Below are 57671 nucleotides of genomic sequence, written 5' to 3'. Positions count from 1 at the left end.
TGCTGCAAAAAAGGAAAACCGTAATCCAAAATCTAAAAGTAATTTATCATTAACTTTATACACGTCTGAAATAAATACGCCACCCTCTACTCCTTGTTCCTTAGAAAGATTTACAGGTGTTATTTGGTTATTTTGGCCTTGTGGTTCAATCCTCCCTGGAAATATTCCGTAGAGTTTTCCAGACAAACCATAAGAAATAGCATGAGCTTTATTTAAGGCATAATCTAATTTTAATTTTAATGCAGTCTCATCTATTTGAAAACTTTGTACAAAGTCATCATTGATGGTATTCTCATAATCAATATTGAACTTATACTGACTATTACTTAAAATCAGGGTGGCATCATTTTTATCATTAAATTGATGTTGCCATTTTAATGAAACTAATCTATTGCTATATCCAAATAATGAATCTGAAGTAATACTAAAATTATCTTTGCTATAATAACCCAGTGCTTGTACTTCATTTTTATCATTTATTTTATGATTGTATTTTACAACGAAATCATAAAATGAGGCCTGGCTATTTTCTAAATCCGCCTCATTAAGTGCATTTAACACCCAATCAGAATAGGTGCCTCTGGCACCTATTAACAGACCAGATTTTTCTTTTATTATTGGTGTTTCGACAACAACATTTGCAGTGACAGGACCAACTGAAATATCGGCCCCAAATTTATTTTTATCAGCATCTTTTGTCTCAATATCAAAAACAGAAGATATACGTCCTCCAAATTCAGCAGGGATGTTTCCCTTATAAATATTTACGTTGCTGACTACCAAAGGATTTAATGCCTGAAAAATACCAAAGAAGTGTGATGGGTTATAAATAACTCCGTCTTCTAATAGTATCAAATTCTGATCGGTTTTACCACCTCTCACATTGAAACCCGTAGCACCTTCACCAGCCGTGGTAATACCTGGTTGTAATGTAGCTACCTTAAGTACGTCGCGTTCTCCTAAAACTAGAGGAATATTTTTCGAATCTTCAGTACTTATTTGGGTCCTTCCTACATTAGTGTCTTCAACATTTTTAACTCCTTGAGATTGTAAAACAACCTCGCTCAATGCTTCAAATTGACTTCTTAAATTAAGATTAAATGTACCATCTTCATAAATAATAATACGTGTTTGTCTTTTCTCGGTGCCAAGTCCACTTGTTTCTAAAAGATTAACACCAGCAGGTAAATAAATCTCATACGAACCATTAGATGCTGTGACCGTTCCTAAATTTTTAGATTTTACTACTAAAGCCAAATTAGAAATAGGTTTACCTGTATCTACATCTGTAATCACTCCAGACAATTTGTAACGGCTTTTAGTAAATCCTTTGCGCTCTTTGCCTATTCTTACCGTTTTAGTTTTCTGAACTGATTGTTCATTCCTATTTATAAAAATTGGCGCAGTTTCGGCAACTGTGTCCTGAACTACTTTACTATCGGAAATTGTTTGGTCTGCACCAAAATAATTTCCTGGTAGCTCATCATAAATAATACTGTTTTGAGTTAGAATAATCTGATTACTCGGTAAAATATAATAGTTGAGCAATGTATTATTAAAGAGGTCTATTAAAATTTCATCTATAGGCTGATTGCTATATGATTTTGTAATATTGATTTCATTCAACCAAGTTTCTGAAAAGAAGAATTTATATTTTGAAGCAGATTCAATCTCATTTAATACAACTTTTAAAGGAAGATTATTAAAATCAAAAGAGAACTTTTCAGTTTTATCTTGAGATATAGCCATTGAAGAGATTAGCACTATAAATGAAAATAAAATTAGTTTCAACCTCATGATTTAGTATTCACTGATTTTTTATTCTTGGCAATTGCTGTAAAAACTTTTATTAAATACTCCTCATAACTACTCTTATTGATAGCCTCATCATCTAAAAGAATCGAATTTATTATCTCCTTATAACTCGAAAACTGTTTTGATAATTTTTTAGGGTTCTTAATGGGCACATAAGTTTCATCGACTTTAACATAATATTGATTATCATCTGTAAACTCCTGGTACTGAATTTTTTCGTTTGTTCTATTTCTAATACGCTTTTGATATTTTTTTAGAACCTGTAACTCATTTATATTTATCAAACGTTCAAAAAAGCCTGCTATAGATTTACCTTTCTCAATCTCAATATTTAAATTCACAAAATGATGATCCAAAAGACTAAATTCAACAATACGTTTCTTATCAATTAAAACAGTAGGATCGTTCGGTGCAAAAGAATGTTTTAAAATTAATTGATCTTCATAAATATTATACTTCAATAAAATCTTATCAAAAGGCTTATTATCATATATAACTTTTCCTACGCTAAAATTAAAATCCTTAAAAAACTTATGTCTGTCATTAATCATTTTGTGTTTCTCAACATATACAAAACCATTAAATAAACCAGAGTTTTGCTGACCAATAATTGAGTCACTCCAATTATAAATTGGCATATCCATAGAATTTTTTTGAGCTAAACTGACTTCATTTAGCATACAAAAACAAAAAGTGATTAATAAAATATGATACGTCTTGATAGTCTTTTAGAGAATAAAATGATTGATAAAGTTAAAGATAGTAAAAAAAGCAATTATGTCTAACAGAACAGTTTGTATGCAATATTTCTCTGCTCATTATAATCTCAAATTTTTATCCTATTTTTGATTCAGCAATGAAAAAAGAAAATGGCTAACCATACAATAGATCCAAACAACTGGATAAAACAATATTCTGATTATCTCTTTAACTACACTATAACACGTGTTAGTGACAGAGAAACCGCTCAAGATTTAGTGTCCGAAACTTTTTTAGCTGGTTTAAAGTCGATGGCGAACTTTAAAGGTGAAGCTAGCGAACGTACATGGCTCATATCAATTCTGAAACGAAAAATTATAGATCACTATCGTAAAATTAATTCTAAAAAAGGGAAAGCTGAAGTTAGAATGAGTTACAACAGTGATGCAGAATCTGAAGGAGATTGGTTAGAAGAACGTGTTGCAGATCCTTTTGATAAAACAGCAGAAGATACATTAGAGAATTCTGAATTAGGTGATGCCATACACGACTGTCTTGGAAAATTACCTCAAAAGCAGGCTAATGTTTTTAAAATGAAAACAATATTAGGTTACGATACAGAAACAATTTGTAATGATTTAGATATTACAGCGTCTAACCTTTGGGTAATTATCCATAGAGCGCGAACAGCCTTAGCGGATTGTATGCAAAAAAATTGGTTTTAAATTATATTATGAGTAACATAAAATTAAGTTGTCAAGAAGCGAATCACGTTTGTGACAAGACACAATATAAAGAAGCAAGCTTTTGGGAAAAAGTAAAGCTCAACTTACATTTATTATATTGTAATGCTTGCAGAAAATACACAGCTCGCAATACAAAGTTAACGAAGCTTATAAGGTCTGAAAAAATTGAAGCATTAGATAATTCTGCTAAAGAAAAATTACAATCCGCTTTTGAGAAAGAGCTAGCGAAACATCAATAAAATTAATAACCAAATTAAAGGCAGACCTTCCACCCAAAAAGCACTATAATATTTAGATTGATTTTTGTTTGAAAAAACAACAAACAAAAGTGTTATTGACATTATTAGTAATGTTGAGACAATAGTGTCACTACTTAACTCATCTTTAAAATATTCTAAAAAGAAGAATACCATAAGCAACAGAACTCCAATAAGTTTAGTCTTTTTTATACCTATTTTTTGAGGAATTGTAGCCAACTTTAAACTATCATAGTTTAAATCTCGTATCTCAAAAGGTAACATTAAAACTATAATGAAGATAAAACGCTGAACACTTACAATTATAACATCAGCATTTAAAATAAGCTCATTATCTACTATTGGCAAAAAGACTGTAGTAAAACTCCAAACAACGGCGATGACATAAATTTTCAGTCCGCTTATTTGCCTTAAATTTTTTTGGTTATCTCTAAAATAATGCATCGGTAATAGCGGAATAGCATATAAAAATGTGATAACACCAAAAATGGATAAATAAAAGAGCGATCTCAACTCTAACCTCAACGCATAATAACACATAGCAATGAACGCTATAAATGAAAATACCTGAATCGCTTTTAACCAAAACGCTAAACTCCTATGATGAAATTTAGCTACACCAAAGTATTTGACAAAATTATAACCAGTGATTGTTGCAAAAAATACAAAATAGAGTACATTCTTATCATAGTCAAGATCAAACTGAAGTAGTGTTACCCATGTTAATGCAAATACGGCAAATGCAACATGAATACTGCTATCTAGATAAAAATTAACTATACGTTTTAACACCTCCATAATACAAAAATAGGTAATGTGTTAATAAACCAGTCTTTCGGTTAAAAACTTTAGTTTTCATTAACTAAATAAAAAGGGTAAATCCGTATTTTTGCATATCAAAAAAAAATAGCGTTTTAAAGAATGGATACAACCTCTTTTGCACTTAGACATATTGGCCCAAATTCAGGTGAACAAAAAGCCATGTTAAACACCATTGGTGTTACAAGTATTGAACAATTAGTTTCTGAAACAATACCTGCAGGTATACGTCTAAAATCTGATTTAGACCTTGATGAAGCAATGAGCGAACAAGAATACTTAAGTCATATTTATAAATTATCACAACTTAACAAAGTTTATAAATCTTATATAGGTTTAGGTTACAATCCTTCTAACTTACCCGCTGTAATACAACGTAATATTTTAGAAAATCCAGGCTGGTATACAGCTTACACGCCTTATCAAGCTGAGATTGCCCAAGGGCGTTTAGAAGCACTTTTAAATTTTCAGACCATGGTCATTGACCTTTCAGGAATGGAAATTGCCAATGCATCGCTTTTAGATGAAAGTACTGCCGCAGCTGAGGCCATGAGTTTACTATTTGCTGTGAGAGATCGCAGTCAAAAGAAAGCAGGTATAAATAAGTTTTTTGTTTCTGATTTAGTATTACCACAGACAATTTCATTACTAGAAACAAGGGCTACGCCAATCGGTATTGAACTTGTTATTGGTAATGAAGCAGAATTTAACTTAAGTGAAGATTTCTTTGGAGCTTTATTACAATATCCAGGTAAAAATGGTCAAATTACCGATATTAAATCTTTTATAGCCAAGGCAAACGCCGCAAATATAAAAGTTGCAGTCGCAGCAGATATTTTAAGTTTAATCAAACTAGAAGCTCCAGGTAAATTTGGTGCTGATGTTGTTGTTGGTACAACTCAACGATTTGGTATTCCGATGGGCTATGGTGGACCACATGCAGCATATTTTGCAACTAAAGAAGCTTATAAAAGAGATATTCCTGGTCGTATTATAGGAGTTACAAAAGATTCTAATGGAAACAGAGCTCTACGAATGGCTTTGCAAACCAGAGAACAGCACATAAAACGAGATAGAGCAACATCTAACATATGTACAGCCCAAGTATTATTAGCCGTAATGGCAGGTATGTATGCAGTTTATCATGGACCACAAGGTTTAAAGTTTATTGCAGATAAAGTTAAGAACTCTACATCTACCCTTTCAAAAGCATTAGAAAAATTAGGCTTAGAACAAGCAAATTCTCATTATTTTGACACAATTCAAATCAAGGCAGACCCTGTTAAAGTAAAATATGAGGCTGAAAAGAAAGAAGTTAACTTTTACTATCCAGACAACAATACAGTTACTATTGCAATTAACGAAACAACAACTATTTCAGACCTAAATGAAATTGTTTCAATTTTTGAAACCGTAACAGGAAATAAAACAGATAAGATAACTTCAATTTCTGAGTCAGATACAATTCCTAAGGAATTGCAACGTAAATCTCAATTTTTGACTTTTGAGGTTTTTAACGCTTACCATTCTGAGACTGAATTAATGCGTTATATAAAACGATTAGAACGCAAAGATTTAGCACTAAATCATTCTATGATTTCTTTAGGCTCTTGCACAATGAAATTAAATGCAGCATCAGAAATGCTACCATTAAGTTGGAGCAATTGGGGTAATATGCATCCATTTGCTCCATCAGATCAAGCAGCTGGTTATAAATTAATGCTAAATTCTTTAGAGAACCAACTTACAGAAATCACTGGTTTTGCAGCAACATCTCTGCAACCAAACTCTGGTGCACAAGGAGAGTTTGCAGGTTTAATGGTCATACGAGCATATCACGAGTCTCGTGGTGATCATCATAGAAAAATATGCTTAATCCCTTCTTCAGCGCACGGAACAAATCCTGCAAGTGCTGTTATGGCAGGTATGAAAGTTGTTGTAACAAAAGCATCTGAAGATGGAAATATCGATGTCGATGATTTAAGAGAAAAAGCAGAATTACATAAAGACAATCTATCGGCTTTAATGGTTACATATCCATCAACACATGGTGTTTACGAATCTGCCATTAAAGAAATTACTCAAATTATACATGATAATGGTGGTCAAGTTTATATGGATGGTGCTAATATGAATGCCCAAGTTGGTTTAACCAATCCAGGTAATATAGGCGCAGATGTTTGTCACCTCAACTTACATAAGACCTTCGCTATACCTCATGGAGGTGGTGGCCCAGGTGTAGGACCGATTTGTGTTGCAGAACAATTGGTTCCTTTTTTACCAGGTAATCCAATAATAAAAACTGGTGGACACCAAGCCATTTCGGCAATTTCAGCTGCACCTTTTGGCTCATCCTTAGCTTGTATAATTTCTTATGGCTATATAAAAATGTTAGGTGCAAAAGGACTTAAAAAAGCGACTGAAGTAGCAATATTAAATGCCAACTATATCAAAGAACGATTAGAAGGTTTTTATCCTACACTATATACAGGAGAAAATGGACGTGCTGCTCACGAAATGATAATAGACTGTCGAGATTTTAAAGCCAATGGCATAGAAGTTACCGATATTGCAAAACGTCTTATGGATTATGGTTTCCATGCACCAACAGTATCTTTTCCAGTTGCAGGAACCATGATGATTGAGCCAACAGAAAGTGAAAGTAAAACTGAAATGGATCGTTTTTGTGATGCTATGATCTCTATTAGAAAAGAAGTTGATGAAACTTCCAAAGATGATGAGAATAATGTTTTAAAAAATGCTCCACATACATTAGCTATGTTAACTTCTGACGAATGGTTATTACCTTATTCTAGACAAGCTGCTGCTTTTCCTTTAGAGTATGTGATGGACAATAAATTTTGGCCAACAGTTAGACGTGTAGATGATGCTTACGGTGACAGAAATTTAATCTGTAGTTGTGCTCCAATTGAGGAATATATGGACGCTTAATAAGGCTTAACGATAATTTAAAAAAGTACTCGAAACGAGTACTTTTTTTATATTTTCTATACAAAACATAGTGATTCTTGCGAATTCACTAAAAATGAAAGCTTCAAAAAATAAAATCAATAAAAACTCTTTATTATTCAGTAGTTTCGCAATACTGATTTAGCGAAAAAATAACTATGGGAATTAGAATTACAGGGACAGGAAGTTATATACCAAGTATTATCGAAAAAAATGAAGATTTTTATAATCACGAATTTTTGAATGCTGATGGTTCCACTATTAATAGTTCTAACGAAGTTATAGTAGAAAAGTTTGAAGCTATCACTGGTATACAAGAACGACGCTATCTTAAGGACAATTTACTAAATTCTGACTTGGCGTTTTTTGCTTCTAAAAAAGCAATTGCCGACGCAAATATTGATAAAGAAACTATTGATTATATCATAGTAGCTCATAATTATGGTGATGTTAAACACAATAACGAGCAAAGCGATACCGTACCAAGCATAGCATCTCGAGTTAAACATCTGCTGAAGATTGAAAACCCGAAGTGTGTTGGGTATGATTTGCTTTTTGGCTGTCCTGGTTGGATAGAAGGTGTTATACAAGCCAAGGCATTTATAGCATCTGGTATTGCCAAAAGATGTCTAGTTATCGGCACAGAAACCTTATCGCGTGTTATTGATAAGCACGATAGAGATTCTATGATATATAGTGATGGTGCTGGCGCTGTTATTGTTGAAGAAACAAATGACGATAGTGGCATTATTGCTCATGAGACAGCAACATATGCTTTAGATGAAGCTCACTTTATTTTCTTTGGTGAAACTAACCATCCTGAGGTTACTGATAAACGTAGATATATTAAGATGTTTGGTCGTAAGATCTATGAATTCGCAATTACTAATGTGCCAAAAGCGCTCAAATCTTGTTTAGATAAAAGTGGTATTTCTATTAAAGATGTCAAAAAAATACTGATTCATCAGGCTAATGAAAAAATGGATGAAGCAATTGTTAAGCGTTTTTATAAATTACACGATATGCAAATGCCAGAAGGCATCATGCCAATGACCATAACTACATTAGGAAATTCTAGTGTGGCTACAGTACCAACTTTGTATGACATGATTCTAAAAGGAGAATTAGACACGCAAGAAATTAATAAAGGTGATATTATTATTTTTGCAAGTGTTGGTGCAGGTATGAATATAAATGCCATTGTTTATAAACATTAATTAGTAAAGTTTTTATCTAAATTTAAACTTCACAATCGTCGAAAGGCGAAAGAGATTATGTACGAAAAAACATTTCCAAATAAACGATTTAAGCACACCTTAGAGTTTTTAAAAAAGCATATTTCTAAATCTGAAACGATTCTCGATTTAGGTGTACAAAATCCTTTTTCTGAAATTATGAATGCTGAGGGCTTTACGGTTAACAATACCACTGGAGAAGATTTAGATGAAGATAGATCTGCTATAGAAAACTCTAAATCTGATGTAATCACAGCATTCGAAATATTTGAACATTTATTATCTCCATATGAAGTTTTAAAGTCTATAAAAGCTAAGAAATTGGTGATTAGTATTCCTATGCGTCTATGGTTTGCTTCTGCGTATAGAAGCAAAACTGATAAGTGGGACAGACATTACCATGAGTTTGAGGATTGGCAACTTGATTGGCTATTAGAAAAAACCGGATGGGTAATTAAGGACCGTAACAAGTGGACAAACCCTGTTAAAAAATTTGGCATAAGACCTATTTTAAGAAGATTTACAAATAGATACTATATTGTTTATGCTGAAAGAGTTTAACTTTGTATAAATTCATTCAAACTTTGAACTTTTACATTATCATTCCTGCGCACAACGAAGCAAACTTTATAGGTAGAACTTTAGAGTCGTTAGTAAATCAAACAAATTTGCCTAAAAAAGTTATTGTCGTTAATGATAATTCTACTGATAACACAAAATCAATAGTTGAGAAATATATTAAAAATTATCCATGGATTTCATTAATAAACACTACATCGTCTAATAAACATTTGCCAGGCTCAAAAATAATAAATGCTTTTAATAAAGGTCTAAACACACTAGATGAAAACTATGATGTTATTTGTAAATTTGACGCAGACCTCATCTTTCCTTCCAACTATATAGAAAAAATTTCTAATCATTTTGAGACGAATACAAAATTAGGAATGGCATCAGGCTTTTGTTATATAGAAAAAGATGAAAAATGGATATTAGAAAACCTAACAAACAAGGACCATATTAGAGGAGCACTAAAAGCTTATAGAAAAGAATGTTTTAAGCAAATAGGAAAATTAAAAGCATCTATGGGTTGGGATACTGTCGATGAGTTATTAGCAAAATTTCACGGTTGGGAAATTCTAACTGACGAAACGCTTCATGTAAAACACCTTAAACCAACGGGAGAATCTTATAATAAAGCCTCTAAACATTTACAGGGAGAAGCAATGTATAAAATGCGCTATGGCTTTTGGATTACTTTAATATCTGCATTAAAGTTGGCCTATAAGAAAGGAAGCTTTAGATTGTTTAGAAATTATATGTCTGGCTATTTTAAGGCCAAATCTAACGCTTCGGAATTTTTAGTTTCAGAACTAGAAGGGAAATTCATCAGAGATTTACGTTGGAAAGGAGTCTTTAAAAAGTTTTTTTAACTACTTTTTCTTATTCCAAATCTTTCAACAAGTCCTCCGCTTGTTTATAATTATATAACTTATCACTAATTATTCTATTTAAAATCGCTTTAGACTCAACCAATTTATCTTGCTTTAGATACAATAAGGCTTTATACCAATACCCCTTAGGAGCATCTAATAAATTACTATTTATTAATGAATTAAAAGTTTCTTCAGACTCATTGTACAGAGCTAATTCCATTTCAGTAATACCTTTATAAATTGCTAAGTTACCTTCATCATCCGTTTGTGCTTGAACAGATTTAAAGACTGCAAGAGCCTCATTATATAATTTATTCTCAAATAAATTTTGAGCTTTCACTAATTTATCTGATTTATCACTTCTAGAAACAAATGAGGGCAAATCATTTAATTCTATGTACTCTTCATAAAGATTACCACTAGAGTTTGAAAAGAATTGTAAGCCCAAAAAGACAACTATAGAAGCTGCAGCGAGGTAATAAAATAGTTTTCTAGTAGGTTTAGACGATGACGAATTAAATTCAGAATTGGTTTGAGCTAGCGTTTTTTTTAAATTTTGTAAATCTTTATCTTTTAAAAGCTCGATATAATTATCAACATCAGTAGTATTATGCTCAATAAAACTCCAACTATTCTCATTTAATGTATGAAAGAGTTGTTCCTCTAACCTAAATTTTTCATTAAATTCATTATCAGCTTTTAGGCGTCCTAAAAATGATTTTTCATCACTTTTAGATAGTTGTCCTTTTAAATAGTTATCTATTAAAATGTCGTCCTCCATTACAATGTTGTCAGGTTTTTAAATCGCTTATCTTTTTTAACATACGCTTTTAGGCTGTTTTTACATTTAAAAACGCGCTGCCTGACCACAGTCTCTGATTTATAATTAAATTTATCCATTATATCTGCATAAGATAATTTTGCAAAATATAATTTTAAAATTTGTTTACAATTCTCGGAAATTAACTCTAAACTTTCTGTGAATAATTCCCACCGTTTTTGTTCTAAAACTGCCAACGCAATATCTTGGTTGTCATCCTTTAGTTCAAAAACCTCATTATTTGTTACCCTATATTTCGATTTATTTAATTCTCTTCGCCATAAATTTTTACAAACTGTAAATAAATAAGCTTCAAAGCTGTTTTTAATAACAAACTTTTCATTCTTATACCTAACGGCCATTTGCAACAAGGCTTTTTGAAAAACGTCTTCAGCATCTTCTTGTTGCCCACTATTTTTCATAACAAAAGACTTTGCCTTGAAAAAATTATTTTGATAGATCACCTTAATAATTCTTTCGTCATTATTCACCAAGGCATCTAAATAAAAGGAATTATCAGTCAATCGCTTATTTTTTATGAATAACAAAAATAAACTTTTATATTTATTGGGTAACAAAATTAAATTTTTTGAACATAAAGCTAAAACAACATATATTATGAAAACAAAACATCTAAAAATTTTAAGCTTTTTAGCAATAATATTTGCTTTTAGCTGCTCTACTGATCAACTTCAGGAAGACATACTACAAGAAACCGAAGTTGTCGATAAAAATGTAGAAACTGGAGAATTATCAAAAGGCGATAATGAACCAAATAGTGCGACTTCGAACCAGGCAAAATCATCAAACGGATTGCCCACTTCTACTATGAACTCGACTACTCCGTTGCCAGGAGGCGGTAATGCGACATACAATTTATATTTAAACATGGATCTTATTGAAAACGATTACAATAGTGACCCTAATAATCCAAGTTATACTGGACCATTTAACGTACACTATTATAATCTAATGTCTAATCATTTTAGTATTTATCATGTGATTCAAAGCACTAATGATAATTGCGGAAATGTAGAACGTTGGATTGTAGATTTAGTAGAATTTAATCAATATTTGGTTTCTATTGGATTACCAGAAGTAGATCCAGATGATAATGATTGGTATGATTGGCTTAATGATGGAAATTCTAATGGAGGCGATACTACTAACGACACAACACACAATGTTAATGGAACCGCGCAGAGAAAGAAAGGTATTCCGCCACCTCCACCACCGCCAAACACACCTAGTTGGTTAATTAACTACAGTTATTGTTTTACAATGTAAAACATAACTTAAAATTCTCAAAAGGATAGCCTTAATAGGCTATCCTTTTTTATATTTATAATATGAAAGATCTTTTTATTAGATTACTATTTGCATTGTTTGTTTTATGTTGTTTAAATTGCTTTTCGCAAAACACATCACCAGAGTTCAATCAAATTAGCAAGGATTCTGTGCTAACTGCTAATGAAAAAGATATTGAATTTCAAAAATTACTTAAAAAGCATAAACGTGAGAATCAATTAGATTTCTTAATAGAAGACTCTTTTGAGATTACTCGATGGCAATGGCAACAAGGTTGGGATTGGGCAAATAAAGCAATAGAACTGTGCAAAAAGAATTTAGCACTTATGGATTCTATAAACTATGATAATAAGAGTCTTTTTAAACGGAATATATACGGTTTAGGTTATTATCAGTTTTCAAACAATAATTTAAATGATGCCTTAGCAACATTCAAAAAATTATTGACATATAAAAAACAAGATTTATATGTATTAAGAGGTGCATATGATATTGCTGAAATATATTTTATTACAGATCAATATCATTTATCAAAAGACTACTACATGCTAAGTCAGACAATAGCAGAAGACCAAGATGATTATGATTACATAATAAAAAGTGCGCTTGGTATAGCTCAAGCATGTAAATTAATTAATTCCCCTAAAAGCCTTCGAGAAGGTGTAAATACACTTATCAAAGTCATCACTAAAGCCGATTCTATTAAGTCAAATATAACTATTGATAATCGCTATTTTCATTCCCTGTATAATCAGTTAGGTAATTTGTATATAGACCGTTTAGATTATGATTTTAAAAATGGAAAACAAAATCTAGAAAAAGCATTAAAGATTGCCTTAGAGTTGAAAGATTCTGAGCTATTGAATAGGACTTATAATGATTTGGGTGTATTATATCGTAAAGAAGAAAAAATGGAAGCTCAATTCTATTTTGAAAAAGCCTTAGCCTATGTTTCAAATCCATTTGTAGAATCTCAAGTACATAGAAATTTAAGTAAACACCATATACATTTTGGTAATTATACTAAATCGTTTTTTCACATTCAAAAATCAATATCTTTATTAGTGAATTTAGATACTACTGATGTAAAAAACCTACCTTCAAAATTAGACCTAAGTAATTCTGATACAAAATTTCAATTAATATCAGCTCTTGTAGATAAAGCTAATATTTGGATAAAACTAATTGAAGAAAACCCAAATAAAGAAGAATATCAAATTAATGTTTTTAACACCTTAGAGCTGGCAGATTTTTTAGCTGATGAAACTCGTATAGAAAACACAGATAAAAGATCAAAGTTGTTCTGGCGAAAAACGGCCTCTGGCATCTATCTAAAAGCAACTGAAGTTTGCTATCTTTTAAATGATGCGGAAAAAGCCTTCTACTTTATAGAAAAGAATAAAGCATTACTCCTTCTCGAAGACGTAACATTAAAAATTACCAAAAATAATTCCAATATTCCAAAGACTATACTTGAACGTGAACAAGAATTAAAAAATAACATTAATGATCTAGAAAAACGCTCTATTGATACTAGTGCAAATACTACTCAAAGTCAACTTCTTCTAGCAAAAGACGATTATAAATTATATATAAATTCGTTAGATGCAGATTACAAGTTTTATTTTAAAACACTTCAACCTGCTGAGGTTATAAATTTTGATACATTTAAAAACGAATTCTTAAAAGACAACAATGCCTACATAGAATACATAATACATCAAGATAAAGATGAAGAAGGGTATGGCCTTATTATTACATCCTCCAATACCACTCTTTTTGAAATAAAAGACACTGAAGAACTTAAAAACTTAGTAATCGAATATCGTAATCTTATTGACTCACCCTTTAATGACAAGGCGTCTATAGAGCATTTTAAAGGGGTTTCTTACAAAATATATAAATCACTATTTCCAGATCAAATTGAACCTTTATTAAAAGATAAGATATTAACAATAGTGCCAGATTATTATTTACAAAATATCCCATTTGAGTCACTTACTACTTCAAATAAAAATTTAAATTACCTAATCTATAGCAATCAAATAAACTATTCGTATTCATTATCATTTTTAAGTGAAAACAAAAAGGTAATAAGAAAGAACACTAATAACATAATAGCTTTTGCACCTATTAAGTTTCCTTCTAAACTAACATCATTGCCACATACAAAAGATGAATTAGAATTTATTAATAGTAATTTTAAAGCTAAGACTCTTTTAAATGAGTATGCTACTGAAGATATTTTTTTTAAAGAAAGTAATAATCATAAGATTATACATATTGCTTCTCATGCGAATGCAAATGATAGTATAAGTCCTTGGATTTCATTTTATGATAAAAAAGTAAATTTAGAGGATATTTATAGTTTAAAAAACTCAGCTGAGTTAGTTGTTTTAAGTGCTTGTAACACGTCTCTTGGAGAACTACATCATGGTGAAGGTGTAATGAGTTTATCAAGAAGCTTTTTTAACTCTGGTTCTCATAGTGTTATGCCTACACTCTGGGAAGTAAATGACAAAGCTACTTTAGACATCGTAAAATCATTCTATACAAACCTAAAGCAAGGTCAGAACAAATCATTGGCACTACATAACGCTAAATTAAGTTATATAGAAGCAAATTCATTAAGTCAATCCTCTCCATACTACTGGGCGTCATTTGTATTAATTGGTGATACAAGGGCACTAAAGCTAGAAAGTAATTTCTCGATATATTATTATTATTTTATTTTTGGTTTTATAGTTTTAGTAGTAGTTATTTTATTCCTTCGAAGAAAAAAATAAAATATTTAGGGTAACAAATACCAATGGAGTTGAACAGAAGAGAAATAAAAACCCTCTTTACTGTGAAAGACGCACTTAGTTACCAAGTACAACAATTACTAAAGTACAATAGCATAAACGTTGATTCTAATGAGTTAACTTTTCAGATTAAAAGCCATCCAACCTATCCAAGTTTACATTCAATTACAGGAGTACTAGACCATTTCAATATTGAGAATTTGGCATTAGATGTTCCGATAACTTTAGATACATTAAAACAACTCCCAGATACATTTTTAGCTCAGGTCAATATTGATTCACAAAAGCAATTTGTTATAGTTAAAAAAGAAAGAAATCAGTATAAATTAATCTTTGACCCAAATGATAAAAAGACAGTTTCAATATCTACTTTTTTAGATTCATTTACTGGCATTATTTTAGCAGTCGATAAGGATGAGTCGCAACTCGAAAACAATATAAATGTCAAAACTTCTTATTTATCAAAAGGACTAAAATTTGCTTCAGCTGTATTATTAGTCTCAACACTTATAAGTCTTAGTTTAGATATAGAAACCTATGGTTTTCTAATTTTATCTGCGTTAGGAGTCTACGTTGCCGCTACAATTTTGAAACAAGAACAAGGAGAATCTACTTTATTAGGTAATGCATTCTGTTCTCATCCAACAGAAAAAAAGAATTGTAACGCCGTCTTAACATCCAAAGGAGCAACATTATATGGTAATATAAAACTTAGTGACTGTAGTTTAATCTATTTTATTGGTATTGCTTTAACAACGCTCATTTTCGCAACAGCCAATAGTTCAATTTTTATACCTAAACTGATTAGCCTAATTGCGTTACCTATAACATTATATTCTATTTACTACCAGTCTGTCGTTATAAAGAAATGGTGCTTTCTATGTTTATGCATTGTAGGCATTATGTGGATGCAAGCTGGATTGTCTATAGCTTATTTTTCACCGAACTATACAATAACATCAATCTTTATTACTGCACTTACGTTTACTAGCGTAAGTGCTTTTTGGTTAATAGCGTCGAAATACTACAAAGATAATAAAGGACTTCAGGAGATTAAGCTTAAACATTTTAAATTCAAAAGAAATTTCGAGCTTTTTAGCGACCAATTAAATAAGTCTAAAATCATTAAAACAGAAATTGATGATGTGCAAGAAATTATTTTTGGTAATACAAATAGCAATTTTCATATTGTTTTAATTTCAAACCCAATGTGTGGTCACTGTAAAGCAGCACATGGTTTAGCTTATCAAATTTTAAAACAATATGCTAACGATATCAAATTAACCATTCGATTTAGTATTAGTCCAAAAGATGAAGAAGACTCCGCTTTTAAAATAACGACAAAACTGCTTGAGCTTCATAATAATGAAGGCCAGGATAAATGCTTGGAAGCTATGAATGAGATTTATACCAATTACACCCCTGAAAATTGGTTAAAAAAGTGGAGCCCTTGCTCTAATCCAAAAGCTTACATACCCGCTCTAAAAGCCACCTCTAATTGGTGTGCCGAAAACGCCATAAACTTTACTCCAGAAATCCTTATTAACGGTCAGTCCTACCCAAAAACCTATGACCGAAGTGATCTCATCTACTTTATTGACGATTTAATGGAGCAATTTGACACAAACAATTACAGTATTCCTTTTGTAAAAGCTCAAAATAGATAATGACAAAGCCCTAATTAAAGGGCTTTGCATTGAACAATATTCTCTCGCGAAGAATAGACACAATCTGTGAGTGTCTCTAAATGTTCACGGCAAATTTAATTTTTATAAATAATTTATTATGAAAAATTTAAAAAACTTAGGAACAATCCTAAAAAAAGAAGAATTGAAAAACATTAATGGATCATTTGGTGGTAAAGTGTGCATGGCACCTTATTGCTTAAACGAGTATGGAAGATGTGAATACCAAGGAGCAGGTGGTTATTGTGATAATGATGACTTCAGCTTTGTTTGGAATTGGTAAAACAAATTGAATTTTTACCACTCTAATTATTGAGCCTCATTTTAAAGAGGCTCAATTCTCAAACATAAATTATTTTATACTTGAAAAGAAAGTTCCCAACATATAAACAAACAGAAGCCAAAGATTGTGGCCCAACATGTATTAAGATTATTGCTAAACACTATGGCAAAATCATTAATACACAAGCGCTAAGACAACTTAGTGAAACCACAAGAGAAGGTAGTAGTTTAATGGGTATAAGTGATGCTGCAGAATCAATTGGGTTTCGTTCTTTGGGTATAAAATTAGCATTCAAAAAACTAAGAGAAGCTCCATTACCATGCATTATTCATTGGAATAATAACCACTATGTTGTTCTTTATAAAATTAAAAAGAACTTAGTTTATATCTCAGACCCAGCTCATGGTCTAATAACATATAGTACAAAGGATTTTATAAAACATTGGATTGGAGAAAATGCCAATGAAGAAACCAAAGAAGGTATTGCATTAATGATTGAGCCTACTCCAAAATTATATCAATCTGAATTTGATGAGGGAGAAAAGTTTGGATTCCATTTTATATTTAAATACTTATTTAAGTACAAAAAATTCATCATTCAATTAGTCATAGGATTAATTGCTGGTAGTTTACTACAATTAGTACTACCGTTTTTAACACAGAGCGTTGTAGATATTGGTATACAAAACCAAGACCTCAACTTTATTTACCTCATTCTTTTTGCACAGTTAGCCTTATTCTTAGGAAAAGCAACATTAGAAATCATAAGAAGTTGGATCTTACTCCATCTTAGTACCCGTATTAATATCTCATTAATTTCAGACTTCTTTATCAAATTAATGAAATTACCTATCTCTTATTTTGATGTAAGAATGACAGGTGATTTATTACAACGCATAAATGATCATAAACGAATAGAACGTATATTAACAACATCTTCTTTAACTATTCTATTTTCATTTTTTAACCTCATCATCTTCAGTTTTGTACTCGCCTTTTATAGTCTACAAATATTTGGTGTTTTTGTTATTGGGAGTATTCTATATATCGTATGGGTCTTATTTTTCTTCAAAAAACGAAAGGAATTAGACTATAAACGATTCTCACAAGTAAGTGAAGAACAAAGTAAAGTGATAGAGCTCATTAATGGGATGCAAGAAATTAAACTGCATAATGCAGAACGACGTATGCGCTGGAACTGGGAATATGTACAGGCCAAATTATTTAAAATTGCATCAAAAAATTTAGCGCTAGAACAAACACAAAGTGTTGGCTCTAACCTTATAAATGAATTAAAGAACATGTTTATTACATTCCTATCTGCAACCTTAGTTGTAGAGGGTGAAATTACTTTAGGAATGATGATGGCTATTAGTTATATGGTAGGGCAGCTTAATGGTCCTATAATGCAACTTATTAATTTTATGCGCGAAGTTCAAGATGCTAAAATATCTATTGAACGTCTTGGTGAGATTCATAACATGGAAGATGAAGAAAAACCAGATGATCAAAAAATAAAAACTATACCAGACCAAGCAGATCTAAAACTTAACAATGTTTCTTTTAGGTATACAGGTGGAATAGAACCCGTTATCAAAAATTTATCATTAAATATTCCAGCCAATAAAACGACAGCCATTGTAGGGACAAGCGGAAGTGGAAAAACTACATTAATGAAACTACTGCTCCGTTTCTATGAAATAGATAATGGAGATATTCATGTTGGCAACTTTAACCTAAATAATGTATCTCAAAGAACTTGGAGAGCCAATTGCGGTGTAGTGATGCAAGAAGGCTACATATTTAATGATACTATCGCAAATAACATTGCTGTTGGAGAAGATATTATAGATATTGATCGTTTAAAACACGCTATTGACGTAGCCAATATTTCAGATTATATAGATAATCTCCCATTAAGTTATAATACTAAAATTGGAAGTGAAGGTAATGGATTAAGTACTGGGCAGAAACAACGCTTATTTATCGCTAGGTCAGTATACAAAAATCCAAAATTCTTATTTTTTGATGAAGCCACTTCCGCTTTAGATGCCAATAACGAAAAAGTAATTATGGAAAAGCTCAATACCTTCTTTAAAGATAAAACGGCCATTGTAATTGCACATCGTCTGAGTACGGTTAAGAACGCTCATCAAATAGTGGTTTTAGATGAAGGAAAAATAGTAGAAATAGGAAACCATGAACAACTTATAAAAGATAAAAAGAACTACTACAACTTAGTAAAGAATCAACTAGAACTTGGGAAATAATGGATAATCATAAAGATCACATAGAACTTAGAAGTGAGCAAGTACAAGAACTTCTTGAGGCAGTCCCTAATTGGATGATTAGATACGGGAATATACTTATCCTAATTCTCATCCTAATGTTTTTTATGCTATCGTGGTTTATAAAATATCCAGATATAATAGCTGCGGAAGCTCAAATAACGACTAAGCTTCCACCTCAAAAAAAGTATGCTCGAATTTCAGGCAAATTAGACTCGATATTAATCTCAGATAACACATTAATAAAAGAAAATGAAATATTAGCTCTCATTGAAAACACAGCGAATTTCGAACATATTTTACTACTCAAATCTGTAATTGATACAATAAAACTCAACAATCGAAATTTTAAATTCCCAATTGATGAGCTCCCTATCTTATTTCTTGGTGATATTGAATCTGAATATGCTCTATTCGAAAATAGTTACATTGAATATCAATTAAATAAGGACTATCAACCATTTAGTAATGAACAACGTGGAAATCAATATTCTAAAACGCAATTATATGCGAGATTAAAAACACTTAGGGCGCAAAAACAAATTAATACCGCTGAATTAGCATTTCAAAAAAGGGATTTAGAAAGGCAACAAGAACTGTATAAAAAAGGGGTTATTGCGAAACAAACCTTAGAATCAAAAGAATTAAATTATCTCCAAGCTGAAAGAAATTATGCGAATATGGATGCTTCTATTTCTCAAATAAAAGAATCCATTAATAATACCAAAACTAATGCCGTGAGCACCTCAATAAAAAAAACGAGAGAAGATATAAGCTTACTTAAAAATGTAATTCAATCTTTTAACCAACTTAAAAGAGCACTAATAGAATGGGAGAAGATATATACTATTACTTCAGATATTAATGGTAACGTGGCATTTTCAAAATTATGGGTAAAAAATCAAAATGTAACTCAAGGAGATCTTTTATTTACAATCATACCTGAGTATAACTCATCTTATATTGCTAAACTTAAAACGCCTGCGCAGAACTCTGGAAAGATAAAGACTGGTCAAACCGTAAATATTAAACTAGAAAATTATCCAGATAATGAATTTGGGAGTATTAAAGGAGAAATTGAATCAATTTCACTTCTGACGGATGAAGATGGTTTTTATCTTATTACTGTTGCACTGCCTCCAAAACTTATCACATCTTATAACAAAGAGATCCTTTTTAGATATGAAATGCGTGGATCTGCAGAAATAATCACTGAAGACTTACGGTTAATTGAACGCTTTTTTTACCAATTAAAAAGTGTATTTACTAACTAAAACATTCTCTCGTTAGGAACAGACATAACCCTTGGGGATCTTTAAATGACTAAGGTTAATTTAATTTTTAAATATTTTTATTATGAAAAATTTATTAAATCTAGGAAAAACTTTAAACAAAGCTGAACAAAAATCTGTGTTCGGTGGTTTTGGTAGCTGTGCTTATTACAATGGAGTGACAGGTGAAGTGAGTTATCTTTTAACAAGTTCTCAAGCACAAGGAATGTTAAATGATGCCAGTGATCATTGGTGTTGCAACTCTTGTGATTCGGCATCTTGGTTCGTTTTTAAAAAATACGAAGAAGCCATGGACGAACCACGTTAATTAAGCTAGTATCTTAAAATTTAAAGACTTCTCTATTTTAGAGAAGTCTTTAACTAGTCCATCACTAACCCCAAAATTGAATCTGTTAGTTGATTAAGAATATAACAATATACTTGCCAATTAAAAATACTCTCTCGCGAGGAATAGACAGATCCCTTGGGTGTCTTTAAATGATCAAGGTTAATTTAATTTTTAAATATTTTAATTATGAAAAATTTATTGAGTTTAGGAACAGTTTTAAACAAAGCTGAACAAAAAAAAGTATTTGGTGGGTTTAATGGATTACAAGGTCCAGGTGAACCATGTCATACAAATGAAGATTGCTGGAATACAACTGGAGATACCACTTCACTTTGTAACGCCAGAACTGGACGTTGTTATACTGTTTAATATTCATTTTCAGAAATAAAGAGGCTGTCTGTAAAGACATACAGCCTCTTTTATTCATATTAAAATTAATGTATTTAACAACTAAAATATTCTATCGCGAGGAATAGACACAATCCTTGGGTGTCTTTAAATGACCAAGGCTAATTTAATTTTTAAATATTTTAATTATGAAAAATTTATTGAATCTAGGAAAGGCTTTAAACAAAGCTGAACAAAAATCTGTCTTCGGTGGTTTCACACCATTAACACATCACTGTGGTGATCAAGTTGGTGACGAATGTTGTCATTACGAATTAGTACATGTAACTCCATGTCCTACAGTTGTTCAAACGAGCCCATTATATGAAGGTGGTTGTTGGGCAAAGAAAAAGGTTTGTGTACCAGCTTAGAACGATGTTTTTTTTAACTAACAAGAGGTAGTAATCTACCTCTTGTTTTAAACTATATTAAAAGAATTTTCAACTACACATTTCCTTACACTAATCAATTACAAATCCCAAAATATTACCTGTTGATCCATTCGGAAAACTAATACCCAATAATGCTGAAATTGTTGGTGCAATATCTGGTATTACTGTTTTGTTATACGTTTCACCATGTTGTATTCCTTTTCCAAAAAATAATAGTGGTACATGTGTATCATAGTTTAGACCACTTCCATGCGTAGAACCTGTTCTGCTGTAAGAAATATGCGCAATATCATCCACAACAATTACATCACCTGAGCGTTTTTGATTAAAACCATTTTGTAACAACATTTCTATACCAGAAGTAAATTGAGTACTATTCATAGTAGTTGCCGTATATACTTTAGCAATATTTTTATAACTAATCTGCTCATCTACCAAAGCTTGTTCTACCTCATGGAGGTTTAGCCCTAACTCTTGAAGCTTTAGTTTATTTAGAAACACCTGGTTATTACTTACCTTTTCAACAATATCAGTTGTCCCATAAGTATCTTTTAAAAACTTCTGAAATTTCTCTTTTCTAGAATCACGGTTCAAATAACCAGCCGGAATTTTAACTGATTGTAAATAAGCAGGCACATTCACTGCCCCATGATCTGCTGTTAAAAAAACAGTGTATTCACCTTCGCCAATATTGCTGTCGAGGTATTTAAAAAACCGTTCTAAATCCTTATCTAGCCTTATATAAGTATCCTCCACTTCTTTAGAATTAACACCAAAATTATGACCTACATAATCCGTACTACTGTAACTAACGGTTAGCACATCTGTAATAGCGTCTTTACCAAGATCTTCACCTTTAATTGCGGCAATAGCAAAATCAGTGGTTAAACTATTACCGAAAGGTGTTGCTTTTAAAATATCAAAACCTTTATTCTTATCTTTTAATTTGTCGAGCTCATAAGGAAAAGTTGCTTTGTCTTTTCCACTAAATCCTCCTTCAAATTTATTTTCATCTGCGCCACTCTCGGTATATGTTGAAATATCATAAAGCGTATTCCAAGTTTTAAAATAGGATTGTGCAGCATCAGAACTATTAAAATCTTTTACCCAAGAAGGTAATGATGTCATATAAAACGTGCTCGTAATCCAATTCCCTTCATCTTTGCCATTAAACCAATAAGCTGCATTTGCTGTATGACCTGCTGGTAAAATAGCACCTCTGTCCTTTATGGCAATACCAATCGTTTTGCCACGCATTTGCGTAAATAATCTGTTCTCATCACTAAAGGTACTAGTTAACATTCTGTGTGGCGACATTTTACCAGCCTCACTTGTACTACCAACAGATGCCACACTATCGTCACCTGCGCAATAGACAGTTGCTTTAATTTCTTTATCGTACCAGTTATTACTAATTACACCATGATATTTAGGCGTTGTACCTGTAAAAACAGAGGCATGCCCTGGACCTGTATATGTAGGTACATAATTAAAATGGTTATTCTTACAATTAAATCCTTCTCTTATCATTCGTTTAAAACCACCTTCACCAAACTTAGACGCAAAACGCGTTAAATAGTCATAACGCATTTGATCAACAACAATACCTATAATTAATTTTGGTTTAGAATTCTCAACTAATTCTGTTGTATTCTTACTTGATGTTAACATCACCTCCTGAGAATAACAAGAAAAAGACAGTAGTGTAGAGATTATAATAATATATATATATTTCATAATTTAAATGTCATTAAATTCTGTTTCAAAAATACGGCTTTTACAATATCTTAGTTTAAATTAACATTAATAAACTAATCATTTTTTATACTTTAGCAGTAACAAATTCTTAGATGAAGTACCTTCATAATATTGGCACTTACTTTATAATGATTAAAGACATTTTCCGCAAGCCCACAAAATGGTCTGTGATGAAAACTTTAATCCTTAAAGATGTTGATGATCTTATCATTGGCTCATTAGGTATTGTTGCCTTTATTGGCTTTTTTGTTGGAGGCGTTGTTGCTATACAAACCTCCCTTAATATCAGTAATCCTCTTATTCCTAAATACTTGGTTGGTTTTGCTACGCGCCAATCGATAATTCTAGAATTTGCACCAACATTCATATCTATTATAATGGCTGGTAAAGTTGGCTCTTTTATTACATCTAGTATTGGTACTATGAGAGTTACTGAACAAATTGATGCTTTAGAAGTTATGGGTATTAATGCCATTAACTATCTAGTGTTTCCTAAGTTTATTTCTTTAATGCTTTATCCTTTTATAATATCTATAGCTATGTTTTTGGGTATTCTTGGTGGTTTAGTTGCTTGTGTCTACGGAGGTTATGGCAGCTTAGAAGATTATATTGAAGGAGTACAAACGGATTTTATTGTTTTCCATATGGTTTATGCTTTTATAAAGACGATAGTTTTTGCTTTTGTACTTGCTACGATTCCATCTTTCTATGGTTATTTTATGAAAGGTGGTGCATTAGAAGTGGGTAAAGCCAGTACCACATCGTTTGTTTGGACCAGTGTGGTCATTATATTATTAAACTTTCTACTAACCAGTTTATTATTAGGCTAATGATATGATAGAAGTTAAGGATTTACAAAAATCATTTGGTGATGCCCACATCTTGAAAGGTATTTCTACTTCTTTCGAGAAGGGAAAAACAAACTTAATCATAGGTCAAAGTGGATCTGGCAAAACTGTTTTTTTAAAATGCCTTCTTGGTCTTTTTGATTATGAAGGTGGCTCTATTTCGTACGAAGGACGCATATTTAAAAATCTAAGTACTGATGAAAAAACTGATTTAAGGTCTGAAATCGGAATGGTTTTTCAGGGCAGTGCGTTGTTTGATTCTATGACCATTGCTGAGAATGTTATGTTTCCATTAAGAATGTTCACAAAACAAAGTAAAAGCGAAATGGAAGATCGGGTTAACTTGGTTCTAAACCGTGTTAACTTATCTGATGCACATCATAAAATGCCAAGTGAAGCCTCTGGAGGTATGCAAAAGCGTGTAGCAATTGCACGTGCCATTGTAAATAATCCAAAATATTTGTTTTGTGATGAACCCAACTCTGGTTTAGATCCAAAGACTGCTATTGTTATAGATAACTTAATACAAGAAATTACGGACGAATATCAGATTACTACCGTAATAAATTCTCATGATATGAATTCCGTGATGGAAATCGGAGAAAAAATAGTTTTCTTAAAAGATGGTCTTAAAGCTTGGGAAGGCTCAAAAGAGACCATATTCAAAACCGACAATCAAGTTGTTACAGATTTTGTTTACTCTTCCAACTTATTTAAAAAAGTTAGAAAAATGTACATTGAAGAGAATCAATAATTAATCTCTTTTGATATTAATTTTTTCAGTTTTTAAAGCTTGTTTGAGCCATACTAATAACTCACCTTCTTTCACCAAAGCCACACTGTCATTAACTGAAGCTTTCCATTTTATATTGGCAACAGTAAGAGTGTCTATTTTTATAAAATCTTTAGACTGTAACATTTTTGCGTATCCAAAATACTCTAAATCATCAAATCTTATCTTTGTATCCTTAGCTAAACTGGAGAAAGGAATATCGTTTTTAGTATTCTTTGCTTCTATCTGCTGGTTTAAGCCAGAGATGTTTTCTTGTAATTCTTCTATCTGCTTTTCGAGACCAGAAATTATAAGATCCTTTTTATCTAACTCTGTAATAGCACGGTCGTAAGCGTCAGATAACTTATCGAAACTTCTGTTTTTATTACCACTGATTTCAAGTTCAAATTCACTTATTTTATCATAACGTTTCAACTCATTTCTTAAATCAACCTCAGTCGCTTGCGTAATTTCGCCATTAAAGTATAAGGTTATTTTTTTATCGTCAGTATTCATGGTACCATTTTGTAACCAAAGCTCATTATTAGATTTTACTTCATCTTGAATAAAACTATAATAATCTTGTTCAAAACCACTTTGCTTAATGAATTTAACAAATGTCCAAATAGCAGGCGCCATAACTAGTATAGCTACTAAAGATGCAAACTGCCCTATCCTTTTACGCTTTTTTGAGTTGGCGTATTTAAGCATTGGAAACTTTAAAACCTTCAATACTAAAAAGGTTGCTAATGCAATAAATATAGTGTTGATTGTAAATAAATACATTGCACCAACAAAATTATCCCAATTATGTGCTAAGCCATATCCAGCGACACAAAGAGGCGGCATTAATGCCGTAGCAATTGCCACACCAAAAATCACTGAAGCTATAGTTCCTTTCTTGGTTCTAGCTATTATTAAAGCAGCTCCACCAAAAAATGCAATTAAAACGTCACGAACATCCGGCTCGGTACGTCCCCAAATTTCATCATTTGGTATATCTGCTGTAGGAAAGAATTTGAAGAACAAAAAAGCTGTTAATAAACTCAGAACGATCATAGTTGCTAGATTGATAAGAGACTTTTTAAGCGTATCAATATCATTCAACGCTATAGACATACCAACACCTAAAATAGGTCCCATTAAAGGAGATATTAACATAGCACCAATAACAACAGCTGTAGAGTCTGCATTTAGACCAACAGAAGCTACGAATATTGAACAAATTAAAATCCATGCCGTTGCTCCTTTAAAAGGAATATCTGCTTTAATTGCAGCTATTGTAGCATCTCTATCAGTATCATCTCTAAAGTCGAGAAGTTCATTTAAAAATGTCTTTACACTAGCAAATAATCCTTGTGCATCTTTTTGTACAGCTTTTTTCTTTTCTTCAACAGCATTATCCTTATTCATCTCATTAGTCATCTGACTATCCTTCTCATCTTCAGAAAAGTTGAATTTACTTTTGTCACTCATATTTTAACCATATTCTTCTCCAAAATTAGCTTTAACATTTTGAAGAACTTTTTTAATATCTTGTTCTTTTGCTTTAGGAAAGATAAGTAAAACTTCGTCTTTATCTACAATGATATAATCTTTTAATCCATCGACAACAACCACTTTATCTCCTTTTGTTCTAATCATGTTACCAGATGCATCCTCAGCTAGAGTCTTTGCATTTACAACAGCATTATTACTATCATCCTTATCTAATTTATCATAAAGACTACCCCATGTTCCTAAATCATTCCAATCGAATGTAGCAGGAATCACGTGCACATTTGTGCTCTTTTCCATAAGCGCATAGTCTACCGAAATATTTTCTGCTTTGGGATAATTCTCTTTTATAAATTCATCTTCAAACTCTGTATTATAAGTACTTATACCATTTTCAAATAGTTCAAATAATTGAGGCTGGTTTCTTTTAAACGCAGCTACAACAGTCTTAGCGCTCCACATAAAAATACCTGCATTCCATAAAAAATTTCCTTGATCTATAAATGTTTTTGCTGTTTCATAATCTGGTTTTTCTCTAAACTGATTTACAGATTTTATTTCATTCTTATTAGAATTATCATATTCAATATAACCGTAACCAGTATTAGGAAATGTAGGTGTAATACCTAAAGTCATTAAAGCATCGTTAGATTCGCAAAAATCGAAAGCTGTTTTTACATTAGCAGAAAATGCTTGTTCATCTTCGATCCAATGATCACTAGGTGCAACAATCATTACGGCATCTTCATTTTCTTTCTGAATCTTTAATGATGCATATAGTATACATGGCGCTGTATTTCTCATAGCTGGCTCTAAAACTACTTGTCGTTTAGTAACACTTGGTAATTGTTCTAATACCAAATCATTATAACGTTCATTAGTAAGTATAAAAATATTTTCTTCTGGAATTAATTTTGCCAGGCGATTAAAAGTCTTCTGAATTAATGTATCTCCCGTGCCAAGCATATCGTGAAATTGTTTTGGAAAATCTTGTGTACTCACTGGCCAAAATCTCGATCCTACTCCACCTGCCATAAGTATGGCATAATAATTTGAATTTTTGTTATCCATCATTTTTAATTTTTAATCAAGAACTTCTACTTCTGCATTTGGATTAAACAAGTAAAGTTTACCAGAATTAATCTCAATACATTCGTATCGCTTTCTTCGTTTATTACCTCTTTTAAAAACCCTACCATTATAAAGCCTAAAAGACTGATTCAAAGGTACTTCAAATATATAAGTCTTATCATTACTATCGTCGAAATTCTTTAAAGCTAAGGCGAGTGGCGCGTCTGAATCGCTAGACGCCTTTGGGTTTTTAAAGTGTTTTGCTAAAAGTGATAGTAATTCAATAGGAAAAACTTCTGGTCTCAAAAAAGGTAACATCAGATGCTGAAAAGTATGTTTCCATTCTTTTCCATGAGGTTTTATATTCCGACCATACCTTTTAAAAGCTTCAAAATGCGCAATCTCATGGATTAAAGTAATTAAAAATCTATATGAATTTAGGTTTGAGTTTACAGTAATTTGATGTTTACCATTAGGTAACTGTCTATAATCACCATGCTTTGTTTTACGTTCACTCTTAATTTTTACAATTAAATTTTCATTTAACAGTATTGGCCTTATGATGGGCCAAGCTTCCTTTGGTATAGAATTTATAAGCTCTTCTTGCATTAATATAAAAATAACCTATTTATTGATACGCTATTTATTTATTACTATCATCTTAGAACTATTATTCACCTTTAATACATATAATCCGGATGCATTAGAATTGAATGTTAAGGTTGTAGTATTATTTATATCATTAAATATTCTATTGACTACATTGATTTTACGACCACTAATATCATAAACAATAATATTATCATTAGCTTTTGTATTGCCTATAAAAATTTCTTTATTAATGGTTGGATTAGGATATACTGTTATAGCTTGGTCAATATCATCAACGGTTAATGATCCATTAAAATATGGGACTGCAAAATCGAATACGTCTTCTGCAACAGCTTGACCAATGAATCTTCCAGGAATATCGTCTGCTGGAGGATGAATACCACCCCAAATTCTGCTTAAACTTGTCTGATCTGAAGCATCTCTATAAGTTGCCCATTGCAGTACAACATCAACCGACGGCCCTTCCTCAAAGACTAAAAACTCGTTTGCCTTTGCTGTAAATTCTCCTAAACCACCAGGAAAATATTCACTACCAGTAATCATTGTCAATAACTCCGCAGCTGCTCTAGAGTATGTAGAATGCCCTGAAACATAGCCCGCAAATGGAGGTGTTACAAATGTCGGTCTTTGATATGGATACCAATTTTCAGCCAAAATCCAGCCTACACCAGCTTGGTCAGTTTCTGTATTTCCAATAAAGTCGTGACCTTTCCAAGTAAATAGTTTTATTTTACCAACATGTTGATTAGCAAAACCAGCTAAAGGATCACCAAGCTCTACCACCTCAACGTAATCTTCTAAAAGCGGTATACCACCAATATCATAATTAGCTAAGGTATTGTTAGTACTTTGGCCTTTTTCTGCCATAGAGCGAATGGCCGAAATTGGTCTAATATAATCATACCAACCTTTAACACTCCATGCTGAAATTGCAGAATCATGCATTCCTCCTCCTAGAATGAAATATGCTTTCACATCCCATTCTAATGGATCCAAAATGTCTCCAACACCTTCAAAACGTTTTTCAAATTGAGGATTATCATTTACATAATTCAATATTGTAAACCAATGACCTGGAGGAGTTTCAGAATCTGGTCCATCTGCCCAAAATTCAGCCAATACTCTTGCATAATCACCTCTAGGAACTATATTTACTTCATAAGGACTATTAGTAACTGGGTTTAAATTATGTCCATTACTATTTGCTCCTCCTTCTATAAAATTGTAAAAACTCGGGTAGTCTGAATAATTTGTTGGAAACGTACTTATATCAACATTACCTATAGAGTTAGGAGATATATCCCACATAACTCCATCTGTTTGGTCTAAGTGTGATTGCCAAACAGAAACCATTGAAAATCCCCATTTATACGCATCACTGTCAGTATTATTTTGAGTTAAACTGATATATGGCGGATTCGAAGGGTCATGAAAAACATTAAAATCATTACCATCTCTTTGATATGTAACTTTATCATCTTCAGACAATGCAAAACCAAATACATTTCCCCATTCGGGACTTAAGAATGGTGGAACATTACTTCCCACAATATTACCACCTTGATCAATAAAGATATCTAACCCTAGAGGTTGCCAACGATTTGGATCGTTAATTGGCGGATTATCATTTGCATCTAAAGCATATGCTTCATTAACAGGCTCATAATACGCATTGTCGTAACCTGTTGCTTCTCTTGAACCATCTTGAAAACCATAATCTATAATCGTTTGAGCTACATAATTACCTAAAGCTGCGGCATCTCCATCCTCATAAAAGAGTGATGTTAGGTTTATATCATAACCGAGCTTATCCATTAATAAATCAAATGTAGCCTGCGCGCTTTCCTGATCTGGCGAATTTTGAAAACGATGTGTTAATAGACGATACATAGCATAGCTAATAGCCTTACGTAATGAAGGATCAATTTCTTCAACTGGTATAAACTCTTCTAATGTACTAGAAAAGTTATTTACCGTATTACCTATTAAGTAAGGACTAGCATCATTATCATAAATAGCCCAAATATCGTACATCGCAATACTTGTATGAAATAAATTTCTTGCATGGACAGTAGGTCTTGCAAAATCACCTCTTATTGCCTTTAATAGACCCTCATTCCAAAGTCTAGCCGTAGAGATACCATCTGCTAAATTCGCAACACCTAAAGAAACATCAATTGAATTTTCTAGACTAGAACATTGGTCATCAGTTTCAGTTACTGTGACGCGTCCAGATGCTTCTAATTCCCAGTGTACCGTAATCTCATTACTCCCTTGCCCACTTAAAATCTCTCCACCTGAAACTTGCCATACGGCAGAAGAATTACTTCCTAGAGCATAACTATAGGTTTCTGTTCTTAAAAATGATGAACTGGTATTACCCACAATTGTTTGTGATTCTAGGTACATACAAGAGCCATCATCTAAAGTTGCACTTGGATTATAATTACATGATACGGGATCAGTACATCCATAAATTTTTTGACTCGGCTCAATATTAAGAATCTCAAAACCTTCACCTTCGGTAGCTTTTATTATAATATCTGAATTGAGATTAGTAAAGGTTTCTATTAATCCGGAAGGCCATTGAATCTCCAATTCACTTATTTGAGTAGCATCAGCAAGTCCAAAATGTATGGCTTGTAAACTTTGACTTAAAAAGCCTACACCAGAATAATAACGCTTTAGTGTTCCATTTATAGTAGTTAAAGAAATTGTTGTACCAATCGCATCTCTATTAGACACCGTACCTTCTAATTGTATTTTAAACCAATGTAAAGATGGCGTAACGTCATCAAAATTTAGCGTCTTATTTTCATATAGAAATGACACTCCATCGCTGTTAGATACAAACAAATCAATATCACCATCATTATCATAATCGAAATCAACTACTTCTACACTAATTGTCTGTTCGTTTAAACCTAACTCGGATGACACATCTTCAAAGATTTCTTGTCCTTGTACTGTAAGATTTTTAAAGTAAAAATTAGGCTCTGCGTTTCTGTCCTCTAAGGAAAAACCGTTAGATACAAATAAATCTTCATCACCATCTAAGTCAAAATCAGAAAATCGTGTTCCCCATGCCCAAAAGGTATTGCCTACATTTAATGCATCTGCAACTTCACTAAAAGTATTATTCCCATTATTTTCCAAAAAGAAATTATCGTCAATTGCTGTAATAAAAATGTCAAAATCTCCATTATTATTGTAATCGCCAATTGTTATTCCCATATCGTTACCCATGGTATTTAGGCCATAAACCAAGCCTTGGTCAGAAAATGAATTACCACCATTATTTATATAGAGATTGTTGGGTTCATTCAAATCATTAGAGACTAATAAATCAATAAAGCCGTCAGCATTAAAATCATAAGGTAAAGCTGTATAACTTGCAATATTATTTGAAGACTCAATTCCTGTCGAGGCCGTTACATCCGTAAATGAATTATTGCCATTATTCTGATATAACTGGTTACTACCACAACCAGCCCAGTCGTTGATATAAATATCTAAAAAACCATCATTATTAAAATCAAACCAAGTAGCACCAGTATTTCGACACTCATTGGCAGTGTCATTGAAACCAGAAATCCCAGTTACATTTGCGAAAGTACCGTTCCCTAAATTTCTCCATAATTGAACCTTAAAAGAATAGGTTAAGAATAAATCTGGAAATCCATCATTATTATAATCACCCCAAGATGCACCATTTTTAAAGCCATCTAATCCTATATAAGATTCCCCACCTTCATCCTCTAATAATAGCTCATCAAAACCAGCAAATTCCGTTATGTCAGTAAAAGAACCATCATTATTGTTTCTATATAAACGACTTAAAGTTTTTGGACTATTTGGATTATCCTTAGCTTTTGCAACAATAAAAATATCTAAATCATTATCGCCATCATAATCAGCAACTGCGACTCCGTTATTTTCTTCTGCATTAATTCCAACAATTTCTTCAACTCTATCAAATGTTTGAGAAGATAGTTGTATCGTGGTTGTAAAACTTAAAAATAATAGAAGAAATTTGACCTTATAGGTTTGTAATTTTTCAATCATTAACACTTTTTTTTATAAATATAAAAATTAGTCTTAACAATTCATTAACATTGGCAACATTATCATATCATTGAAGGTTTTCGTCGCTTTAATTTGCAATTCATCTTTATAATCATGAGCAGTGTAGCCATAAACATCAAAGCCACCATTTAAAGCACCTTGAACACCTATTGGACTATCTTCAATAACTAAACAGTCTTTTGGCTCAAAACCCATAGTTTCTGCTGCCCATAGAAAAACAGCTGGATCTGGCTTCCACTTTTTAACAGCATAGCAACTAAATATGTTCCCTTCAAAATAAGGCAAAAGACCTGTTAACTCTAGATTGAGTCTAATTTTACTTTCAGGTCCACTTGAAGCTACACAAAATGGAATTTTTAATTTTTTAATAACTTCTTTAATTCCTTCAATTGGCTTTATATCACTTTTAAATTTTTCAAAAGATTGTCTTCTGTAATCACTTTCAAAACTTTTTGGAATTGGTGCATCAGTCAAGTCTTCTATTTGATGCATACAATTTTCTAATGAATTACCTTTAAAGTGTTGTAAGGCATATTCCAAATCAATATTTGCTCCTAATTGATTTGCCAAATCAACAATTACTTGATTCCCAATCACCTCGCTATCTACTAAGACACCATCACAATCGAAAATAATACATTTATACCTAGACATTAAGGAGTAGAATTTGATACCTGTAAAGCTTTACCATTGTAGTATTTATTGCCATTTAGTGCAAAATCATGGATATAAGTTGCCATTTCTAAAGCTGTTGTAGGCGCCTGATAATCTGGGAAAGCTTCTTTTAGCATCTCTGTTTGTACAGCACCTAATGCTAACACATTAAATTGTGGGCCTGTTTCTTTATATTCTTCTGCTAATAATTCTGTAAGAGTTATGACGGCGCCTTTACTAGAACTGTAAGCCGCAAGACCCGGAAATTTAACACTGCCTTGAATACCACCCATTGAACTTATAGTTACAACATGGCTGTTATTTTTCATAAATGGTAAAGTAATTCTTGTCATTTCGGAGACTCCAAAAACATTGGTTTCATAAACTTTTGCAAAGTCTTGAAACGTAGTTTCAGAGAAAGATTTATTCAATAAAGTTCCTGCATTGTTTATAAGAATATCCACTTGACCCCATTCTTCAGAAATAAATTTCTCTACCTTTTTATAATCTTCCCCTTTGCATAAGTCGAAAGCGAGGGATTTTATATTTTCAAAATGCAAATTGCTAACTGGTTGAGCATTTCTTGATAATGCCAATACATTGTGACCCAGATTAGCAAACAAATGAACTAATTCAAATCCAATTCCTCTACTTGTACCTGTTATAATTATATTTTTACTCATCGTTTAAAACCACTTCTTTTGTTGGTGTATTCATCATTCCTTCAAGTGCAGGAATCATTTTATTTATAAAGCTTGCCATATGGGTATAATCCATTTTATCAGCCTCGTCATCTACATGATGATAATATTCAAAATTCGTGAAATCGAACGTTGATATCGCATGTGCTGGCATATTTAATTCTTTAAAAAACGGATAGTTATCTGATCTAAAAAACAGATTAAACTCTTTTGCTTTAGGAAAAAACCCTACAACTTCTTCCCCTGCATACTTATTTAATGTTGGTGCAAAATTAGAGCGATTATAGCCACTCATATAGGCCATAGACTTATCCGCAGCTCTAGGCACTCCAATCATTTCAAAATTTATCATAGTATATGCATTTAAGCCTTTAGCTTTTAACTCTTTTGCTAAATGACCTGAACCTTTCAATCCCATTTCCTCAGCAGCATATAGTGTTATTAAAATACTACGTTTATTTGTTTTTGAATTTGCAAAATACCTACCGAACTCCATAGCTGCTATAGTTCCTGAAGCATCGTCATTAGCTCCATTTGCTATTTTATCGCCATTGACTTCTTTACCCTCACCTATGTGATCGTAATGCCCACCTAAAATTATGAACTCATTTTTTAGTTTTGGGTCATTCCCTTCGAGCATACCAACTATATTATAACCTATGAGTTCACCTAGTTTAAAAGTATCGCGATAGGTCTCAAAATAGGGCTTTATATTATTTTCCTTAAAGTAATTCTCAATAAACACTGCCGCTTTTTCTATACCTTTACTTCCAGTTGCTCTTCCTTCTAGTTCATCAGAAGCCAAGTATTCCATGCTAGCTTTAATATCTTTTGGAGTTATTGTAATTATTTTCTGGTCAGAAAATGTTTTAGCTTGTTCGGTTCCATCCTTACCAGGTTTTCCGTCTTTAGCCTTTTTACTTATAGAGCAAGAAAACAATGTTAGTACTACAAATATTGATAGTAATTTCTTCATGTTATTTGAATTGATAATTTAAAGATAAAAAAATCCCGATTCGTAATTAATCAAATCAGGACTTTTAATATGTATTCTGAATTGTAACAGAATAATTTATTTTTATTTATACTAACATCGTTACCGGATTTTCAATATATCCTTTTAACGTTTGCAAAAATTGTGCTCCTGTTGCACCATCAACTGTTCGGTGATCGCAAGCTAGAGTTAACTTCATAGTGTTTCCTGGAACAACTGCGCCATTTTTAACTACTGGTTTAGCAACTATCGCACCTACAGATAAAATTGCAGAATTTGGTTGATTAATAATAGAAGTAAAACTTTCTATACCAAACATTCCTAAGTTAGAAATTGTAAATGTACTCCCTTCCATTTCATCTAAAGCTAATTTCTTATTTCTAGCTTTTCCTGCATATTCTTTTACAGCAGCACCAATTTGTGTTAAGCTTTGCTCATTTGCAAACTTTACTACTGGTACTAATAATCCATCTGGTACAGCAACTGCCACACCAATATGTACATGATTATTTAATTGCATTCTGTCATCAAACCATTGAGAATTAACCTGAGGGTGCTGGCGCAATGCTAAAGCACATGCCTTAACAATCATATCATTATATGAAATCTTAGTATCTGGTATTGAATTATACTGTGCTCTAAATGCCATTGCATTTTCCATATCAAATTCCACATTTAAATAATAATGTGGTGCACTGAATTTAGATTTTGCTAAATTCTTTGCTATTGCCTTTCGCATATTTGAATTTGGTACTTCATCAAAATCTTCTTGACCTGATGGTACAAATTTCCCTAATGATGCAGATTGGGCAGATGGCGTAAAACCTTCTATATCTTTTTTAACAATTCTGCCATTTTCACCAGAACCATTGACTTGAGATAAATTAATTCCTTTTTCTTCTGCCATTTTCTTGGCTAACGGTGATGCAAATATTCTTCCGTTCGAAGTTGAACTTGAAGCTGAAGTTGAAGTTGAAACTTTAGGTTTTTCTTCTTTAACTTCTGCTTTTGGTGTTTCCTTTTTAGGTTCAGGTTTTGATTCTTTTTTAGGCATGTCTCCAGTCACTTTAAAGTTCTTAGCAACATTTGTAACATCTGTACCAGCTGGACCTATGATGGCTAATAATGCATCTACCTTAGCAGAATCACCTTCGTCTAGTCCGATATGTAATAAAGTTCCCGATTGAAAAGATTCAAATTCCATAGTCGCTTTATCGGTTTCAATCTCAGCCAAAATATCACCTTCTTCAACCTCTTCTCCAACTTTCTTTAGCCATGTTGCGACTGTACCTTCTTCCATCGTATCGCTTAATCGCGGCATAGTAACCACGATGACACCTTCTGGTAAATCTTCAGTAGAATTATCAAAATCAACATCCGATACGTCTTCAACGGTATCTTCTCCTTCGGATATTGCATCAGACTTTTCTGCTTCAGTACTTCCATTTAATAAACCTGAAATATCTTCACCTTCTTCGCCTATAATTGCTAGAAGCGTATCGACTTTAGCTGTTTCTCCTTCGGGAATACCTATATGCAAAAGAGTGCCTTCGTTAAAAGACTCAAACTCCATCGTTGCTTTGTCTGTTTCAATTTCAGCCAAAATATCTCCTTCTTCAATCTTATCTCCTACTTTTTTTAACCAGGAAGCTACAGTACCCTCTTCCATTGTATCGCTTAAACGCGGCATATTAATTACTTCTGCCATAGCTTACTTAATTTTATGATCTATAAATGGATAATCTTCTTGCTCGTAAACGACATCATACATTACACTCTTCTCCGGATATGGAGATTCTTCAGCAAATTTCTCGCACTCAGACACCAGCGCTTTTACGCGTTTATCTATATCTTTTAATTCTGCTTCAGTAGCATACTTATTTTCTAAAATGACATCCTTTACTTGAGTAATAGGATCTATTTTCTTGTACTCTGCTACTTCATCTTTCGTTCTATAATGCTGTGCATCAGACATTGAATGGCCTCTGTAACGGTAAGTTTTAACTTCTAAAAAAGAAGGTCCACCTCCACTTCTAGCTCGAGTAATAGCTTCATCAAATGCTTCTGCAACCTTAATTGGATTCATTCCATCTACGGGACCGGAAGGCATTTCGTAGCCCAACCCTAATTTCCAAATATCGGTATGATTGGCAGTTCTTTCAACAGAAGTTCCCATAGCATAACCATTATTTTCACAAACAAAAACTACTGGTAGATTCCATAACATGGCTAAGTTAAAAGTCTCATGTAACGAACCTTGTCTAGCCGCTCCATCACCAAAACAACAAATAGTTACTCCATCAACATCATGGTATTTATCACCAAAAGCAATACCTGCACCTAATGGAATTTGGCCTCCTACAATACCATGACCACCATAAAAACGATGTTCTTTTGAGAATATATGCATAGAGCCTCCAAGGCCTTGAGAAGTACCTGTTGCTTTACCATACAATTCTGCCATAACACGTTTTGGATCTACACCCATACCTATTGGCTGTACATGATTACGGTAAGCAGTTATCATTTTATCCTTTGTTAAATCCATAGCATGTAAAGCACCCGCTAATACAGCTTCTTGTCCATTATATAAGTGAAGAAAACCCCTTACCTTTTGTTGAATGTAAACTGCGGCAAGTTTGTCTTCAAACTTTCTCCAGAAGTACATATCCTCGTACCACTTTAAGTAAACTTCTTTAGTTATTTTTTGCATTTGGCTAATTATTTTATGTCAAAAAAATGACTTGGCTGGTCTCTAAAAGATCTTTTAAAAAGATACTATAAGAAAAGCACAAGTTAATAACAAAAATAACACTTTAGATAATAATGAAGAAACTGTAATTGCTAAAAAAAAAGCCAATTACTGAAATTATTGCAATGAAAATGCTATAATACTGAATTATCAAAAAGTAATGGCAATAAATTTGCTAGAGAATCTGATTCCACAATCTTACCTTTCGCTCCCATGAAATAAAGTGAAATGCTTTGATTCTGCTTTATTTCATATTCAGCTATTGTTTGTCTGCATGCACCACAAGGTGGTATCGGCTTATCAGTTACTTGATTCTGTGATGATGCTGTAATTGCCATTTTTAAAATGTTGTTTGTAGGATATTTTGCACCAGCATAATAGATTGCAGTGCGCTCTGCACAAAGACCAGAAGGATAAGATGCATTCTCTTGGTTACTTCCAATAATTATCTCATTATTATCCAACAATATCGCAGCCCCTACTTTAAACTTCGAATATGGTGCGTAAGCATTGTCCCTAGCCAAAATAGCAGATTCCATTAATTCTTGTACATTGATTGGAAGTTCACTCATCCCATCGTAAACTTTAAGTTTAGTTTCTATCTTAACTTCCTTCATAATACAGATTCTCGTTTAGACAAAAAACTATTGCTTTTTTTGAAAACAATAGTCTTTGTGTATGAATTAATTATTGGTTCTAATATTCATCATACTCACCGTCACCGAAATTAAATGTTAGTGAAAAACGCAATGTATTTTCTAACGGACTTTGTACTCGAGACGCAGAAAACAAGTAAGATAAATCAATATTAATAGTAGTGTATTTAAACCCAGCACCTAACGCAAAGAACTTCCTTGCACCTTTGTCTTCAGCCTCATTAAAGTAACCTGCTCTAAAAGCAAAGTTTTCTTGATAGGTATATTCTGCACCTAATGACCATGTAAACTCTCTAAGCTCCTCACTAAATCCTCCTGGTGCGTCACCAAAAGATTGAAAAACACCATTTAAAAAGCTGACGTCATTACTTTGTCCTTCTGTAATAATAGTCGGTTCAGCCTCGTTTACGTCTGTTGTACTCGGATCGTCATCAGTTTGTTCTCCATCACCATTTGTATCAACAAAACCAAATTTTGGTGGTGTTGGCACTAATAATTTAGCAACTTCAGCAGTTAAACCTAACTTACTATACTCATCAAAAATAAAATCGAAACCAAGTCCCAGCCTAAGATTAGTTGGTTGAAAGTTTTCTCTTCCACCATCATCATACTTAAATTTAGGACCCAAATTCTGAATGGCAAAACCAGCTCTCCATCTTCCATTAAAATCATTATAAGCCTCCTCTTCACTTTGATAAAACCCAGTAATATCTGCACCAAAAGAACTTGCTGCATCTGCATTAGGATCTACTTGGTTTATCCTTAAATCTGACCTCATATATCTTACCGCCACTGCCATAGAAAATTGATCTGCTAATCTTAAAGTGTAGGCTACATCTGCGGTAAATTCGTTCGGCTTAACGTTTATTCCAGGATCGTTTTCGCTTTGTGTAAGAGTAATTTCTCCTAAACTAAAATACTTAAAACTGGCTGAAACCGCACTGTATTCATTAATTCTATTAAAATATGTGGCATAGCTGATTGAAATATCATTGACCAGCTTACTCAAATAAGGCGTGTAGCTTAAACTTACACCAGACTTAGCTTCTGAAAATGCATATTTTGCAGGATTCCATTGTTGTGAAAATCCGTCTACTGATGTGGCCACACCCATGTCACCCATACTAGCTGAACGCGCATCTGGCGCAATAAGCATAAATGGAACACCTGTAGTTATTACAGAAGATTGATCTGGAAATGTTATAGTCTCTTGACCATTTATTTGGTTAAATGTTACAAAAGCTACAAGGATTATTACGTATTTCTTCATGTTCAATAGTGAGTTATTAATGCTATTTTTGGAGCACTAATTCATTAACAAATATAAATTATTATTATAGTATAACAAGTTTTTGAATCTTTTCGACTTGTTTATTTAAACGGCTAGATCTTACTTTTAGTTTATAGACATACACACCTTTTCCAATTTTATCTCCAAAATCATCTCTTCCATCCCATACAATGTCTTTGGATAACGAGCTAACAGATTTACTACCACCTGTAGTTTGCCCATTTAAAGTTCTAACTAATTTTCCTGAAACAGTAAATATCTGTACTGAAACGTCTAAAGGTTCAATACTATTGTGATTAAACCAGAACTCTGTGTAATTAACAAAAGGATTTGGGTAATTAAGCACATTATTTATGACTAATTCTTCGTCTTTATCGAAAACAACAAATTGAATTTCTGAAGTAGAAGAGTTATTATACACATCCCATGCTTTTAAAGTTAAAGTATGTAAACCTGGTTCTAAATCTCTAAAAGGGTATGTTACTGTTCCATTAGTATAATCATCAACATTGGCCTGATAATAGTCATTTAAAACTATAGGATTAGTTTCGTCTCCATCTATTATTGCAGTAATATCATGTCCTATACCACTAGCTGTATTGATACCATTATCATCTTGCAACTTAGCTAATAGATTTGGTGACTCATTAGTTATTCCGCCTGAAACAAAATTTTCATCATTCATAAATAAGTTAATCACTGGTCCAATATTATCTTCTGGTGCATTTTCATTAATACCACCTACTTTTATATCAAAATTTGCACCTGCCTGATTTGATAATGGATTTTCCGTTTGTGCATAGAAACTAACTTTACCGTTACCAACAGGAATCCCTATGTCTCTAGGCACAATAAAATCAAAATCAAATTGACCATTTGTAATACTTGCTTGGCCTTTAAATATAATTTCCCCTAAGGTATTAAAGTCTAAAATAATGAGACCATTACTATCAGTTATTCCATCATTTCCTAATGTTTGACGCTCTATCTGTTTATCATAAACTGTAGCTGTTAGTGTGCCATTATAATTTGATAATAAGTTACCGTTAACATCAGTAACCTCACCTGACAGTTTATTATAACTTAATGCTTTTAAAGTATCTATGGGTTGGGTAATAACAACATCATTCACTTCGGTTAGCCTAATGTCTGGTTCGGCAAAGGCCAATTTCATTGCAGGATCGCCTATTAAAAACACCAATCGTTTCTGAGAGGAACCAGCGATACTATTATCCGTTTTTGTTAGTCGTAATGCTTCACCAATAGATGGGTAGTCATTAGATCCAAAAGCAAACACATAATCATCCAATGTTTCATTAAAAGTAACACCAGTTGTTACAAAAATTTGTCGTGTTGTTGTTATGAGACTAATTGCTCCTCCATTTTTATTCCAAAATGTAAACTCGCCAGCAGTATCTCTTTCTGGATCATCAAACTTTGTATACTCGCAAGTTACAGTTACAAATAAATTAAACTTACAAACATTGTTTATCTCTTGCGCGTCAAATCTATCGAAAATACGTTCCTTAGCTAAACCATCTTCACCACCATGACCAAAATAATTAACAACTAAAGCACCTACTTCTATCGCATCTTTAACAGCCTTATTTACCTTCGGGTAACGGTTACCTGCAGCAGAAGACTCTTGCTCAAAAGCATCAGTATGAATTTTAGTAATATTAAGAAAGGGCTTTTCGGCCTTTAAAGTTTCCCCAAGCCCATCAGTGGTATTTTCCAAAATCCTTTCCCATGCAACATCAACATCATCAGAAATAAGCAATATATTATTTCTCCAATTTCCGTAAGCTTCAGGTTGATAATAAGACTCTATTTTATCTACCATCTCTTTTGCACGTTGAACATCTTCTGCTAATATTCGACCAACAGCTATGTCCATTCTATTAGACGTATTCATTGACCCTTCATTATCATCTAACATGGCGTAAAAATCATCTGAAACAAAAGAATTAGTAAGACTAAAACTAGGAAGGGAATACCAAGAAGGTACCAAATTGGTGTTATTTTGCACTCTATTTTTATAATCATAGGACCCATCACCAAATAAACACAAGTATTTTAGACGATTGCTTGCGCTACTCGCATTATCATAAACGTATTTAATAAAATTTCTTAACGCTGCAATATCTTGACTTCCTGTACTAAACTCATTATAAATAGTTTGCAGGTCAACTACCTTAACATTTAGATCATACTGATTTCTATTAATCTGAGCTAAACGCTCTGCTTGCGAGATAAACTGAGATGGCGCCAAAATAATATAATCAATATCCTCAAAAGCACCTTGTGTATTGTTAAAGATTGTTCCTTTCAAATTCTGATTAGCAACAGTAGATCTCGTATCTCTAAGTGGCTCGTAAACATTGGCTAATGAAAAGGCTAAATATGTTCGCTCTTCTCCAGCTTGTGCTTTAAAGGATAACTCGTTTTGATTATCCGAATTTAAAATATTGGTAACATTAAATCTATCGGTAATATCCCACACTTCTTGAGTACCCGCAGAATTTGATAAATTATATTGTGCAATTCCAGAATTGTTAACAACTTCATTATTTTTAAAAATCAATTGCTCACCCTCATATCTTAAACCTCTAGTAGCCTCTATATTTATAAAATCGAGATATGCATTAGCCGATGGATTTCCATTATTATTGTAATCTAGAGTTACAGTTATTACATCTGAAGTAATATTTAGATTTTCACCATAAGCCACTGCAGTCCCTAGCACCGAGCCAGGACTAATCTGACCTAAACCTAAACTAGAAACAAAGTTACCATTGATGGTAATTCCCATAGTTGTGCCATTTGTTTCAGCAACAGAACCTACGGCAATATCAAACCTCACAGGTTCTGTCGTCACCAAATTAGGAAACTGAAAGTCATAAACACGTTGGTTTTCTATATCAAAATCATCACCAAACCAACGTCGTCCTAATTTTGCTAAATTATGCTCATCGACTTCGTAAAATTGATAATCTTGGAATGAATTAATCTCAATATCCGGAGAGCCAATAATTTCTGGCATGGCTTGAATCCGTTTACCACTGCCAGAACTTACGTTAATATAATAATATGTTCTATCAGTATAGAGATTTAAATTTGTCTGACTTTCTTCACTATAAGTTGTCGGACCTTCTCCATAAAACAGTATATAATCCTCGTTATCAAGACTGCCATCTTCCTCGCCAACAAATTTTACAGCATTTTCAACTACATCGAAAGGGTAATTAGCTGCGTTTAATAGTGGTAACATCCTACCACCATTACCATAAATCTTTATATTCCTTGGATCTACTGAATTAGTATTAATACCTAAACTACTTAAGAAGCCTTTTGAAAGTCGAAAAACTCCTGATTTTTCGATATAGAATCGATACCACTCACCAGAACTTAAAACAGAATTTGTAACTTCATTTCTAGCACTAAACTGATTTCGACCAGCTAACGAACTATAATTAACCGTTACATTTGTAATTTTCTTATAAACGCCTCTATCATTAATTATAGGACTTAATTCGAAATAATAAGAGCGAATACCTCTAGCGTTTGAGTTATAAAGTTGAAATTTTGGTGAAGTTGGTATTAATGCTCTATTTAGGTTCTTTAAATCTGCTGTACTTATATTTTCATAAAGAACATTAGACAAGCTTACCGAGTTCTCATCAATACTATTTCCGCTTCCTTCCCATTGAGCAAAAAATGTTAGACCCTTTGCTGAATTATAATCGAAATGCCTAGAACTAAACGAAGGAACTTCTATTTTCCCATACTCATTTTCTAGTGTCTTTGTTCCGGTCCATTCTATTACAAACTCTTTTTTTTGTCCAAAAGTGCTTATAACTGCAAATAGGAATAGAAAAATATAGCAATTTTTCATTAATACATATTGGTTTTTAGTAATCTCTGTTCATACCAAATAAATATCACTAACCTGACTTTGGTACAAATTACATTAAAATAACGCCCTTTACAGTCGCTTATTATGATGCGCTTATTATTATTTCAAAAATACAACAATAATTTATTTATGGTCTCGTTATTAAAGAGCAAAATAAGACGATAATTGACCAAAAATCCGTTGTCATGTTCAAAAAAAAGGATGAAATGCACAATTTTTTACATTTTGACGTAAAAAAAAGTTGCTAGTTTACCTTTAATTGTTATATTGCACATCTAAAATTTAACGAGCTTACTTAAACGTATGGATATGAAAAATGTCTCAAACCTAAAATTTTTAATAACACTATTAGTTTGTGCTAGTATTGTTAGCTGTAAACGTTCATCCAATTCTGGTAATACAGATAGCGCTACAGGCTGGAAAATTAATGCCAAAGATGGCGGTTTTCAGTACAATACTAATTTCAAAGAACAAGAAACTCCACCGGGTACATCTTTTGTAGAAGGCGGTACTTTTACAATGGGTAAAGTACAAGATGATCCTATGCACGATTGGAATAACACTCCAAACAAACAGCATATACAATCATTTTACATGGATGAAAACGAAGTTACTAATCTTAATTACTTATTTTATTTAGATTATTTAAAAAGTGTTTACCCACCAGATGATCCAAATTATTCACTTATTTATAAAGGAGCCCTTCCAGACACATTAGTTTGGAGAAATCGTTTAGGGTATAATGAGATGATGACAGAAAATTATTTGCGTCATCCAGGTTATGCCAACTATCCTGTTGTAGGAGTAAGTTGGATCCAAGCTGTTGAATATGCAAATTGGAGATCTAACCGTGTAGCAGAAATGTCTTTACAAGAAGCCGGATATATAAAAAGAGACGCTCAATATACTGATCTTAGTGCAGAAAGTACATTTGATGTTGATACTTACATTAATGCCCCTACACAAACTTATGGTGGCAAGGAAGAAGTTTTAACTGGAGGAAAAAGAAGAGTTCAAACTGATGCTGAGGGTAACGAAATTAATAAGTATGCTAGTAGAGAAACGGGACTAATACCTGTAAAATATAGACTACCGACTGAAGCTGAATGGGAATATGCAGCATTAGGCATGAGTGAATTGAGAGAGTACAACGTATATAGAGGTCGTAAAAAATATCCTTGGGATGGACAATATACAAGATCTGGTAAACGTGTTAATCGTGGAGATCAGTTAGCTAACTTTAAACAAGGAAAAGGTGACTATGGCGGAATCGCTGGTTGGTCTGATGATGGTGCTGATATTACTGCTCAAGTAAAATCTTACGAGCCAAATGACTTTGGACTTTATGACATGGCTGGTAATGTAGCTGAATGGGTTGCTGATGTTTATCGCCCAATAGTAGACGATGAATTTAATGATTTCAATTATTATAGAGGTAACGTATATACTAAAAATGCACTAAATGAAGATGGTACAGTTAAAGTGGTTACAATGGAAGAGATTGTATATGATACTTTAGCAAACGGAAAGATTATCGCAAGAGATTTACCAGGAGAAATTGCTAAAATCCCAGTTGATGATAAAGAAACTTATTTGAGAACTCAATTTAGTGAAAGTGACAATAGAAACTTTAGAGATGGTGATAAGCGATCTTCTCGATACTACAGAGAAAGCTTTGATGAAGGTGAAGAAAGAAAAAATAATACTGGTAAGATGTATAATTCTCCAAAACATAGTGTACAATTAGATTCTGTAGATGGTAAACTAGTTAGACAATATGATAAATCGAACAATCGAACGTCTTTAATTAATGATGAAGTAAGAGTTTATAAAGGTGGTTCTTGGAGAGACAGAGCGTATTGGATAGATCCTGCTCAACGTAGATACTTCCCACAAGACATGGCCACCGATTATATCGGATTCAGATGTGCTGTATCTAGAGTTGGTTCTAAATCTGTAAAGAATGCAAAGAAACGTAATTAAAAAACGTTAAATAATATTATTAAAAAGTCCTGATAAATTTATCAGGACTTTTTTATTTTTAAGCCTATGGAAATTGAAGACATATATCGCAAATTTAAAAATAGCAATTCTATATCAACTGATACTAGAAACCTTGCCAAGGGATGCATGTACTTTGCTCTAAAAGGTAATAATTTTGATGGTAATAATTTTGTACAGAAAGCGTTTGAAAATAAAGCAAAATTTTGTGTTATAGACAATCCTAATGCTAATATTAATGCAAACTGTATCTTAGTTAATGATGTGCTTACGACGCTTCAAGAATTAGCAACTTATCATAGAAACAAAATAGGTATTCCTATAATTTCTTTAACAGGTAGTAATGGCAAAACCACAACTAAAGAACTTATAAATGCCGTTTTATCCACGGAATATAAAGTTAAGGCAACAAAAGGTAATCTCAACAATCACATAGGAGTACCACTTACACTGTTAGGTTTTACAAATGATTTAGATTTTGGTATTGTAGAAATGGGCGCAAATCATCAAAAAGAAATTGAATTTCTTTGTAACATCGCACAACCAGATTTTGGTCTTATCACCAACTTTGGAAAAGCTCATTTAGAGGGATTTGGTGGTATTGAAGGGGTTATTAAAGGTAAATCTGAATTGTATGATTTCTTAAGAGTAAATAACAAGACAGTTTTCATTAATACGGAAGACAATCTACAAACTAAACAAATTTCTGATTATAATAACGTTACGACTTTTGGAGCTAATTTAAATAACGATTGTATTGTAACATTTAATAAGGCCAACCCATATGTATCTTTAAAATACAAAGAATTAGAAATAGAAAGTCAACTTATTGGAGACTATAATTTTGGCAATATAGCAATAGCTATTTCCGTTGGACAGTTATTTAAGGTTAAACCTGAAAATATAAAAGAAGCAATTGAAAGTTATCAACCAGATAATAATCGTTCTGAAATTATCAATAGAGATACAACGACAATTATCTTAGATGCCTATAATGCAAATCCTACTAGTATGCTTGCTGCATTAAAAAACTTGAAACAATTGAAAGCAGACAATAAATATCTATTTCTTGGCGATATGTTTGAATTAGGTAAAGATGCGGAAAAAGAACATCAAAATATTGTCGATTCTGTCAACACTAATTTTGCTAAAAATGTTTATTTAATCGGACAGAATTTCTTCAAAACAAAATCTACTGAAGGGATTCAAAAATTCGCCAAGTTTGAGGATTTAATACCAATACTCAATAATTTAGATATTTCAAATTCAACTCTATTAATTAAAGGTTCTCGAGGAATGGCTTTAGAACGTATACTTAAATATATCTAAAATGTGGGTCATACTGGATTCGAACCAGTGACTTCTACCCTGTCAAGGTAACACTCTAAACCAACTGAGTTAATGACCCCTTTTTAAACAAAAAAAGTTCACATTTCTGTGAACTTCTGTGGGCGCGAAGGGATTCGAACCCCTGACCCCTTGGGTGTAAACCAAGTGCTCTGAACCAACTGAGCTACGCGCCCTAATTATTAGGACTGCAAATATAGACTAGTTTTTAAAACCTCAAAAGATTTTTTATAAAAAAATTAAATTATTTCAGCCACTACAAAAGTACTACCTCCAATGTAAATTAGATCTTGTTTTTCGGCCATTGATTTTGCTGTTAATAAGGCTTCTTCAACAGAATAATAAGTGTTACCAATACAATTATTATTTCGCATAAAATCTTGTAATATTTTTGCATCTAACCCGCGTTGTACGTTTGGTTTACAAAAATAGTAAATAGCATCTTTAGGAAGTAGTGCTGCGATAGAGTTTAAGTCCTTATCACTAACAAAACCAAGGACCATGTGGAGTCTATTAAAGGTTTCTGTTTTTAATTGTTCTATTGTAAAACTTAACCCTTCCTTATTATGTGCTGTATCACAAATTACCTTAGGTCTATGTCCTAAAACTTGCCATCTCCCCATAAAACCAGTGTTTTTGGAGACATTTAGAAGTCCTTTTAGAAGTTGTGCTTTTGAGATATTAAAATGAGATTGTCGCAAAATCTCAATAGATTGAAGAACAGTTTTTATATTATGAATTTGATAGCTCCCTTTTAAGTCACTTTCTAAAACATAGTCTATAAGTTGATCCGCAAAATAAATTTCTGATTTTGTCAATTTAGCTTTCTCTTTAAAAACGTTTTTAGTTTCATTTTGGGTTTCCCCAATTACTACTGGGATTTTGTTTTTTATTATTCCCGCTTTTTCTTTGGCTATTTTATCGAGCGTATTACCTAAGAACTGCATATGATCAAAACCAATATTTGTTATAACCGATAACTCAGGCCTGATAATGTTAGTTGAGTCTAATCGTCCTCCTAGACCAACTTCAATTAGTGCTATATCGACTTTCTGCTTTTCAAAATAATCAAAAGCCATTCCAACAGTCATTTCAAAAAAAGACAATTGGTTATTTTTAAGAAAAATTCTATTTCGCCTTACAAAACCAATGACAAATTGTTTACTAACAACTCTTCCATTAATTCTTATACGCTCTCTAAAATCTTTTAAGTGCGGTGATGTATATAATCCTACTTTATAACCTGCCTCTTGCAGTATAGAAGCCAGCATATGACTCGTGGAACCCTTTCCATTAGTTCCACCTACATGAATAGATTTGAACTTGTTCTGCGGCTCTCCTAAGTGTTCAGAAAAACTTAAAGTATTTGATAGATCTTTTTTAAAAGCAGTTTTGCCTTTATTTTGATACATTGGCAACTGCTGAAACATCCAATTGATTGTATCTTGATAATTCATGAATTATTGACCTAAAGCGAAATTGATACTAACAAAGCCAACTTGTGTGGATGGTGCATCTGAATCTGCTGGCCATTTGTGAGACAAAGCTATTTTTTTTGCAGGCTCTAATAAACAAGGATGTGTATTAGTTGTTCCTCTAATTCCTGGTTCAGCCTTAACTACTTTACCCTGTCTATTAACTTCTATACGTACAACGACTAAACCGTATTCGTTACATTGCTGTTTATATATCTTTTTGGACGGTCTACCTCTACCTCCTAGACCGTAGCCTACACCACCTTTTCCAGGCCCAGAACCACCAAAATAACTTGGTGCATAGGGATCGCCATCTAATTGACCTTTATTACCTCCTTGACTATCTGGCCCTTCTCCGCCATCAGTATTACCATTTGAATTTTTAACACCACCTATAAGGTCATCCAGCTTTCTTTTATTCTCCTCATCCTCACGTCTCTTTTTTTCTTCTGCTTCTCTTTTTTGGCGTTCAATTCGTTCTTGCTCAGCTTTAGCTTTGGCTTCTGCTGCTCTGGCCTTTGCTTCAGCCTCTTTTTGCTTCTTTATAGCGAGAGCCTCTGCATTGTCTTGTGTTAGTATTTCTTCGGCCTTGGTACTAGCTTCAGTTGGTGTAACTTCTGCTTCTTCGGGTTGAGATTCTTCAACAGATTGTTCTTCTACTACTTTTTCCTCTATTGCTTTTCTAGGTTCACTAAGTGGTTTGCTCCCACTTCCAAAATCAGTAGTACCAAAATTAACAGCGACTCCATATTCTTCTGGTGGATCTAAATATTGAGGTCCAACAAAAAATAACAACAAGAAAAGCAACAGTGCAATAAGCCCAGTTATTCTTGCCGAATTACGTTGATGTTTGGTCTCTAAATATTTCACTGTTTTATACTTTCATTAGTATAGTTTCAAAAATAATGCCGTTTAGTTTGGCTTCACTGCTAATATTACTTTGAATTTGTTTCGATTGGCAATATCCATAACCTTGACCACATTTTCAACAGGAACAGACTTTTCAGCTCTCAATACTATTGTTGGTGATTCTTGGGAAGACAGAATAGATAACAATTGTGACTCTAAAACACTCTCACCTACACGCTTTTGATCAATATAGTAGGTTAAATCTTTTTTAATACTTACTGCTGTAGACTTTTTATTTTCTGTTTTACCGCTCGCCTTTGGCAAAACAATATCAATAGCATTAGTACTAACTAATGTTGAAGCGATCATAAAAAATATCAACAAGAGAAATACAATATCGGTCATAGACGCGAAATTAAACTCTGGCGTTACTTTATTTCTTCTTCCTCTAATATCCATATTAGATTGGCTCGTTTAAGTGATCTAAAAACTCAACAGAATTAGCCTCCATTTGATAAACTACTTTATCTGTTTTTACTACAACATGGTTATACGCCACATATGCAATAATACCCACTATAAGTCCGCCAACAGTAGTTGTCATAGCGGTATATAAACCACTTGCTAAAACGTCCATTTGTATTGTTCCACCAGCGTTAGCTAATTCAAAAATTGAAAGAATCATACCCACTACTGTTCCTAAAAACCCAATCATTGGTGCAACTCCCGAGATGGTCGCAAGTACACTTACATTCTTCTCTAGGCTATAGACCTCTAATTTTCCAGCATTCTCGATTGCTGTATTTATATCTTCTAGTGGCTTGCCTATTCTAGTTATACCTTTTCCAATTAATCTCGACACTGGCGAATTTTGCTGCGCACATAGCATCTGTGCAGAATCAATTTTTCCATTTGAAACATGGTCTTTAATTTGATTCATAAAGTTTGAATCTACTTTAGAAACGGCTTTTATCGCAAAAATACGTTCAAAATAGATATAGGTAGTTACAATCAAAAGTAGAAACAAAATAAGAATAATAACCATTCCTGAAGTACCTCCACTGGTAATCAACTCAATTATTGACAGCGTCTTTTCAATTGACTCTCCCTCGGCTACAATACCTATTTCATCTTGAATATTACTTAGTAATATCATATAATAAAATTTTAAATTTAAAAGTTCTTGTAAGTTATAACGTTAAGTTTTTTACTTAAGTATGTTAGAAAATTGACCTAGTTATCATAAATGCCATAGCACCTGCCAAGAAGCCTACTAATGCTAACCACGATATTTTCTTTAAATACCAGAAAAAGTCTATTTTTTCCATGCCCATAGCTACAACACCCGCAGCAGAACCAATTATTAACATACTTCCACCTGTACCAGCTGAATATGCTATAAAATGCCATAATTCATTATCTAGCGGCTCAGAAAACATACCTAAACTTGCCGCTACTAAAGGCACGTTATCAATTACTGCTGAACCTACACCTAATAATAAAACAACTAAATCTGAAACGCCTTCACCATGAAGTTCTGTACCTAGCATCGGTGTATTATTCTGTAATGTGTCTGCAAAACCAAAAAGTATACCCAAAGATTCTAATGCTGCAACAGCCATTAAAATCCCTAAGAAGAATAAAATACTCGGTAATTCTATTTTAGACAACGAGTAATGTACCGGACTATGACTTGCGTGTTCATTATGTTCATCAGAGGCTGCGGCAGATATTGCAAATTTTGAATTACTGTATATCTCAGCAAATATTGCAACCACACCAAGAGATAACATCATACCTACATATGGAGGTAAGTGCGTAATTACTTTAAATACAGGAACAAAAACTATTGCTCCTAGACCTAAAAATAACATAGTAGAACTAAACTTATTCTTAGGTTTTCCATCAGATTCTTGCAACTCTAATTCACCCTTAAATGGTTTTAATAAAGAAGCAATAAATGTTGGTACTATCATACATAATAAAGATGGAATAAAGAGGTACATAAATAATTTACCTGTAGATACTTTATCACCTATCCAAAGCATAGTAGTTGTAACATCTCCAATCGGAGACCAAGCACCACCAGCATTTGCTGCAATAATAATTAAACCTGCATACCAAATTCTAATATCTCTATCTTTAACAATTTTTTGAAGTATTGATATTAAAACAATCGTTGCCGTTAAATTATCTATTATTGCAGAAAGTATAAAAGCTAATATTGAAAACATCCATAAAAGCTTCTTTCGACTATTAAAGTTAACCGCATTCTTTATGGTTGAGAACCCATCAAAATAATCAATTATTTCGACAATCGTCATTGCCCCTAAAAGGAAAACTAATATCTCGGCTGTTTTACCTAAATGATGCAGTAACGTTTCTTCCATTAAATGCATTTTCTCTTCATGTGGGAGCAAACCAAAGTTATCCATTAAACTATGTTTTGCTGAATCGAACCATTGTGAAAAATCATCAATGCCAAGAGAAATTAAGGCCCAACTTATAGCCATCATTACTAAAGCCGGAATTAGCTTATCTATTTTAATATTGTGTTCTAATGTAATGGCTAAGTAGCCAAAGACAAAAACGAGAATTATTACTGTTTCCATAATTAAGGGATGTTTTTATATTAATTGTCTTAACGCAATCTCAAATGCGGTTTCACTAATACCTATGTTTGCTGGGTTATGGTCTTTCACATCTATTAGGGCTTTTTTAATAACCTTTGAAGTATCATTAAATATAGCTTCGTCTGTCATTAAAACCTTCCGCTCCATAAAGTAAGCAAAAACTCTAGCCATACCACAATTTGAAATAAAATCTGGTATTAAACTAACTTTTTGGTCAGTGTGTTCCATAATCGATCCAAAGAAAATTTCCTTATCTGCAAAAGGGACGTTTGCTCCGCACGTTATAACTTCTAAACCTGTATCTATCATTTGATCTATTTGGCTTTGAGTAACCAATCTTGATGCTGCACAAGGAGCAAAGATCTCGGTTTCCAATGACCAAATCTTGTTATTGATATCCTTAAAAGGGATTAATTTATCCGCGACCAGTGTATTGCCGTTTTTACTAAGATATAAATCAGTAATCTCTTTAAATGAAAAACCTTCACTATTAATTAATCCACCAACTCGATCTATTATACCAACAACTTTTGCACCCATTTGCGCAAAATAAAAAGCTGCGGCAGCTCCAACATTACCAAAACCCTGAACTATAACTCTTTTACCATTAATAGAACCGTCATTGATCTCATAAAAATGTTTTGCTGCAACAGCAACACCATAACCAGTAATCATGTCTGCAACTGTATATTTTTTTGAAACATCAGGAGAGTATTGAGGATTTTCAATCACCTTTATTACCCCTTGCCTTAATTGACCGATTCTATTAATTTTATCAGCTTGTGTTGGTTTAAAGTGACCTTCAAAAACACCTTCTTGAGGATGCCAAACACCACTTTCTTCAGTAATTGGAATTACCTCATGTATTTCATCAACATTTAAATCTCCACCCGTTCCGTAATAACTCTTTAATAATGGGGAAACTGCAGCATACCATCGTTCTAAAACGCCTTTTTTTCTTGGGTCCTGAGGGTCAAAATTTATTCCAGATTTAGCTCCACCAATAGCAGGTCCAGAAACCGTGAATTTGACTTCCATTGTCTTTGCTAATGATAAAACCTCATTTTTATCTAAACCTTTTCTCATTCTTGTACCACCACCAGCTGCGCCACCTCTTAATGAATTTATGACTGTCCAACCCTCTGCTTCAGTTTCAGGATCATTCCAATGAAAAACAATTTCTGGAGGCTTATTTTCGTAAGTTTGAAGTAACTTTTTTATCAATTTTAGTCGTTTAGTTAGTTGTAACAAATATAAAAAACAATCAAAGCTTAATGTTAATTATACATGATTTTTAGGAATTAAAATTTTACCGCTTGAGTGATCTTTGATTGCACCTGTAACACTTTGTAAGCAATTAACTTCATTTATCTCTTTTAAAACACCTAAAAGACCAAAAACCAAGGCTTCTTTAAACTCTATGATTTCTTTGGTTGGTATAATAATATGACATGGCGAATAAATATTTAACCTTTCAATTAAAAATTTATTGTACGCACCACCTCCAGTAATCAAAACATTAGTATGCTTTTTATATAACACTTTAGACACTTGTATAGCAATGTGCTCGATGAATGTGCTTAGAATATCTTCAACCTGCAGATTAAAAGAATTAATTAATGGAAAAATATTTAATTCTACCCATTCTAAGCCTAGGGATTTTGGAGGACTCTCAGTATAAAAATTAAGTTCATTCAATTTAATCAATAATTCATTTCTCACTTTACCACTTAAAGCTATTTTACCTTTATCATCATATTCCATACCCAATTTAGCCGCATAATGATTCAAAACAATATTTACTGGACAAATATCATAAGCAATTCTATTCTTTTTATTTTCAAATGAAATGTTAGCAAAACCACCTAAATTTAAACAGTAATCATAATGACTAAATAATAAACGATCACCAATTGGAACTAATGGTGCTCCTTGACCACCATACTGAACATCTTGAATCCTAAAGTCACAAATAACTTTTAGATTTAAAACTTCAGCTAAAATCTGTTTATTACCAATTTGTAAGGTTAAACCGTTTTCTGGCTGATGTAATGCTGTATGACCATGGGATGAAATAAAATCAATAGCTTCAATTTGATTTTCTTTTAAAAAATTTAGAATTACAGTAGCTAAATAAATTGAGTACTCAGCATCAATATTATCTAACTCTAGCCTACTTCTATTGACCAATTCTTTTAAAATAGACTTCCATTTTTTAGAGTATTTAATTGTTTCTGCATTATGAATTACGAAAGTCCATTGATTATCAAATTTGAATTCAGCATAAATTATATCGATTCCATCTAAAGATGTACCTGACATTACTCCAATGACATTAAAATTAGATTTTATCATATTAGTAAAAATAACATTACTTATTAAAAATACCACAAGAAAACTTTATCTTTGCATCAAAAATTTATCAAATCAATAATTAGATTTTTATGGACTTTAGCTTAACAGAAGAACATTTAATGATTCGCGATGCAGCACGTGATTTTGCACAAACTGAATTATTACCTGGTGTAATAGAACGTGATAATGCGCAAACATTTCCGGATGAATTGGTCCGTAAAATGGGAGAATTAGGTTTTATGGGTATCATGGTAGATCCAAAATATGGAGGAAGTGGTATGGATGCCATCTCATATGTATTAATTATGGAAGAACTTTCTAAAATTGATGCTTCTGCCTCAGTTATGGTTTCTGTAAATAATTCTTTAGTTTGTTATGGCCTTGAAGCTTATGGAACAGAAGAACAAAAACAAAAATACTTAACAAAACTAGCCACAGGTGAGAGTATAGGAGCTTTTTGTTTAAGTGAACCTGAAGCTGGTAGTGATGCAACTTCGCAAAGAACAACTGCCATAGATAAAGGAGATCATTATTTACTTAATGGTACTAAAAACTGGATTACTAACGGTGGACGCTCTGATGTTTATTTAGTGATAGCTCAAACCGATAAGCACAAAGGATCTCATGGTATTAATGCCTTTATTATTGAAAAAGGAATGAAAGGTTTTGATATTGGGCCTAAAGAAGATAAGCTTGGTATTAGAGGGAGTGACACGCACACGCTACAATTTAATGATGTAAAAGTCCCTAAAGAAAATAGAATTGGCGCTAATGGATCTGGATTTAGGTTTGCTATGAAAACACTTTCTGGTGGAAGAATAGGTATTGCTGCACAAGCTTTAGGTATTGCTTCTGGTGCTTATGAATTAGCTTTAAAATATTCTAAAGAGCGTAAAGCTTTTGGTACAGAAATATGCAATCATCAGGCGATTGCATTTAAGTTAGCAGATATGTATACAGAAATTGAAGCTGCTAGAATGTTAGTAATGAAATCGGCTTGGGACAAAGACCAGGGTAATAACTACGATATGAGTAGTGCAATGGCTAAACTTTACGCTAGTAAGGTTGCTATGGAACATACGGTTGAAGCGGTTCAAATACATGGTGGAAATGGATTTGTAAAAGAATACCATGTTGAGCGCTTAATGCGTGATGCGAAAATTACTCAGATTTACGAGGGAACTTCAGAGATTCAGAAAATTGTTATTTCCCGTGGTTTGATTAAAGGATAACATTACTTGAATATATATTAAAGGCTTCAGAATTTAATTTTGAAGCCTTTTTAATTTTTTGAAAGCTCGTTAACTACCAATCGTAATTCCCCATAAGAGAATTTATCATCTACTTGATGTTTTAAATCTGATAAATTTTCGAAAGTTTTAGTTGGAATAATTTTTTTTAATTCTAAAAAGTGAGCTTTTGTTATTAAATCTGTAATCTTTACTTCACCAGAAGAAATGAATTCAGCTAGATGTCCAAAGATAGTATTTGTGTTTAAATCTCGCTCTAATGCGATTTGATCTACTGACTTTCCTGCTTTAAATAATTCCAAAGAAATTTTCTTAGTATCTCCTTTTTGTCTTTTTTTTGGTTTCAATTCTTCAAAAACTGAAACATCGTTTGAAGTTTCAATGTCATTCTCTTCACAATACGTTTTAATGACTTTTAAAATTTCTGTTCCGTACTTTTCAATACGTGTTTTTCCCATTCCATGTACTGCTTTCAACTCTTGTTTTGTATTTGGTAATAGTTCACACATGGCATATAATGACTTCTGTGTAAAAACTTGAAAATGAACAAGATCTTCTCGCTTTGCTATTTGATTTCTTAACTCTCTTAATAGTTCAAAAAGCTCGACATTTGTGGTTCCATCAATTACAACTTTACGTTGTTTTTTTGGTTTGTCTTTTGCAAGAAACACAGATTTTGCCCTTAAATCAAGAAACTGTTCTACATTGAATCCATTCTTTAGACCTTCAAAATACAACAACTTAGTTGCCAATAATTCTTCTAGAGTATCATATTGTTTATTTATATCTTTTTCAATTGTTTTATTATCTGTAGTAAAACCGAATGTTTTAATTGAGTCTTCTATTTTTGATTTAGTTTGATCTGTAAAATAAGCCACAGCTTTAGAGAACCTTTCTTGTATTGATGAATTTGAATCAGGAATATCAAGAGCATCACCTATTGACTTTAATTGCGTATTAAACGACGTACTTACTTTTAATAAATTAGTTATACACACTTTTATATTGGTTAAAGGTATTTCTATATTACCTTCTATACTACCTCTATTTTTATAGTAGATGTCTAATATTCTATTTGCTGGATATAAGAATTTATAAAAATTAAAAACCTCTGAAATTAAATCCAATTGAAACGTTCGTTTGGATTCTCTTAGAATTTGATCATTAGGTTGATTAGCTTCTGCATCTTCATTAAAAGAAATAACATTGTTATCGCTTATAATTTGATTTGGCGTGATTTTACTTTTTAATATTAAACCTTCAAGAGATTTACAGCGACTGAGTGCAACATATGTTTGTCCATGAGCAAAAGCCCCTTCTGCATCTATAATAGCTTTTTCAAAAGTTAAGCCTTGACTTTTATGAATTGTAATTGACCATGCTAAGCGCAATGGTATTTGTGTATAACTTCCAATCTTATCTTCTGATATTGCTTTAGTGTCAGAATCTACAGTATATTTTATATTCTCCCACAATTCACGTTTTGTAACTATATTAAAATCGTCATCTGGACAATTCACAATAACTTCATCTTCATCTAATAAAATAACCTTGCCTATTTTGCCATTATAATAACGCTTTTCAGGAGAGCTATCGTTTTTAACAAACATGACTTGTGCTCCGACTTTTAGTTCAAGTTCATCATTATTTGGGTAAGAATGCTCTGGGAAATTTCCTTTAACTTCTGCTTTGTAGACCTTAGATTTACCAGTAAGTTTTTTAAGCTCTTGTTGATTCGTTTGATTAGCTTTATTGTTATGCGTCGTTAACGAAATATAACCATCATTTTCATTAGTTATAAATTCTGGATAATATCGTTTATTAAGTTCATCAGCTGAGATATTACTCAATTTATTATTCCTAACTTCATTAAGAATATCTATAAACACGGGGTTATCTTGTCTATATATAAATTTCAATTCAATAGTAATCGCATCACATGCTTGATAAGCCTGACTACTAAAGAAAAAAGCATTCTTATAAAAAGGGCTTAATAATCTCCATTCGTGTTCTTTTATTACAGGAGATAATTGCTGAAGGTCACCTATCATTAACAACTGGACTCCACCAAAAACTAAATTTCTATTCTTGAATCGCCTAAGTGTCTTATCAATCCCATCTAATAAATCAGACCTAACCATACTAATTTCATCAATAACTAAAAGATCTAAAGACTTTATTATATTAATTTTCGTCTTACTAAACTTTCTATTAAAACCTGAGGAGGAATTTAAGTCAGAATCTGGTAAAATAGGGCCAAAAGGCATTTGAAAAAAAGAATGAATTGTAACCCCTTTAGCATTAATGGCAGCAACTCCAGTTGGAGCGACAACTACCATTCGTTTTTGAGATTGTAATTTTAATTTATGTAGAAAAGTTGTTTTACCTGTACCAGCCTTACCAGTTAAAAAAATATTTCTATTTGTATTAGTTACAAAATTCCAAGCAAGATCTAGTTCTTTATTCAACTTCATAAATAGTATTCATATCAAACTTGAAGATAATAAAATTGAGCCTCTTAAGCAGAATCAGGGTATAATAAAACATAAAAAACCCTTACTAAATAAATAGTAAGGGTTTTAGTTTAAT

General features: G+C 32.5%; 46 protein-coding genes and 2 tRNA genes (1 of these 48 running past the window's edge). 20 read left to right on the top strand and 28 right to left on the bottom strand.

Annotated elements, in window-relative coordinates; all coding sequences use genetic code 11:
* A protein-coding gene (locus ACFWU4_RS15235) for a carboxypeptidase-like regulatory domain-containing protein (protein ID WP_411129425.1) crosses the window boundary here: on the bottom strand, positions 1-1797 show its 5' portion. It extends 978 nt beyond the left edge of the window; 1797 of the gene's 2775 nt are visible here — the first part of the coding sequence; it begins with the start codon at positions 1795-1797; the stop codon falls past the left edge of the window.
* Positions 1794-2495 (bottom strand): hypothetical protein, encoded by a 702-nt coding sequence (locus ACFWU4_RS15230; RefSeq protein WP_411129424.1) that lies wholly within the window; start codon positions 2493-2495, stop codon positions 1794-1796. Before ACFWU4_RS15230 ends, ACFWU4_RS15235 begins: the two co-directional genes overlap by 4 nt.
* 189 nt (positions 2496-2684) lie before the next feature.
* On the opposite strand from ACFWU4_RS15230, the gene ACFWU4_RS15225 reads away from it, so the two are divergent.
* Together ACFWU4_RS15225 and ACFWU4_RS15220 are read left to right on the top strand one after the other, a co-directional pair.
* The gene (locus tag ACFWU4_RS15225; RefSeq protein WP_411129422.1) at positions 2685-3239 is read left to right on the top strand and encodes a sigma-70 family RNA polymerase sigma factor; all 555 of its coding nucleotides are present in this window, start codon (positions 2685-2687) and stop codon (positions 3237-3239) included.
* Between the two features lie 8 nt (positions 3240-3247).
* Positions 3248-3499 carry a hypothetical protein gene (locus ACFWU4_RS15220; protein ID WP_411129420.1) on the top strand — a complete coding sequence of 84 codons (252 nt, stop codon included), beginning with the start codon at positions 3248-3250 and terminating at the stop codon, positions 3497-3499.
* On the opposite strand, the gene ACFWU4_RS15215 is transcribed toward ACFWU4_RS15220, so the two are convergent.
* Positions 3482-4315: a hypothetical protein gene (locus ACFWU4_RS15215; RefSeq protein WP_411129418.1), complete on the bottom strand. Its 834-nt coding sequence runs from the start codon at positions 4313-4315 to the stop codon at positions 3482-3484. The two genes, ACFWU4_RS15220 and ACFWU4_RS15215, sit on opposite strands and share 18 nt — an antisense overlap.
* A 123-nt stretch (positions 4316-4438) precedes the next feature.
* On the opposite strand from ACFWU4_RS15215, the gene gcvP reads away from it, so the two are divergent.
* From gcvP to ACFWU4_RS15195, 4 genes are all read left to right on the top strand, one after another.
* A complete protein-coding gene (gene gcvP, locus ACFWU4_RS15210; protein WP_411129416.1) occupies positions 4439-7288 on the top strand; it encodes an aminomethyl-transferring glycine dehydrogenase in 2850 nt (949 codons plus the stop codon).
* A 176-nt stretch (positions 7289-7464) separates the two neighbouring features.
* Entirely contained in the window at positions 7465-8523 is a 1059-nt protein-coding gene (locus tag ACFWU4_RS15205) for a 3-oxoacyl-ACP synthase III family protein (protein ID WP_411129415.1), read from the top strand.
* A gap of 57 nt (positions 8524-8580) precedes the next feature.
* On the top strand, positions 8581-9102 hold the full coding sequence (locus ACFWU4_RS15200; protein WP_411129413.1) for a methyltransferase: 522 nt from the start codon (positions 8581-8583) through the stop codon (positions 9100-9102).
* A 23-nt stretch (positions 9103-9125) separates the two neighbouring features.
* Positions 9126-9974, top strand: coding sequence for a glycosyltransferase family 2 protein (locus ACFWU4_RS15195; protein WP_411129411.1), 849 nt, complete (start codon positions 9126-9128; stop codon positions 9972-9974).
* 10 nt (positions 9975-9984) lie between these two features.
* On the opposite strand, the gene ACFWU4_RS15190 is transcribed toward ACFWU4_RS15195, so the two are convergent.
* Complete coding sequence (locus ACFWU4_RS15190) at positions 9985-10758, bottom strand: hypothetical protein (RefSeq protein WP_411129409.1); 774 nt, start codon at positions 10756-10758, stop codon at positions 9985-9987.
* Positions 10758-11321, bottom strand: coding sequence for an RNA polymerase sigma factor (locus ACFWU4_RS15185; RefSeq protein WP_411129408.1), 564 nt, complete (start codon positions 11319-11321; stop codon positions 10758-10760). Before ACFWU4_RS15185 ends, ACFWU4_RS15190 begins: the two co-directional genes overlap by 1 nt.
* Before the next feature lie 94 nt (positions 11322-11415).
* On the opposite strand from ACFWU4_RS15185, the gene ACFWU4_RS15180 reads away from it, so the two are divergent.
* The 9 genes from ACFWU4_RS15180 (at position 11416) to ACFWU4_RS15140 (ending at position 21543) form a co-directional block, all read left to right on the top strand.
* Positions 11416-12084, top strand: a complete 669-nt coding sequence (locus ACFWU4_RS15180; RefSeq protein ID WP_411129406.1) for a hypothetical protein — start codon at positions 11416-11418, stop codon at positions 12082-12084.
* Between the two features lie 62 nt (positions 12085-12146).
* Positions 12147-14891 (top strand): CHAT domain-containing protein, encoded by a 2745-nt coding sequence (locus ACFWU4_RS15175; protein WP_411129404.1) that lies wholly within the window; start codon positions 12147-12149, stop codon positions 14889-14891.
* A gap of 62 nt (positions 14892-14953) precedes the next feature.
* Positions 14954-16576: a vitamin K epoxide reductase family protein gene (locus tag ACFWU4_RS15170; RefSeq protein ID WP_411129402.1), complete on the top strand. Its 1623-nt coding sequence runs from the start codon at positions 14954-14956 to the stop codon at positions 16574-16576.
* Positions 16577-16694: 118 nt separating this feature from the next.
* A complete protein-coding gene (locus ACFWU4_RS15165) occupies positions 16695-16877 on the top strand; it encodes a hypothetical protein (RefSeq protein WP_411129400.1) in 183 nt (60 codons plus the stop codon).
* A gap of 80 nt (positions 16878-16957) precedes the next feature.
* Complete coding sequence (locus ACFWU4_RS15160) at positions 16958-19147, top strand: peptidase domain-containing ABC transporter (RefSeq protein WP_411129398.1); 2190 nt, start codon at positions 16958-16960, stop codon at positions 19145-19147.
* Positions 19147-20439, top strand: coding sequence for an HlyD family secretion protein (locus ACFWU4_RS15155; RefSeq protein WP_411129396.1), 1293 nt, complete (start codon positions 19147-19149; stop codon positions 20437-20439). Before ACFWU4_RS15160 ends, ACFWU4_RS15155 begins: the two co-directional genes overlap by 1 nt.
* Positions 20440-20521: 82 nt before the next feature.
* Positions 20522-20764: a hypothetical protein gene (locus ACFWU4_RS15150; RefSeq protein WP_411129395.1), complete on the top strand. Its 243-nt coding sequence runs from the start codon at positions 20522-20524 to the stop codon at positions 20762-20764.
* Between the two features lie 207 nt (positions 20765-20971).
* Positions 20972-21154: a hypothetical protein gene (locus ACFWU4_RS15145; RefSeq protein ID WP_411129393.1), complete on the top strand. Its 183-nt coding sequence runs from the start codon at positions 20972-20974 to the stop codon at positions 21152-21154.
* 167 nt (positions 21155-21321) lie between these two features.
* Entirely contained in the window at positions 21322-21543 is a 222-nt protein-coding gene (locus tag ACFWU4_RS15140) for a hypothetical protein (protein ID WP_411129391.1), read from the top strand.
* Between the two features lie 90 nt (positions 21544-21633).
* Here ACFWU4_RS15140 and pafA read toward each other — a convergent pair whose 3' ends face one another.
* On the bottom strand, positions 21634-23301 hold the full coding sequence (pafA, locus tag ACFWU4_RS15135; protein WP_411129389.1) for an alkaline phosphatase PafA: 1668 nt from the start codon (positions 23299-23301) through the stop codon (positions 21634-21636).
* 113 nt (positions 23302-23414) lie between these two features.
* Here pafA and ACFWU4_RS15130 point away from each other — a divergent pair, with 113 nt between their 5' ends.
* Both ACFWU4_RS15130 and ACFWU4_RS15125 read left to right on the top strand, forming a co-directional pair.
* Positions 23415-24152, top strand: coding sequence for an MlaE family ABC transporter permease (locus ACFWU4_RS15130; RefSeq protein WP_411129387.1), 738 nt, complete (start codon positions 23415-23417; stop codon positions 24150-24152).
* A gap of 4 nt (positions 24153-24156) precedes the next feature.
* Entirely contained in the window at positions 24157-24924 is a 768-nt protein-coding gene (locus ACFWU4_RS15125) for an ABC transporter ATP-binding protein (RefSeq protein WP_411129385.1), read from the top strand.
* Here ACFWU4_RS15125 and ACFWU4_RS15120 read toward each other — a convergent pair whose 3' ends face one another.
* The 12 genes from ACFWU4_RS15120 to porU form a co-directional block, all read right to left on the bottom strand.
* Positions 24925-26418 carry a DUF389 domain-containing protein gene (locus ACFWU4_RS15120; protein ID WP_411129383.1) on the bottom strand — a complete coding sequence of 498 codons (1494 nt, stop codon included), beginning with the start codon at positions 26416-26418 and terminating at the stop codon, positions 24925-24927.
* A gap of 3 nt (positions 26419-26421) precedes the next feature.
* Positions 26422-27510, bottom strand: coding sequence for a mannose-1-phosphate guanylyltransferase (locus ACFWU4_RS15115; RefSeq protein ID WP_411129664.1), 1089 nt, complete (start codon positions 27508-27510; stop codon positions 26422-26424).
* A 12-nt stretch (positions 27511-27522) separates the two neighbouring features.
* Complete coding sequence (locus tag ACFWU4_RS15110; RefSeq protein ID WP_411129381.1) at positions 27523-28119, bottom strand: SprT-like domain-containing protein; 597 nt, start codon at positions 28117-28119, stop codon at positions 27523-27525.
* A gap of 30 nt (positions 28120-28149) precedes the next feature.
* Entirely contained in the window at positions 28150-32187 is a 4038-nt protein-coding gene (locus tag ACFWU4_RS15105; RefSeq protein ID WP_411129379.1) for an FG-GAP-like repeat-containing protein, read from the bottom strand.
* 33 nt (positions 32188-32220) lie between these two features.
* On the bottom strand, positions 32221-32862 hold the full coding sequence (locus tag ACFWU4_RS15100) for an HAD family hydrolase (protein ID WP_411129378.1): 642 nt from the start codon (positions 32860-32862) through the stop codon (positions 32221-32223).
* Entirely contained in the window at positions 32862-33545 is a 684-nt protein-coding gene (locus tag ACFWU4_RS15095) for an SDR family NAD(P)-dependent oxidoreductase (protein WP_411129376.1), read from the bottom strand. The genes ACFWU4_RS15100 and ACFWU4_RS15095 overlap by 1 nt, the downstream gene beginning before the upstream one ends.
* Complete coding sequence (locus ACFWU4_RS15090; protein WP_411129374.1) at positions 33538-34539, bottom strand: M28 family metallopeptidase; 1002 nt, start codon at positions 34537-34539, stop codon at positions 33538-33540. Before ACFWU4_RS15090 ends, ACFWU4_RS15095 begins: the two co-directional genes overlap by 8 nt.
* Positions 34540-34645: 106 nt before the next feature.
* Positions 34646-36265, bottom strand: a complete 1620-nt coding sequence (locus ACFWU4_RS15085) for a pyruvate dehydrogenase complex dihydrolipoamide acetyltransferase (protein ID WP_411129372.1) — start codon at positions 36263-36265, stop codon at positions 34646-34648.
* A gap of 3 nt (positions 36266-36268) precedes the next feature.
* Positions 36269-37270, bottom strand: coding sequence for a pyruvate dehydrogenase (acetyl-transferring) E1 component subunit alpha (gene pdhA / locus ACFWU4_RS15080; protein WP_411129370.1), 1002 nt, complete (start codon positions 37268-37270; stop codon positions 36269-36271).
* Between the two features lie 173 nt (positions 37271-37443).
* Positions 37444-37926 carry a cytidine deaminase gene (cdd, locus tag ACFWU4_RS15075; RefSeq protein ID WP_411129369.1) on the bottom strand — a complete coding sequence of 161 codons (483 nt, stop codon included), beginning with the start codon at positions 37924-37926 and terminating at the stop codon, positions 37444-37446.
* A 79-nt stretch (positions 37927-38005) separates the two neighbouring features.
* Positions 38006-39235, bottom strand: coding sequence for a type IX secretion system outer membrane channel protein PorV (gene porV, locus ACFWU4_RS15070; RefSeq protein ID WP_411129367.1), 1230 nt, complete (start codon positions 39233-39235; stop codon positions 38006-38008).
* 64 nt (positions 39236-39299) lie between these two features.
* On the bottom strand, positions 39300-43151 hold the full coding sequence (gene porU / locus ACFWU4_RS15065) for a type IX secretion system sortase PorU (RefSeq protein WP_411129365.1): 3852 nt from the start codon (positions 43149-43151) through the stop codon (positions 39300-39302).
* A gap of 324 nt (positions 43152-43475) precedes the next feature.
* Between porU and gldJ the strand changes: the two genes are divergently transcribed.
* Together gldJ and ACFWU4_RS15055 are read left to right on the top strand one after the other, a co-directional pair.
* Positions 43476-45155 carry a gliding motility lipoprotein GldJ gene (gene gldJ, locus ACFWU4_RS15060; RefSeq protein ID WP_411129363.1) on the top strand — a complete coding sequence of 560 codons (1680 nt, stop codon included), beginning with the start codon at positions 43476-43478 and terminating at the stop codon, positions 45153-45155.
* A 66-nt stretch (positions 45156-45221) separates the two neighbouring features.
* A complete protein-coding gene (locus tag ACFWU4_RS15055; RefSeq protein ID WP_411129362.1) occupies positions 45222-46502 on the top strand; it encodes a UDP-N-acetylmuramoyl-tripeptide--D-alanyl-D-alanine ligase in 1281 nt (426 codons plus the stop codon).
* Between the two features lie 4 nt (positions 46503-46506).
* Here the strand turns inward: ACFWU4_RS15055 and ACFWU4_RS15050 are convergent.
* The 9 genes from ACFWU4_RS15050 to ACFWU4_RS15010 all read right to left on the bottom strand — a co-directional run bounded on the left by ACFWU4_RS15050 (position 46507) and on the right by ACFWU4_RS15010 (position 53832).
* Positions 46507-46581: transfer RNA gene (locus ACFWU4_RS15050), tRNA-Val, on the bottom strand.
* 40 nt (positions 46582-46621) lie between these two features.
* Positions 46622-46696 (bottom strand) — tRNA-Val (locus ACFWU4_RS15045).
* A gap of 63 nt (positions 46697-46759) precedes the next feature.
* The gene (locus tag ACFWU4_RS15040; RefSeq protein WP_411129360.1) at positions 46760-47977 is read right to left on the bottom strand and encodes a bifunctional folylpolyglutamate synthase/dihydrofolate synthase; all 1218 of its coding nucleotides are present in this window, start codon (positions 47975-47977) and stop codon (positions 46760-46762) included.
* A 3-nt stretch (positions 47978-47980) separates the two neighbouring features.
* Positions 47981-48865, bottom strand: a complete 885-nt coding sequence (locus ACFWU4_RS15035; RefSeq protein WP_411129358.1) for an energy transducer TonB — start codon at positions 48863-48865, stop codon at positions 47981-47983.
* A 42-nt stretch (positions 48866-48907) separates the two neighbouring features.
* Positions 48908-49303 carry an ExbD/TolR family protein gene (locus tag ACFWU4_RS15030; RefSeq protein ID WP_411129356.1) on the bottom strand — a complete coding sequence of 132 codons (396 nt, stop codon included), beginning with the start codon at positions 49301-49303 and terminating at the stop codon, positions 48908-48910.
* A gap of 1 nt (position 49304) precedes the next feature.
* Positions 49305-50000: a MotA/TolQ/ExbB proton channel family protein gene (locus ACFWU4_RS15025; RefSeq protein ID WP_411129354.1), complete on the bottom strand. Its 696-nt coding sequence runs from the start codon at positions 49998-50000 to the stop codon at positions 49305-49307.
* Positions 50001-50064: 64 nt separating this feature from the next.
* Positions 50065-51456 carry a sodium:proton antiporter NhaD gene (gene nhaD / locus ACFWU4_RS15020; protein ID WP_411129352.1) on the bottom strand — a complete coding sequence of 464 codons (1392 nt, stop codon included), beginning with the start codon at positions 51454-51456 and terminating at the stop codon, positions 50065-50067.
* 15 nt (positions 51457-51471) lie between these two features.
* On the bottom strand, positions 51472-52698 hold the full coding sequence (locus tag ACFWU4_RS15015) for a Glu/Leu/Phe/Val dehydrogenase dimerization domain-containing protein (RefSeq protein WP_411129663.1): 1227 nt from the start codon (positions 52696-52698) through the stop codon (positions 51472-51474).
* A 60-nt stretch (positions 52699-52758) separates the two neighbouring features.
* The gene (locus ACFWU4_RS15010) at positions 52759-53832 is read right to left on the bottom strand and encodes an anhydro-N-acetylmuramic acid kinase (RefSeq protein ID WP_411129350.1); all 1074 of its coding nucleotides are present in this window, start codon (positions 53830-53832) and stop codon (positions 52759-52761) included.
* 89 nt (positions 53833-53921) lie between these two features.
* Between ACFWU4_RS15010 and ACFWU4_RS15005 the strand changes: the two genes are divergently transcribed.
* Positions 53922-55064, top strand: coding sequence for an acyl-CoA dehydrogenase (locus ACFWU4_RS15005; protein ID WP_411129348.1), 1143 nt, complete (start codon positions 53922-53924; stop codon positions 55062-55064).
* Positions 55065-55114: 50 nt separating this feature from the next.
* Here ACFWU4_RS15005 and ACFWU4_RS15000 read toward each other — a convergent pair whose 3' ends face one another.
* Positions 55115-57556, bottom strand: coding sequence for a helix-turn-helix domain-containing protein (locus ACFWU4_RS15000; RefSeq protein WP_411129346.1), 2442 nt, complete (start codon positions 57554-57556; stop codon positions 55115-55117).
* Positions 57557-57671: the final 115 nt, after the last annotated feature.

The sequence above is a fragment of the Winogradskyella sp. PE311 genome (assembly GCF_046545555.1).
Lineage (GTDB): Bacteria > Bacteroidota > Bacteroidia > Flavobacteriales > Flavobacteriaceae > Winogradskyella.
Note: the sequence above shows the minus strand (reverse complement) of the source record. Positions and strands in the feature narration are given on the sequence as shown.

Bases quoted from the DNA above. Each gene is read 5' to 3' on its own strand.
- ACFWU4_RS15090 (WP_411129374.1), bottom strand. From the start codon at position 34,539: ATGAAGAAATTACTATCAATATTTGTAGTACTAACATTGTTTTCTTGC.
- porV (WP_411129367.1), bottom strand. From the start codon at position 39,235: ATGAAGAAATACGTAATAATCCTTGTAGCTTTTGTAACATTTAACCAA.
- ACFWU4_RS15190 (WP_411129409.1), bottom strand. From the start codon at position 10,758: ATGGAGGACGACATTTTAATAGATAACTATTTAAAAGGACAACTATCT.
- ACFWU4_RS15115 (WP_411129664.1), bottom strand. From the start codon at position 27,510: ATGGATAACAAAAATTCAAATTATTATGCCATACTTATGGCAGGTGGA.
- ACFWU4_RS15030 (WP_411129356.1), bottom strand. From the start codon at position 49,303: ATGGATATTAGAGGAAGAAGAAATAAAGTAACGCCAGAGTTTAATTTC.
- ACFWU4_RS15120 (WP_411129383.1), bottom strand. From the start codon at position 26,418: ATGAGTGACAAAAGTAAATTCAACTTTTCTGAAGATGAGAAGGATAGT.
- ACFWU4_RS15010 (WP_411129350.1), bottom strand. From the start codon at position 53,832: ATGATAAAATCTAATTTTAATGTCATTGGAGTAATGTCAGGTACATCT.
- ACFWU4_RS15205 (WP_411129415.1), top strand. From the start codon at position 7,465: ATGGGAATTAGAATTACAGGGACAGGAAGTTATATACCAAGTATTATC.
- ACFWU4_RS15155 (WP_411129396.1), top strand. From the start codon at position 19,147: ATGGATAATCATAAAGATCACATAGAACTTAGAAGTGAGCAAGTACAA.
- ACFWU4_RS15140 (WP_411129391.1), top strand. From the start codon at position 21,322: ATGAAAAATTTATTGAATCTAGGAAAGGCTTTAAACAAAGCTGAACAA.
- ACFWU4_RS15130 (WP_411129387.1), top strand. From the start codon at position 23,415: ATGAAGTACCTTCATAATATTGGCACTTACTTTATAATGATTAAAGAC.
- ACFWU4_RS15125 (WP_411129385.1), top strand. From the start codon at position 24,157: ATGATAGAAGTTAAGGATTTACAAAAATCATTTGGTGATGCCCACATC.
- ACFWU4_RS15055 (WP_411129362.1), top strand. From the start codon at position 45,222: ATGGAAATTGAAGACATATATCGCAAATTTAAAAATAGCAATTCTATA.
- gldJ (WP_411129363.1), top strand. From the start codon at position 43,476: ATGGATATGAAAAATGTCTCAAACCTAAAATTTTTAATAACACTATTA.
- ACFWU4_RS15110 (WP_411129381.1), bottom strand. From the start codon at position 28,119: ATGCAAGAAGAGCTTATAAATTCTATACCAAAGGAAGCTTGGCCCATC.
- ACFWU4_RS15095 (WP_411129376.1), bottom strand. From the start codon at position 33,545: ATGAGTAAAAATATAATTATAACAGGTACAAGTAGAGGAATTGGATTT.
- ACFWU4_RS15100 (WP_411129378.1), bottom strand. From the start codon at position 32,862: ATGTCTAGGTATAAATGTATTATTTTCGATTGTGATGGTGTCTTAGTA.
- pafA (WP_411129389.1), bottom strand. From the start codon at position 23,301: ATGAAATATATATATATTATTATAATCTCTACACTACTGTCTTTTTCT.
- ACFWU4_RS15230 (WP_411129424.1), bottom strand. From the start codon at position 2,495: ATGCTAAATGAAGTCAGTTTAGCTCAAAAAAATTCTATGGATATGCCA.
- ACFWU4_RS15085 (WP_411129372.1), bottom strand. From the start codon at position 36,265: ATGGCAGAAGTAATTAATATGCCGCGTTTAAGCGATACAATGGAAGAG.
- cdd (WP_411129369.1), bottom strand. From the start codon at position 37,926: ATGAAGGAAGTTAAGATAGAAACTAAACTTAAAGTTTACGATGGGATG.
- ACFWU4_RS15175 (WP_411129404.1), top strand. From the start codon at position 12,147: ATGAAAGATCTTTTTATTAGATTACTATTTGCATTGTTTGTTTTATGT.
- ACFWU4_RS15180 (WP_411129406.1), top strand. From the start codon at position 11,416: ATGAAAACAAAACATCTAAAAATTTTAAGCTTTTTAGCAATAATATTT.
- ACFWU4_RS15145 (WP_411129393.1), top strand. From the start codon at position 20,972: ATGAAAAATTTATTGAGTTTAGGAACAGTTTTAAACAAAGCTGAACAA.
- ACFWU4_RS15225 (WP_411129422.1), top strand. From the start codon at position 2,685: ATGGCTAACCATACAATAGATCCAAACAACTGGATAAAACAATATTCT.
- ACFWU4_RS15040 (WP_411129360.1), bottom strand. From the start codon at position 47,977: ATGAATTATCAAGATACAATCAATTGGATGTTTCAGCAGTTGCCAATG.
- gcvP (WP_411129416.1), top strand. From the start codon at position 4,439: ATGGATACAACCTCTTTTGCACTTAGACATATTGGCCCAAATTCAGGT.
- ACFWU4_RS15165 (WP_411129400.1), top strand. From the start codon at position 16,695: ATGAAAAATTTAAAAAACTTAGGAACAATCCTAAAAAAAGAAGAATTG.
- ACFWU4_RS15215 (WP_411129418.1), bottom strand. From the start codon at position 4,315: ATGGAGGTGTTAAAACGTATAGTTAATTTTTATCTAGATAGCAGTATT.
- porU (WP_411129365.1), bottom strand. From the start codon at position 43,151: ATGAAAAATTGCTATATTTTTCTATTCCTATTTGCAGTTATAAGCACT.
- ACFWU4_RS15005 (WP_411129348.1), top strand. From the start codon at position 53,922: ATGGACTTTAGCTTAACAGAAGAACATTTAATGATTCGCGATGCAGCA.
- ACFWU4_RS15200 (WP_411129413.1), top strand. From the start codon at position 8,581: ATGTACGAAAAAACATTTCCAAATAAACGATTTAAGCACACCTTAGAG.
- ACFWU4_RS15000 (WP_411129346.1), bottom strand. From the start codon at position 57,556: ATGAAGTTGAATAAAGAACTAGATCTTGCTTGGAATTTTGTAACTAAT.
- ACFWU4_RS15220 (WP_411129420.1), top strand. From the start codon at position 3,248: ATGAGTAACATAAAATTAAGTTGTCAAGAAGCGAATCACGTTTGTGAC.
- pdhA (WP_411129370.1), bottom strand. From the start codon at position 37,270: ATGCAAAAAATAACTAAAGAAGTTTACTTAAAGTGGTACGAGGATATG.
- nhaD (WP_411129352.1), bottom strand. From the start codon at position 51,456: ATGGAAACAGTAATAATTCTCGTTTTTGTCTTTGGCTACTTAGCCATT.
- ACFWU4_RS15105 (WP_411129379.1), bottom strand. From the start codon at position 32,187: ATGATTGAAAAATTACAAACCTATAAGGTCAAATTTCTTCTATTATTT.
- ACFWU4_RS15025 (WP_411129354.1), bottom strand. From the start codon at position 50,000: ATGATATTACTAAGTAATATTCAAGATGAAATAGGTATTGTAGCCGAG.
- ACFWU4_RS15150 (WP_411129395.1), top strand. From the start codon at position 20,522: ATGAAAAATTTATTAAATCTAGGAAAAACTTTAAACAAAGCTGAACAA.